This is a genomic window from Aerococcus viridans, from assembly GCF_001543285.1.
GTDB lineage: Bacteria > Bacillota > Bacilli > Lactobacillales > Aerococcaceae > Aerococcus > Aerococcus viridans.
On record NZ_CP014164.1, the window covers coordinates 807401 to 865071 of the forward strand.

Below are 57671 nucleotides of genomic sequence, written 5' to 3' on the forward strand. Positions count from 1 at the left end.
ATTTTACTTCGATAATTGCCGTTTTTTCATCGACTGAGCCGTCAGCGACTACTTCAACATTGTCATATTGATCGGCGTTTGTGATAATAACCATAACATCTGGATCATAACCAGCTTCTGTAATAACTGCTAAGTCAAAGCTTCCTAAAAGGTCACCTTTGTTTACTTGATCACCTTGTTTGACTTCACTTGTAAAGCCGTGACCGTTTAAATTCACAGTGTCGATACCAATATGGATTAAGACTTCTAAACCTGATTCACTGGCTAAACCATAAGCGTGGCCCGTTTTAGAAGCAATCGTTAAACTACCTGAAATGGGTGCATATACATTACCACTTGCGTCAGGAACGATGGCTAATCCTGGTCCCATCATACCTTGAGAGAATACGGGATCGTTAACATTTTCTAGGGCTGTGACCTTACCAGCAAGTGGTGCAACAATCGTCTTATCATCGCTTGCTAGGTCAGTACTTTCACCTGCTACAGTGTTTGTTTCTGAGGCAGGGGCTGTTTCTTCAGTTTCATGAGCAGCAACTACTTTTGCTTCTTTCTCTTTCTCAGCTTGGGTAGCTTTTGCCTCTTTTTTCGCAATAGATTTACCGTAAGTGTATGTGGCTACGAATGCAACAACGATAGATACGGCGATGGCAAGCATAAATGTTGGTATATAGCGAGGGATGATGGCAACGAAACCAATCACACCTGCAGGTCCTAATGACTGACTACGAACGTTAAAAATACCTAAAATGACTGAGGCGATACCTGAAGCGATTAACCCGATGAAGAATGGGTATTTCAATTTCAAGTTGACCCCGAACATGGCTGGTTCAGTAATCCCTAGCATGGCAGATAGAGATGATGATGTCGCTAAACCTTTAGTTTTTTCATTTTTGGTGATGAAGTATACGGCCAAGGTCGCTGCACCTTGAGCAACATTGGCTACTGATGCGATTGGGAAAATGAAGTTACCACCTGTAGTCGCAATATCTGCAATTAGGGCTGTTTCAATCGCTGGGAATGATTGGTGTAAGCCTGTTAGTACAATTGCTGAGTAGAATAGACCGAATACACCATAACCAAATGCCCCTAAGTAAGAAATAGCTTCTACAATACCGTTCAGTAATAAATCAGATAGGGTACGTAGGACTGGTCCTACTACTGTAAAGGTAATCATCCCTGTTAAGATGATGGTTAACATCGGTGTGAAGGTAAAGTCGATGGCATCTTTTAGATATTTATGGAAGAAGTTTTCCAATTTAGCTAGAATCCAAGCAACCCCAATAACAGGTAAAACTTGTCCTTGGTAACCAGCTTGGGCAATCTCTAAGCCAAAAATATTCCATACCGGCATTTCACCGGCTGCAATCACATTGGCCACGTCGTAACCATTGACTAGTTGTGGCATAACCATGATTAACCCCATGGTGGCACCTAGATAAGGGTTACCACCAAATCGTTTAGTAGCCGAGAAGGCAATTAAAACAGGTAGGAAGGCAAAGGCAGCAGAAGCGAACATGTTGATCATGTCAGCAAAATCTGCCCAGGCTGGGTACATAGCAACTAGGGCTTCAGGTCCAAATAAGTTTTCACTTGATAGGACGTTGTTGACTGCCATAATCAAACCACCGGCAGTTAGGGCTGGAATTAATGGAACGAAAATATCTGATAATACCTTAATGACTGCCATTACTGGGTTTTGTTTACCCTGATTTTTAGCCGTTTCTTTTACTTCCTCTTTGGATGCAGGCTTAATATCGGCGATTTTTGTATATTCCTCATATACCTTATTCACATCACCAGGTCCTACAATAATTTGATATTGACCGTTCGCTTGGAAGGTTCCTTTCAAGTCTGGGTCATTATCTAATGCTGATTGGTCAATCTTTGCTTCATCTTTCACCACTAAACGCAACCGTGTCGCACAGTGGGCTGCAGTCACAACATTGTCTTCCCCCAACGCTTGGTGGATACGTTTGGCAACTTCTTTATGATTCATGATATTTACCTCTTTTCTTCATATGTGCTTTTGAATTTAAGCGTTTTCATTTACTTGCTTAAAATTTTAACAGGCGTATGGCAATATGTCAAACGTTTGACAGAAAATATTTCATTTACATATTAATTCATTGAAAAATAGGGACATTTAATATGGAAACGCTTGCTATTTTTCCAAGATACACTTAAAATGATAGCATCATAAACACAAAAATGAGGATGCAAGTAATTCATCATTTATTAGGAGGATACACATGTCTTTTAAATTTCACAGCTTTAACAAAGCAGATCGATACCAAAACTATGCCGACTGGCCAGAGGACTATGTCACAGCACTCAATGAATTAGCGGACCAATCACCATGGCGCAACCACTTCCACCTGGAACCCAAAACCGGACTGATCAACGACCCAAACGGCTTTTCGTATATAAACGGAGAATGGCAACTTTTCTACCAATACTATCCCTTTGGCCCAGTTCACGGCCTAAAATCTTGGTACCGAGTAACCTCTAAAGACTTAATCCACTGGGAGGAAAAGGGGTTGGGACTGCTTCCTGACAGCGCCTTAGATACTCACGGTGCTTATTCAGGTTCAGCAACCGCTGATGGTGACAAGTTACGGTTATTTTATACAGGAAATGTGCGCGATGAAAATTGGGTTCGTCATCCAAAACAAAATACGGTTACCTTGGACCCTGAAACAGGCGCACTGGGTCAAAAAGAACTGATCATTGATGAAATTGACCAGGCGACTGACCACTTCCGTGACCCCATGTACTTTACAGCACACGGTAAATCATGGTTAGTGATAGGCGGTCAAAGAAAAGCTGACGAGCGGGGGACCTTGTATTTATACCAAGCAGCCCCGTCCAATCTGAATCAGTGGACTTACCACAGTGAATTAGCAATACCTCAAGCTGATTCTGCTTACATGTTTGAATGTCCAAATATCAACCAAGTGGACGGAAAAGTCTTTGTCACTTTCTGTCCCCAAGGAATCGACCAAGACCAGTTAACCTATCAAAATATCTATCCTAATGCTTACCTAGTTGCGGACGCTTTTACTGCAGAAGGGAAGTTGGAAAACCCTGGTCAATTACACAATTTAGACTACGGTTTTGATGTGTATGCCAGTCAATTGATTAATGCACCTGACGGGCGAGTGCTAGGCGTTTCCTGGTTAGGTCTACCGGAAATTGACTATCCAACGGACCAATATGGTTACCAAGGTGCCTTAAGCTTAGTCAAAGAATTTCGCATTCAAGATGGTCATTTATACCAATACCCAGTTGAAGAGACCTTGGCCTTAAGACAAGCGCCACAAGTCCTTTTTGACCATATTGAAATGGACCAAAACAACTACGAATATGCCTTTGAAGTAGCAGCGAATAAACAAGCGACCATTCAATTATATGCAGACGCAGACAAAAAACACTTTGTCACCTTATCCATTGATACAATTGATGGTAAAATAAAACTTGATAGAAGTGAGATGGGGACAATTTTTGCTGAAGACTTTGGCACAAGTCGAACGCTTGACCTAGCTGGCCAAGAAAAAGTGACAGTGAATGTCTTTGCGGATACATCTGTATTAGAGATTTTCGTGAACGATGGCGCTTATGTCATGTCTTCAAGAATTTTTACGCCATCTAACCAACACACACATATTTTTGCAGATGGAACTGACAACAACCTGGTATACCCTATGCAAAAATAATGAATAAGGGGGAAGAACCTTGCGGGCAAAGTTACAAGATGTAGCAGCTTTAGCTGGTGTTTCAGCAACAACAGTGAGCCGCGTCATTAATCAAAAGGGTTATTTATCCCAACAAACTATTGATAAAGTCCATGCAGCCATGAAAGAATTGAATTATTATCCAAATTCACTGGCGCGGAGTTTACAAGGCAAGTCGACCAAGTTGGTGGGCTTGATTTTTCCTAATATCGACACCATTTTTTACGCAGAATTGGTCAACCACCTGGAGCAAATCCTTTTTGCCAAGGGGTATAAGACCATCATTTGTAATAGCGAGCGAGATGCTGACAAGGAAGCTGAGTACTTGAATATGCTCCAATCCAACCAAGTGGAAGGGATTATTGCGGGGGCCCATAATTTGAATTATGCGGATTACGAGCGGGTGACTGCGCCTGTAATTTCTTTCGACCGGTATATCGGGGAAAATATTCCTATTGTGTCCTCTGATAACTATCTGGGCGGGAAGTTGGCGACAGAAACCTTACTTAAGGGGCAACCGACCAAGCCTTGGATGATTACTGGGGCCAATGATCCCAATTCGCCGACATATTTGCGTTACCAGGCTTTTATGGATGTGACCAAGGCCCATGGATTAGACGGTCAAATCACGAAGATTCCAAAGGACTTTTCTCAAATTAGAAAGCAATTGATAATCAAAGCTTTATTACTAGAAGAAACACCGGATGCCATTTTTTGCTCGGATGATTTGACGGCCATGTTGGTCATGAATACCGCCAGTGAATTGGGTGTGACAATTCCGGATGATTTAAAGTTGGTGGGCTATGACGGTACAGACTTTATCCAGTCCTATGTCCCGCAATTAACAACCATTGCCCAGCCCATTAAAGATTTGGCGGACTTATTAGTAGATGTCCTCTTGCAACAAATTGACCACTCGCTTGAGGTCAAGAAAGATGCGGATAATCGGTATATCCTGCCTATTAAATTAATTCCCGGGCAGACTGTCTAGTTTCTAGCTTATGACACATAGAAGGTGAAAAAATTGCCAGAAATTGTATTTAGAGCCATGGGAAACTACCATTAGCCTTGCCGTCGACCATGACCAAGCACCTGTATTACTTGCGGAAGCCAAGTGACGTTTATTGGATTATGAAAAACAGTTTTCTGCAAATGATCCTGGCAGCCTTTTGATGAAGGTTAATGCCAAGGCGGGGATTTCTCCTGTTCAAGTGGACCCATATCTTCAAGTTAATCGCCCTTGGAAATACTATTCTTTGCATTCAGACGTTAGTTTGAACATTGCAATCGGGCCAGGCCTTGTTGACGGAAGGGATCAAACCTTTTTATACGCTGTGACCATGGTGGGCACGGCCCATAACGAATAGAATTGCCTTTAAGAAGAAGTCTGACCAATGAGGCTTCTTTTTTTGTGGTCGCTTATTAGCGTGGGGTCTGGTAATTCTTTTTCAAAAGGGAAGGAATTATAGCCCTGGTGGAAGATTTTACCTGGTGAATTGTGCTAAAATAGGCTAGGTATAGGGGGTTGGATCTTTTGGACCAATTAGTGAATGAATTTATTACGTATATACAGCAAAATGAGATTGAAAAGGCCAATGTGGTTTTTGAAAAAATCTTAGGACAGCTTGAAAAAGAAGATGCCCAAGTTATGGCGCAAACGGGATACAGCCTGGCGCAATTAGGCTTTGTGGATTATGCCAATGAGATTTATACAGTGGGAGAAGACAGATTTCCTGAGGAAGATTCATGGATCTTATTGAAGGGTGAGTTAGCCCTAGATAATGGTCAAGTGGAAGAATCGATTGATGAGTTATTGAAAATTACGCCAGAGAGTCCCTTGTATGTGGATGCTTTGTTATTACAGGCGGATGCTTATCAAATGTATAATTTGCCGGAAGTGGCCTTGGTCAAATTGAGTGAAGCGCGGGAATTAGCGCCAAACCAACCGGTGATTTTATATGGGATTGCGGAATTACGGTTCCAACAGGGTGAATTCCAACAAGCCTTGCCGTTATATGAGCGGTTATTGCAGTCTGAGGAGACGCCAGAATCTTTATTTGAAACTATTGAAGCCCATTTTGCTTATGCTAAGGCGGCAACGGGGGACTTTGAAGAAGCCATTGAATTAATTGAAGCGACACCTGAAAATGATCGGACAGATGAGCAACAAGAACAATTAGCCTTCTATTATGTGGAAACAGAAAACTTTGAAAAAGCCAATACCATTTTAGAGGCCTTGTATGAAGACGATAAATTATCGGACGGGTTACTAGCGGTTTTTGCTCAAGTGAAGAATGCCTTTCATGACCATGATGGGGCTTTGGAGATGATCGACAAGGCTATTTTGGTGAACCCATATGAAGCTCGTTTGTATTTCCAAAAGGCTGAATTTGCTCAACAAATTGGAAACCGGGAAACGGCTCGAGAGGCTTTGGAATTGGCTTTAGATATCGATCCTGACTACGGCCAGGCTTTAGTATTGCTACTGCAATTATTGATTGATGACGAGGACTACGGAACAGCCCGAGCCTTGATTCAAGATATGGATGAAAAAGGGATCGAGTTTGACCGTTATGTTTGGATGAAGGCTAAAGTCTTCCAAGAGTTAGAAGAATTTGACTTTGCTAACCAAGCCTACACCGATGCTTACCCACAGTTGAAAGAAGATATGTCCTTCTTACATGACTATTTCGACTTTTTACGAGAAGCAGGGGACTGGCACCGAATTGAAGCAATCTTTAAAGAACAAAGTGACTTAGCCCAAAGACCAGACTTCCAAGATGTTTATGAAAGTTTACAAGATTGGTTGGCTGAAAACGAAGGTTTTTAAACAAAATACGAGGATACATACGAGTGAGATTACATGAACCATAGTGAATGAGAATTTGAGGAGGCGGGAATATGCGCGTATTAGTAACAGGATTTTTAGGTAGAATGGGTTCCACAGCCGCCAACATGGTCATTAACCATGAAGGATTTGAATTGGTGGCTTTAGCCAATAATGATTTAAACAAGCAAGCAGACCGAGTAGCTGAATGGTCAGATAAGGCGCCAATTTTTGAAAGCATTCAAGATGCGATTAGCCAAGTTGATATTGATGTAGCCATCGACTTTACGATTCCAGCTGCAGCTTATCAAAATACCAAATACTATATTGAACATGATATCCACCCAGTAGTTGGTACAACTGGTTTTACCGATGCAGAAATTGAAGAATTAACGGCTTTATCTGAAGCAAAAAAATTGGGTGGTTTAATTGCACCGAATTTCGCCATTGGGTCAGTATTGATGCAAGTCTTCTCAGCTAAGGCGGCTAAATATTTACCAGACGTTGAAATTACTGAAATTCATCATAATCAAAAATTGGATGCCCCAAGTGGTACGGCCGAAAAAACAGCTAAATTAATTTATGAAGCACGCGGCGAGCATGTTTCTGGACATCCAGATGAAACAGAATCAATGCTAGGCGCACGTGGCGCTGATTTCCACGGCATCCGCATCCATTCATTACGTTTGCCAGGCTACAACTCACACCAAATCGTACAATTCGGCGGTGTTGGGGAAGCCTTAACTATCCGTCAAGATTCATTCGACCGTAACTCATACATGCCCGGCGTAGCGTTGGCAGTTGAAAAAGTGGGCGAATTAGACGGTTTAATCTATGGTTTGGAGCACTTATTAGATGACTAATAGCCAAGAATTTACCAAAGCAGCACCTATTATTCATACCCTCAATGAGGCTGGCTACGAGGCTTACTTTGTGGGTGGGGCTGTGCGGGACTTGCTATTAGACTTGCCCATCCATGATGTAGATATTGCCACCTCTGCCTATCCAGCTGAAGTTCAAGCCTTGTTCCCGCGTCATTTTGATGTGGGCTTAGATCATGGGACGATTATGGTCTGGTTTGAAGGTGAAACCTATGAAATCACTACCTTTAGAACCGAATCGACCTATCAAGATTACCGTCGCCCGGACAAGGTAACCTTTGTTCAAAACTTAGAAGAAGACCTATTACGCCGTGACTTTACCATTAATGCCTTGGCCATGAATCCTGACCACAAGATAGTGGATTATTTCCATGGGCAAAAGGATTTAGCTGATAAAGTTATCCGGGCTGTGGGTAATCCACATGACCGGTTTAATGAAGATGGTCTCCGCATGATGCGAGGCGTTCGCTTTGCTAGTCAACTTGACTTTCAAATTGCGCCAGAAACCCTAGTAGCAATCGCTGAAAACGCTGGGATTTTAGTTCATATTGCAGTTGAACGAATTGCGGTTGAAATGAATAAACTGTGGATTGGTGTCAATTGGCACAAAGGATTAGACTATTTTCTTGAAACAGATTTAATTCAGTATGTACCCTATTTAGCGGATTACAAAGCTGTTTTCACAGATTTACTAGATTATACGAGTGACCAAGTCCAAATCCCAAATGAAAACTTTGCCTGGGCCTTATTCTTCTGGCGGGCCTTTGAACGAAATGGTAAGGAAGATTTGGCGGCCATTCAACAGCAAGTCCGCGAATTCACCAAGGCTTGGAAAATGTCTAACAAAGCCCAAAAGGATATCCTTGCTTACTTAGATATCTTGATTTACCGGGCCCAAGCAGCTGAATGGACCCTAGCTGATTTATACGGCCGTGACCCAGATCAACTTGTCTTAGTGGAAGGTTTTATCGAAGCACAGCAAGCAGCTGGTCAAAAAAGTTTTAAAGCTATTTTCAACCAGTCAAAAGTCCAAACTGTTCAGGACTTATTTGACCAACTACCGATTCACTCATTACGTGATTTAGCTATCAATGGTCAAGATATTGTTCAAGAAATCAATCCAAGAAATAAACGGGCTATCGGGCAAATGCTACAGTTTTTAGAGCAAGCTGTTGTGGCCCAAGATGTGGTGAATGACCGAGCGGCCTTATTGGCTTATCTAGATACCCATCATGATCAAATAAACGAAATTTAATTGTAGGAAGGTGTTAGAAGTGACAACCACTTATGCGGTTCTGGACTTAGAAACAACAGGATCTACATATGATAACGGTGACCGCATTATTCAAATTGGGGTAGCCTTTGTTCAGAACGGGCAGGTTGTGGATCAATTTGCTACGGATATCTTTCCTAACCAAGAAATTCCACGTGAAATTACTAAGTTGACCGGGATTACCAATGAACAAGTCAAGCGGGCGCCAAAGTTTGAAGCAGTTGCAGAAATCCTTTGGCAAAAGCTTTCCAACACGGTCATTGTTGCCCATAATATTGGCTTTGATTACAAATTTTTAGACAAGAGCTTCCAAGCTCACGGTTACCCAGCTATGACCCATGACCGGGTAGATACTGTGGAAATGGTGCGGACCCTTTTCCCAACGGCAGATTCCTATAAACTTGGTGAATTCTGTCTAGCCCACGGCATCCAACTTGAAAATGCCCATACGGCCATTGATGATGCAGTGGCAACCGCCCATATTTTGATTATGTGTCAGGAAAAAGTAGCCACCATGCCAGTCGAGTTATTCGCCCAACTTCAGCCATTCTTACATTATTTTATCGGGCAAACCGGCGACTACATGGCCTTATGGTTTAAAGACCACAAGGGGGCCAAACGTCCTTGCGAATACATCGCGCCATTTGTCTTGAATCCAAAATCAGCCAATTTTCATATTTTTCCTGCTGGCTTTGGGACAAAAGAAGCTAGCTATTTACAAGCTGATGATTTAAAGGTGATTGAAGCCAATCACGGGGTAAGCTTAGCGCCCCTTCAAAAGACCATGGTCAAAGATGTAGCACCATTTTTTCATGAGCAAGCGACCACTTCTACAGACACGAATAAAAGACCTAAATACGCCTTTCTAACGGCCAATGCAGGAGTAGGAAAATCCTTGGCCTACGTGGTATCGGCCTTATCAGCTGATGATACGGCTAGTCAACAAAACGGGGCTAAGTCTGGGGTAAATAACTGGCAAACTCAAGTGGTCATTTCAACCTCAACAGTGATCTTACAGCACCAGTTCTTGGATAAAACCGTCCAATTAGCGGCCAATTTATTAGGAAAACCCTTGAAAACAGTTATTTTAAAAGGGCAAAACCACTTTATCCAATTGACGAAATTGCAGAAATACACTCAACAGTTAAAGCAACATCCAGAAGCGGCCTTAAAACGAGATGTCTTAATTTCAGTGGCCCTTTTTGTCTGGTTGCATGAAACCGAAACAGGTGACTTGCATGAACTGAATCCTGGCTTGAACAATGAGGTCTACTGGCAAAATGTCAACCGCCAATCAAAAGGCAGCCGAAATGATGAAATTCAAAAGTGGGCAGAATATGCTTTCTATGAGCGACATGTGACGGAAGCCAAGTCTGCAGACATCGTGATTTTAAACCACGCTTACTTTGTCTACCATTACCAAGATTTAATTGACCAAGCTATTTTGACAGAAAAAGCTAAGGTCATTATTGACGAATGCCATCAATTACCAGTCACCGTCCACCAACAACAGATTAAGACCCTCCAATCGAAAGAGGTGGAGGAAACTTTGACGGCGATGGAACGAATGGTGCACCGGTTGATGGACAAGGTAGTCTCCAACAATGTGAAAATCCAGGCAGTCGACAAACTCTACCATGTAGAGAAAAATTTGCAGGAAGCCTGGGACAATTTAGACCGGTTCATCGATCAAATTTCGGATAAATTCCAAACCAAGTCTTACTACCAACGGCATACGGCGCAAAAGTCCTATTATATTGCCTATGACTATTATCTAGTAGCCAATTGGCGTGAATCGGCGCAAAAGGCAGTTACAGCCATGTCTAAGATGGTATCACCTTTGAAGGTCATTGCGAGACAGCTTTACCAAATGGAAATTTTGACCAAGCGGGCCTACCAGCAAATACTTGGCCAGTTAAACCAGTACGATTACGCAATTCAAATCTGGCTAGAAACAACTAAATCAAGTGAAAATTATTATGCGGACTTACAAGTCAACTTCGGCAAACACAATGTCCAAGTGACCATTGACCGCAAATTGTACACCAGTCAGTCTCATTTAGCGGCTATTTTCCAAGCGATTCCAAGCAAAATGTTATTGGTATCGGCGTCACTTGAGATCGTCCGGTCTAAAAATATGATCCAGTCATTATTTGGTATCGAGGACTTTGCCTGGTATTCTTTCATGGAAGATTCGTACACCCAGCAATTTGTCCAAGGCCGGAACCATCAAATTCGTGGCTATTACCTGGAAGATTTCCTCTCTATCGACAAATACAATGAAGACCAGGCTGCTATGGTGATTGCTGATTTGGTGGAAACCTTATGGACCAATCGCAAAACTATGCGGAAAATCCAAGTCTTCTTCCAGTCTAGGTCTTTGATGCGGGCAACGCAATTTGAAATGAAGCAGCGGATGGCTCGGTCTGACTATGGCAACCTGATTGTTCAAAACAATCAACGCAATCTAGACCGGTTAGCCCGTCAGTATGAAGACAGTTCACGAGCCATTTTATTCGCAGTGGCTAGTTTCCAAGAAGGGGTCCATCTCAATGCCAAAACGGACGCCTTTGTCCTAACCAGACTACCATTCTCAGCGCCAGGTACGCCAGATGAATTGGCCAAGCAAGATTATCTAAAATCACTGGGCGATAACTATTTTGATGATGTGGCCTTACCGGATATGTTAATGAATTTAACGCAAATCTTTGGCCGGATGGCCGCGTCGGGTAGCCAAGATGCTATCTTTATCTCACTCGATAAACGGTTAGAAAAGGCAGCATATGCTGACCAAATTGCTGATGTGATGCCGGATGCTCTAAACATGCAGACGGTAAAACTTCAGGAATTGAAGCGGATAGATTAAAAATATGTTAGAATAGACCTACAAAAGGGGCAAGAGATTATGAAACGCAAATTATTTTCCATTTTGATCGCCGTAATGGTGATTTATTTGGTAGGGTCCACCTATATTTACGCGAATTCGCAACAAATGGTGGCTAGTGCAGAAGCAGAAACGACGAAAGTCGCAAAGGATGCTGGCTTAACCAATATCACTGATTTTTATGTATTTAACAAAGATGAAACGTATTATACCGTTATGGGCGAAAACAGTGAAGGGCGCCAAGTTTATTTTGCCTACCAACCCGATACTGATTACCAGAAAATGGGCTTTGTAGATGAGATGGTTAACGAAGATAATGCCTTTTCACTGACAAGATACGAAATGCCTGATGTCAATGTAAGAACAGCCAACCTCGGTATCGAAAACGATACATTCGTGTGGGAAGTTTCATTCACAGATGCAGACGGCCGTCTCGGCTACCATTACATCAATGCAACAACTGGTGAATGGTACGAAACCATCAACGACTTATAGGAGGAATGAGGCTATGGAATTAGCAAATAGAATTAAAAAAATGCAGGGGTCACAAACATCAGCTGCTGCAGCTAAGGCTCGTGCACTACAAGCACAAGGAATTGACGTCATCTCACTAGCAGTAGGGGAACCAGATTTTAATACCCCAGACTATATCCTAGAACAAGTAAAAGAGGATATGTCTGCAGGGCGCGGTCACCATTACACCGATTCAACAGGGATTACACCTTTAAAGCAAGCCATCATTGACTATCATGCTGAATATGACAAGGTCAACTACACGTTAGATCAAGTCTTTATTGCCGATGGGGCGAAGATGGTCCTTTATTACACTTTCCAATCCCTATTAAACGAGGGGGACGAAGTCTTAATTCCAGCACCTTACTGGGTGAGCTACGTGGACCAAGTGAAGATGGCAGACGGGGTACCCGTGATTTTTGAAACATTATCAAGTGATAACTTTAGAATCACCCCAGAATTGTTAGACCAACATGTGACTGACAAAACAAAATTACTAGTCTTAAATACACCGTCAAACCCAACAGGGGCGATTATGAGTGAAGAAGACGCACGCGCAGTAGCCCAATACTGTTTAGACCACAACATCCTAGTGGTTGCCGATGAAATTTACTACCGTTTAGTCTACAACGGTCATCAAGCACAATCGATTGCAGCTATTTCACCGGAAGTTAAAGAAAATACAATCGTGATTAATGGTTTCTCAAAAGCCTATGCGATGACAGGTTGGCGTTTAGGCTATGCCTTAGCGGACAATAAATATGTTGGCGCTTTTGCTAAATTGGCTAGTCAAATCAACTCAAACCCGGCAGGTATCAGTCAATTTGCAGCCTTAGCTGCCTTAACTGGTCCTCGTGAAGAGGCCGTTGAAGCCATGCGTAAAGAATTTGAAAACCGCCTAAATGCGGCCTACGAAGAAGTATTAACGATTCCGGGCTTTAGGTTAGATTTCAAACCGCAAGGGGCATTTTACCTATTCCCAGATGCAACTGAAACTGCTAGATTATGTGGCTATGAATCAGTAACTGACTTAGCCAATGCCTTCATCGATGAAGCACATGTTGTTGGTGTGCCTGGTGTGGCCTTTGGAAAGGCAGACCATATTCGTTTTTCATACGCAACCAACGAAGAAACATTTGCAGAAGCAATGAAACGTATCCGTGAATTTGTTCAAGGGAAAATGGCTAAATAATAGACGCAATTTTTATCTGATAAAATGTGCATTAAAAAAGTTAGGTTACTTTATAGACCTAACTTTTTTGTATTATAATAGACGCGATAGCATTCGAGCAGACGGGCTATTTTTCAAGAAATGAATAACACGTCGGTAGATGAAATAGACAAGTAAGAAAAACGATGAAAGAAGGGTGACGCATGCAAAGAGAATACTATACAGTCCTACGCAACCGCATTTTAGAATCCTACCACCGGTTGAACATCTCAAATGAAGAAATGATGCTTTTAATCCACTTTCTAACTTTCCAACAAGCAGGGGAAGACTTTCCAGCTATTTCCCTGATTGGTCGGCGGATGAATGTAAAAGACCAACAACTTTATGACATGATTCAGTCTTTAATTGAACGAGGCTTTCTAAGTATTCCATCTTATAAGAATGACCAAGGCAAATCGGTGGAGTATTATTCCTTGGATCCTCTCTACCAGAAAATCACGCAATTGGATGAAATAGACGAAAGTGAACGATTTAAAGAAGCCAAAGCTACCAAAGAGGGCGAAGTGTTCGACATGATTCAAGTCGAATTTGGTCGTCAATTATCGCCAATTGAATATCAAAAGATTAGTGATTGGTTCAAGAAAGACGGTTATGACCCAGATGTTGTCAAGGAAGCCTTGAAGGAATCCGTCTTAAACAATGCCTATTCCTTGAATTATATGGACCGGATCTTATTAAACTGGTCTAAACGTAAACAAACCCAAGCGAATGATTCAGCAGGTTTCAGTAAACAAAAAGCGCAAAACCAAGACCTCCCACCGGTACCAGTCACCAAATGGTTAAATAAATAATTCTTTAGAAAAATCATTTAATATGCAAGAGGGAGGATTAGCCGTGACCAAATTACCTTTAAAAACAAAAGCAGAAACGATTGCTATACTGGATGAGTTAGATAAACTATACCCCAATCCAAAAACCATGTTGGATTATCAAACCCCATTCCAATTAGTGATAGCGGTTCTGATGTCCGCGCAAACGACTGATGTGGCGGTCAATAAAGTGACACCCAACTTATTTGCCAAGTACCCGGATCCAGACCATATGGCTGAAGCAGAATTAGAGGACCTTGAATCCTATATCAAAACAATTGGCCTCTACCATAACAAGGCCAAGAATATGAAGAAGACAGCAATCATGATTCGTGATGAATTCAATGGACAGGTACCCAAAACTCGGGAAGAACTGATTCAATTACCGGGTGTAGGTCGGAAAACAGCCAACGTCGTCTTAAGTGAAGCCTTTGGAATCCCAACAATCGCGGTCGATACCCACGTAGAACGGGTGACCAAACGGATGGGTATTGTCGACCCGGATGCTAGCGTTAGACAAACGGAAGAAACTTTGATGGCGAAAATCCCTCAAGACAGATGGCGGGATGCCCACCACCAGTTCATTTATTTTGGTCGAGAATACTGCACTGCCCGTAATCCTAAATGTGTATCTGACCCGAGGATTACTTTCTGTGAATGTCGAAAGCTCAAATAAATATCACATTTTTGAAGGCCAAATGAGAGAGTTATTTAGAGGCCGTCACTTGATAAATATTTTGAATTTGGGTATATTTATGAACAATGAAATGAAAGAGAAGGTGAAAACATGCCTGCAGAACATGACGGGACGCAAACAGCTGAAAGTTTACATGCCTTACGTGTCCATTTAAAAGGGAGTCAATACATCCTTGAAGTGCTTAAAAAAGATATGCGTAAGAAAGGTTTAAGTGAAAACGAGTTTACCGTCCTAGAGTTACTATATAATCGTGGTCAACAACCCATCCAACAAATTGGTAAACGTATCCTTATTCCATCATCAAGCTTAACTTATGTGATTGATCGCTTAGAGGATAAGGGTTTTGTTGAACGTACGCATAACCCTGAAGACCGTCGAGTGATCTATGCTAAAATTACAAAACTAGGCCGCGAGAAAATGGCAGAAGTTTTCCCCGGACACAGTCAATTAATCGCTGATATGTTCCAAGAATTTAGCGCTGAAGATGTAGAAACGTTTATTCATTTAACCAAAAAACTAGGCTTTACAGCCCAAAAAATGCTAGAAAAATAAGAGGTGTGAAAAAAGCCGTTAAGAATCATTGTGCTGGACCAAAAGGGGAACAATTACTTGTGCGTAATTGGCGTATTATGGGAAGCATCGGAAGCCTTTGCCTTTTTTGAACCTGATATTAGGATGAATAGGATTTAATATGGAGAAGTTTATCGATATGATAGCTTCTCCTTTTTCTCGTCATCGATTATTGGTGAGCTTGGCCAAGATTTTCACATGTTGCAAAGTGTACGAATATGATATGATTATACAGAATGATTGGGGTGTTGAAATGAAGGAAATAATTCATTTTTATCATACAAATGACTGGCATTCTCACTTGGAGAACTGGCCAAAATTTTTACGTTATTATCAAACACAGGCGGATAAACATCAAAGTGAAGGCGAAGCCCATTTTCTTTTTGATATAGGTGATGCAGTTGACCGCCAACATCCTCTAATAGAAGCTAGTCAGGGGCAAAATATGATGATCTTGATGAATGAAATTGGGGTAGATGTTGCGACAATTGGCAACAACGAAGGGATTGGAAGTCAGCATGATATCCTAGACAACCTGTATGAACAGGCTGATTTTCCTGTTGTTTTAGGCAATATTTTCGATAAAGAAAGTGGCCTACCACCCAAATATACCCAAGACTACACCATGATTCAAACCAATCAGGGCAGTCGGTTTGCGGTATTTGGCATGACGGCCCCATTTGAAATTTCTTATAGCGTAGTTGGCTGGGACCCGATTGATCCACTCTTGAGCATCGCACGTGTATTAAAGGACATCAAGGCAAATGAAACTTTTGATGGTATTCTGCTACTGAGTCATCTCGGTTTACCAGCAGACCGCCAAATCGCTGAGCAATTTCCAGAAATCTTGGCTATTTTCGGTGCCCACACCCACCACGTTTTACCTGAAGGTGAGTGGGTCGGCCACACACTATTAACTGGTGGCGGTAAATACGGGCAATTTATGGGCCATCTAACCCTTGAAATTAATAAAGTTGAAGGGCATTTATATACCCCTGGCAAAATGGCCACAGATGCGCAACAAGCTAACCCGATTATCGATTATGCACGCTATTTCAAATTGGACGAAGAATTGATCGCTTCTGACCGCATTTCTGCCTACGATGAAGACTATAACAAGGTAAATAGGTGGTTAGAAGAGGGCGAAAGCCAATTGAAAAACCAAATCGTTGGCCAATTACCTATCACTTTAACAGCGGATGAGAATCATTTTTCACCCTTACAATACGACACCTTATTGGCCATGAAAGCAGCCAGTGGTGCAGATATTGCTATGATTAATTCGGGCTTATTTCTACAAGGATTGCCTGCTGGGCCAGTATCCAAATATGATTTGCATAAGGCACTACCACATCCTATTCGCTTAATGATGGTCGAGTGTACAGTTTCAGAATATTTGAATCAAATATACCCGCAAATTGCAAGTCTCAGACCAGATTTGCAAGCTATGCCGATTAAAGGATCAGGATTTAGAGGGCGTATTTTTGGGCAATTAATGATCTTAGATAATGAAAACTTAGACCAACTTGCACCAGATCTACCTTTGAAAATCATTACAATCGACCACCTATTGTATTTGCCGTTTTTCACGGAACTAATCAATAAAAAACATTATTTATGGGGACAACCCTTTATACGAGAACTCATTGCGGATAAGATCCAGCAAACTAGTAGTCGCGATGAACCGCTATAGGTTAATTCATAGGCGCATAAGGCGTAAGGAGGTATGACATGTTAAGTCGTAAGAAACAAGAAGAATTAAGAGAACAACGGGCGAGTTTAAATTACCCCGTTGCGCAAATTAAACGTACGAGTCAAGAGACCTTAGAAATTAACGGGCAATCATTTGTGCTTGTAGATAATTACCGGGATGCTTTAGATATTGAAGCGTTGGCTGACCGGTATATGGATATTTTAGATATTTATGACTTTGTCGTGGGAGACTGGTCTTATGAACAATTACGGTTGAAAGGCTTCTTTGCTGATGATGCAAAAATTGGCTCATTAGAGCAAAAAATCAAGCATTTACCTGATTACCTACTAGAATACGGGAGTTTTGGGGCCGCTTATTTTGTGCTATTGCATGAACGGACTGGAGATGAAATCCAAAAACGAAATGAGGCCTTTTGGACACAACAAAAAGACCAAAACCAAGAATCGTCAAGAAGTAGACAAAACAAAAACCAATCACAAAGGTCAGCGAGTCGGAAATCTTACCAAGGGAAGAAAGCAGACAACCACCACCAATCATCTGGGCTAAAACAAAATAATGGGAAACAAAAACAGCGACGGTCAAACAAAAAGCATGAAAGTGCTAAAGGGCCATCTTTCTCAATCTCACAAAATAAAGAGTCAAATAAAAATACCGAAAATCAAAAGCCAGTGAAGCGAAAAGTCGTCACTAAACGCCAACATTCTTTTAGTATCAAGGAAAAGGGGGATAAAGCTTAGATGGATCTACAAGATAAAGTTTTCTTAATCGATTTAGATGGTACGATGTACCGTGGCGGACAACCGATAGCGGGTGCGAAGGACTTTATTGAACGCTTGATTGAAGATGGTATCCCATTTATGTTTGTGACCAACAACGCCATGCGTAAACACCAGGCAGCAGCTGATAATTTAAATAAAATTACGGGCTTAAATGTTGAGGCCAAACATTTCTACACCTCAGTGGATACCTTGCGCTTTATCCTTGCTGAAGATTTAACATCTGGCAAGCTGATAAAAGAAACAGGCAAAGCCTATGTCATCGGAATGGATTACTTAAAAGATGAAGTAGTGGACGCAGGCTTTGAATTGACTCAAAACGTCGACCAGGACCCATGCGATGTGGTGGTCGTTGGCCTTGACCAAGAAGTGACCTATCCACAATTCATTGAAGCCTCGATTGCAGTTCAAAGAGGTGCTGCTTTCTATCTCACTAACCCAGATCTACAATTCCCTTCAAACCGAGGATTTGTGCCAGGTGCTGGTGCCATCGGTCAAGTGATCGCTGCAGCCACACGGATTCACCCAACGGTTTGCGGAAAACCCAATGCCTTGATTATTGAAGGTGCCTTAGCCAAGATGGGCTATAGCAAAGACCAAGCCGTATTTTTAGGTGACAACTTAATGACAGATATATCAGCAGCAGAAAATGCTGGTATTGATTCGATATTTATTGAAACAGGGGTACATACAAGAAATGATCTAGAAGAATTTGGCGTGATGCCAACATTGGTGGTGGAAAATTATGAAGCACTCTTATCGACCTGGTAGTCGACTGCTAAATGAAACACGTTTATGTATAGGGATTCTTGCCCTATTGATATTCTTTATTACACTAGCGATTACAGTCACAATCGCAAACGTCCCCTTATTCATGGGGTCTCTATGGTTTTCAAAATCTTTTGAAACCGTCGATTTATCCTTTTGGACAGTTGTTGACAACTACTTACAACTGCTAGCCTATCTGAATTTTCCTTGGATAGATACCTTATCTATGTCAGACTTTCCGACCTCTGCCTCAGCAGCCTTTCATTTTATGGAAGTCAAGCACTTATTTTATTTAAATTATGGTGTGATGACGATTTCTGCCCTAATTGGCTTCTGTTCCTTACATAAATTGAAAGTTAGCCACAATTTGTGGCGCCTATACTGGCCCTTCAAGCAACTGAGATGGCTTCCAATCATTGTAATCATCTTACTCGTTTTTAATTTCAATACTATTTTTATCGCGTTTCATGAAATAGCCTTTAATAATGATGCTTGGTTATTTAACCCAGCCACAGATCCTATTATTCTCGTGCTCCATGAATCCTTCTTCTTATTATGCTTTGTATCTGTCTTTTTAATCTTGCAACTCGCTATTGAATGGGTTTATCGTATTGGGAAAAAGGACTTCAACCGTCAAATTTTAGGTATATAAAAACCAACCAAAAAGTGTCTGTAATAAGCACTTTTTGGTTGGTTTTTTGGTTTACTTTATTGATTTATTTTAAAACTGCAAGTCATACCAACATCAGTCTGTAAACATAGATGTCGAATGTAGTGGGGCAACCTGACGGTCGGGGAATAAGTAATGGGCCGCTTGATTAATAACATGTGGTGCTTCGCCAAAACCAGTTGCAATCAATTTTGCTTTATGCGGGTAATTGGCTATATCACCAACTGCATAGATACCGGGAATATTGGTTTGCAGATTATGGTCTACTTGTATAGATTCATTCTCAATTTCAAGACCCCAATTTCTGATTTCATCGATTGAGGATACAAATCCATAAGTCATAAAGATATGCTCAACATTTAGTATACGCTTTTCTTGACTACGAGCCTTGTTAACTTCTAATCCAGTCAAGAAACCGTCTTCACCAAGAAGGGTTTGTGGCACATAAGGGGTAACGAATTCAATGTTGGCTGTTTGTTTCGCTAAGGTGACTGAATATTCATGAGCACGAAAACGGTCGCGACGATGAACCAAGTAGACTTTTTTAGCATAGTTAGCTAAAGCCAAACTGGCATCAAATGCTGAGTCACCACCACCAAGGACCGCAACTTCTTTACCTGTGTATTTAATAAAGTCTGATACATGGTATGAAATATGCCGGCCTTCATAGTCAGGAAGACCATCAATGGCTATTTTTCGAGGTTTAAAGGAACCATTACCGGCGGCAATAATGACTGCGCCCGCTATATAGGTCGACTTGCTGGTTTGAATCGTAAAGTCTTGGTCAATTTTTTGAATATTTAGGACTTTTTCGTTTAGATGAATATCTGTGGTAGCAGAAAATCGGTCTAATTGTGCTTGTAGAACTTGGCTTAACTCGAGACCGGTTATTTTAGGGTATGCCGGAATATCGAATATGTTTTTTCCAGGATATAAGGCTTTTGGTTGGCCACCGATTTCAGGTAATGAGTCTACTAAGCGGACACTTAGGTTCCGCATACCTGCGTAAAAGGCGGCAAACAGACCTACTGGACCAGCCCCGACAATGAGGAGGTCCGTTCTATTATTTGTCATTGTGATCACTTTCTAATTAGATTTTATGATGTTGGCGGATTATAATGGGAGGTTTAATAGGTTGTAGATAAAGCGGACACCTAACGTAACAAGTACACCAGTGGTCATACCACCAATAACCTCTGAAGGTTTGTGGCCTAGATAATCATTAATGACCATACGGTCCTCATCAAGTGTATTTAATTTAGCTAATAGATCTGAATCGTCAGTTTCTCTAGCCTTTTCTTTTAAAATCTTCATAAGGTTATAGATTAAAACCCCTTGCTCCCCATCCTGGCGACGAACCCCCATGGCATCAAACATGACAATCATACCAAAACAAACGGCGATGGCTACATTAGGAGAAAAGAATCCATATTGAAGAATCAAAGAAGTGATTAGCGAAGTAACGGCAGCCGAGTGGGAACTAGGCATACCACCTGTAGCATGAATGATGGAAAAATTAGCATTTGGTTTCTTAAAGAAAACAGCTATAGGATATTTAACCAACTGTGCAATCATGATTGCTGCAAAGGTAACGACTAAAGGAAAATTAGTTGTTGTATTCATGTTTTCCTCCTTGAATTTATTTAATTCAATAATAGCATGAAAAAGATTCAATCGGAAAATGTTTCGATGTAAAAAGAGAAAATAAGAAAACTTTATCAACTAGGAGGGATAAAAATTATTCAATCATTAAATGGAGAATTTTCGCTCAGTATTTGTTACAATAAGTATAGAAATAAATAGGAGGCAGAAAATGACTTATCCACAATTAGATATTAAAGATACGCAATTGAAAGCGACGATTGAAACAAATAAAGGCACTTTCCAAGTTGCACTATTTCCAGAATTAGCGCCAAAAACAGTAGAAAACTTTGTAACCCTAGGTAAACAAGGTTACTACGACGGTGTTATTTTCCACCGTGTAATTCCTAACTTTATGATTCAAGGGGGCGACCCATCTGGAACTGGTATGGGTGGGACTTCAATTTATGGGGACAAATTCGAAGATGAATTCAATCTTGAATTGTTCAACATTAACGGAGCCTTATCAATGGCGAATGCAGGACCTAATACGAATGGTTCACAATTCTTCGTTGTAACAGCTAAAGAAGTACCTGCACAAATGTTAGGACAACTTAAAGCTGGTGGTTGGCCAGAAGAGATTATAGAAGCCTACAGCGAAAACGGTGGAACACCATGGTTAGATCAAAAACATACGGTATTTGGTCAAGTTGTTTCTGGTATGGATGTTGTTTACAATATTGAAGACCAACCTCGTAATGCATCAGACAAACCTTTAGAAGAAGTTGTTATTACTAGTGTCACTTTTGAAAACGAATAAGCTACACACTAGAAAGGATGCAACTTCATGACAACTAAAGAATTTCCATACCACATTGGTGATGTAGTTGAAGGTGAAGTAACAGGTTTACAACCATATGGTGTCTTTGTTCAATTAGACGAAGACCATCAAGGTTTAATCCACATATCCGAAATCAATCATGGCTATGTGAGCAACGTGGAGGATAAATTTACTATCGGTCAAAAACTGAAGGTAAAGATTATCGATATCGATGAGTTTACAGGCAAAATGAGTTTGTCAATTCGAGCATTAAAAAAACTTGCAACCTCTAATAAACCTGCTAAGAATGCTTGGCCTAAAAAACGTCATGCACCAAAAATTGGCTTTGTCTCCATAGAAGAACAATTGCCGGGATGGGTTGAGGAAGCGCTACAAAAGATGGCTACAAAATAATATTTTATAAATGAGGAGTATTAAAATGGGACATATCAAATTTGATTATAGTAATACTGACCAATTTATTGCAGAACACGAATTAACACAAATGCAACCGTTAGTTACGGCAGCAGATACAATCTTACGTGAAGGTACTGGTGCAGGTAGCGATTATATCGGTTGGGTTGATTTACCAAAAGCATATGATAAAGAAGAGTATGCACGCATTAAAAAAGCAGCAGCTAAGATTCAATCTGATTCAGATGTATTAGTTGTATTAGGTATCGGTGGTTCTTACTTAGGTGCTAAATCAGCAATCGACTTTTTATCTCATTCATTTTCAAACTTACAATCTAAAGAAGAACGTAAAACACCACAAGTCTTCTTTGCAGGTAACAGCTTAAGCTCAACTTACATTGCAGAATTAATCGAAACAATTGGGGATAGAGACTTCTCTGTAAATGTTATTTCTAAATCAGGTACGACTACTGAAACGGCTGTAGCATTCCGTATCTTCAAAAAATTATTAGAAGAAAAATATGGTGAAGCAGCTAAAGAACGTATTTACGCGACTACAGATAAAGCAAATGGCGCATTAAAATCTGAAGCTGATGCTGAAGGATACGAGTCATTCGTTATTCCGGATGCAGTTGGTGGACGTTTCACTGTATTAACACCAGTTGGTTTATTACCAATTGCTGTTTCAGGTGCAGATATCGATGCCTTAATGCAAGGTGCGGCTGACGCGATGGAAGCATACAGTGATGCTGATTTAAGTAAAAATGAAGCTTACCAATATGCTGCATTACGTAATGTCCTATACCGTAAAGGTAAAGTAACTGAGTTATTAATCAACTATGAACCAAAATTACAATACTTCTCAGAATGGTGGAAACAATTATTCGGAGAATCAGAAGGTAAAGACGGAAAAGGGATTTATCCATCAAGTGCAAACTTTACTACGGACTTACACTCTCTAGGGCAATATATTCAAGAAGGGCAACGTAACTTATTCGAAACTGTTGTGAAAGTAGACAAACCAAGCAAATCAATTTCAATTCCTGCCTTTGATGAAGACTTAGATGGTTTAGGTTACTTAGAAGGTAAAGATGTTGACTTTGTAAACACTAAAGCCTTCCAAGGTACTGTTTTAGCGCATACAGACGGTGACGTACCTAACTTCGTGTTAACGATTCCAGAAATGGACGCTTACTCATTAGGATATATGATCTATTTCTTTGAAATTGCTGTTGCGATTTCTGGATACTTAAATGGTGTAAATCCATTCAACCAACCAGGGGTAGAAGCATACAAGAAAAATATGTTTGCCTTATTAGGTAAACCAGGCTTCGAAGATTTAGCAACTGAATTGAACGAACGATTGAAATAAGTGTTTTAAATTCACGTTTAAAAAGATGTCGAACAACTCTGTTCGACATCTTTTTGTATTTTTGCTTAATTGCAATATCAAATGCATAAAAAATTTTAAAAACCTTTATAGACAGCGAATTACTCAATAATCCAGTATTACCAATGCTTTGAAGCCATTGACGGCAGGGAGTGTTTCATCCCTTACCATTTTTCAGGTGAGTTGTTGGTGGTTCTGACCCAAGAGGATAGGTTAGCTGAGTCAAGAGAAGGAGCAAAGCGGCTCTTGACTCAGCTAACCTATCCTCTTATCCTATAGAACCAACAAAACACCTTAAGCTGCTTGTAAATCGGCCAGTTCTTCCTGAAGGCGTTCTGCAGGTGTTGTATAGCCCATTATTTTTCTTGGTCTGTGGTTGATCGTATCGGTTACTTCCAGTAAATACGAATAGGACAATGGACGCAGAGTGACTCCCTTTGGGATAAATTCTCGGAGCATGCGGTTATGCCTTTCGTTCGTTCCTTTCTCCCAAGAAGCATACGCATGAGTAAAGAAAACCTGAACGTCTTCAGCGATGCTTTCGATAAGAGACAGACTTGAAAACTCAGAGCCGTTATCAGTTGTGAGTGACTTGAACTGTTCTAGCCCCTGTTTTTTCATCAAGTCAAGCACGCCTTTTTGAACCAGCGCTGCGCCTTTTCCCCAAACTTTCTTAGTGAGGCAGTAGCGTGTTTTCCGTTCAACCATAGTGATGATGACAGGCTCATTTTTTGTTTTCTTACCTAATACTAAATCGACTTCCCAATGCCCAAATTCTTCCCTCGAGAGTACTTCTGGAGAGCGATCTTCGATACTGCGTCCCAAGTGTTTAGCGTTATGACCTTTAGGTTCAGAAACGGTTGTTTTTCGTGGCCGCATCCTAGTCTTCATAGGCAAATCGATATTACGGATTGGAAGTACGGCAGCATTTATCAAAGCGTAAACGGTCTTCGTGCATGGTACGCGTTCGTCAGGGTGCAACTTTCTATAAGAGTGTACAAAAGTATCCACACTATGAATCCGCAACCCTTTCTTGGGTGCTAGATTTTCAGGTAAGGCAGCAAGGAAAGCCGCAGAATATTTATTATGATCCCGCGCATGCGAGTTCTCACGATTTTCTTTATAAACCCGTGCGCCTGAGGCGGCAATATACTGCTCGTAATAATTGCGCTTATAGTCAAGCTGGCGCGTTCTACCGCGTTTCAACTCACGAGAAACAGTGGGTTGGCTGACCCCTAATTCTCGCGCCATTTCAGCTTGTTTATAGGTGCCGCTTTTCGCCATCTGTTCCAGCATTCCGCGTTGGATGTCAGTAAGTTGTTTGAAGGTGCGCTTTTCTGTGATACAATTATTTTTGGTCATGTAGATACCCCTTATACTTTTGGTTTGGTTGCTAACAAGTATATCGTATCTACATGATTTTTTTGTTTATTTCCTTATGCATTTCATTTTACAATTTACCTTTTTGTATTTTTGATAAAAAAAGACAAAAAAACTATTGACGAAAAACTGCTTTGTTGATAATATAAATCTTGTCGATTCGGACCAAAACCAATCGAAAAAAAGCAATAAAAAAAAGATTGACAAGTTCTGATAGGACATGCTATCATAACAGAGTTGTTTGTTTTGATTCAAAAAAAACAAACCTCAAAAAAACTGTTGACAATCATCTGATTGAAATGGTAAGATAATTGAGCTTTATAGTTTACAAATCTCACGAAAACGATTTAAAAATAAATCAAAAAAAGTGTTGACAAGAAAACATAAAATAAGGTAAGATAATCTAGTCGCTTCAAGTCACTTCGAGTGGTTGAACGGTCAACAAAAACTTTTTAAAACTTTTTGTTGACAAACATCGAATGAAGATGGTATGATATATGAGTTGCTAATAAAGCAACGAGATAGACCTTTGAAAACTGAACAAAGAAGACAAACCAAAAATTGTGTATGGAATCATTTGATTCCAACAATTAAAAGTAGTGAGAACTACTATAAATAAGTCAGCAAACTTTAATGAGCAATCAAGCTCATGAAAATCTTTCATGAGAGTTTGATCCTGGCTCAGGACGAACGCTGGCGGCATGCCTAATACATGCAAGTCGAGCGAACAGATGAAGTGCTTGCACTTCTGACGTTAGCGGCGAACGGGTGAGTAACACGTAAGGAATCTACCTATAAGCGGGGGATAACATTCGGAAACGGGTGCTAATACCGCATAATATCTTCTTCCGCATGGAAGAAGATTGAAAGACGGCTCTGCTGTCACTTATAGATGACCTTGCGGTGCATTAGTTAGTTGGTGGGGTAATGGCCTACCAAGACGATGATGCATAGCCGACCTGAGAGGGTGATCGGCCACATTGGGACTGAGACACGGCCCAAACTCCTACGGGAGGCAGCAGTAGGGAATCTTCCGCAATGGGCGAAAGCCTGACGGAGCAATGCCGCGTGAGTGAAGAAGGCCTTCGGGTCGTAAAACTCTGTTATAAGAGAAGAACAAATTGTAGAGTAACTGCTACAGTCTTGACGGTATCTTATCAGAAAGCCACGGCTAACTACGTGCCAGCAGCCGCGGTAATACGTAGGTGGCAAGCGTTGTCCGGATTTATTGGGCGTAAAGGGAGCGCAGGTGGTTTCTTAAGTCTGATGTGAAAGCCCACGGCTTAACCGTGGAGGGTCATTGGAAACTGGGAAACTTGAGTACAGAAGAGGAATGTGGAACTCCATGTGTAGCGGTGGAATGCGTAGATATATGGAAGAACACCAGTGGCGAAGGCGACATTCTGGTCTGTTACTGACACTGAGGCTCGAAAGCGTGGGGAGCAAACAGGATTAGATACCCTGGTAGTCCACGCCGTAAACGATGAGTGCTAGGTGTTGGAGGGTTTCCGCCCTTCAGTGCCGCAGTTAACGCATTAAGCACTCCGCCTGGGGAGTACGACCGCAAGGTTGAAACTCAAAGGAATTGACGGGGACCCGCACAAGCGGTGGAGCATGTGGTTTAATTCGAAGCAACGCGAAGAACCTTACCAAGTCTTGACATCCTTTGACCACCCTAGAGATAGGGCTTTCCCTTCGGGGACAAAGTGACAGGTGGTGCATGGTTGTCGTCAGCTCGTGTCGTGAGATGTTGGGTTAAGTCCCGCAACGAGCGCAACCCCTATTATTAGTTGCCAGCATTTAGTTGGGCACTCTAATGAGACTGCCGGTGACAAACCGGAGGAAGGTGGGGATGACGTCAAATCAGCATGCCCCTTATGACTTGGGCTACACACGTGCTACAATGGATGGTACAACGAGTCGCAAACCCGCGAGGGCAAGCAAATCTCTTAAAGCCATTCTCAGTTCGGATTGCAGGCTGCAACTCGCCTGCATGAAGCCGGAATCGCTAGTAATCGTGGATCAGCACGCCACGGTGAATACGTTCCCGGGTCTTGTACACACCGCCCGTCACACCACGAGAGTTTGTAACACCCGAAGTCGGTGAGGTAACCTTTATGGAGCCAGCCGCCGAAGGTGGGACAGATGATTGGGGTGAAGTCGTAACAAGGTAGCCGTATCGGAAGGTGCGGCTGGATCACCTCCTTTCTAAGGAATATAACGGAAACACAATGTGTTTGACGCTTCTTTGTTTAGTTTTGAGAGATTTATCTCTCTTGTATATATTTTGTTCTTTGAAAACTGAATACTGTAAGTAATAAACCTCTTATTTAATTATTTTCTACCAGGAGATAATTAATATAAGAAATTCCAATTTTACCAAGAGTAAAAAACCAATGAAAGTAAGCAAATTACTTTTCGCGAATCATACAACTTAACCAATGGTTAAGTGAATAAGGGCGCACGGTGGATGCCTTGGCACTAGGAGCCGATGAAGGACGGGACTAACACCGATATGCTTCGGGGAGCTGTAAGTAAGCTTTGATCCGGAGATTTCCGAATGGGGGAACCCAATTGCTTTGATAGGCAATTACTCAGCTACGAATACATAGTAGTTTGAGAGGAAGACGCAGGGAACTGAAACATCTCATTACCTGTAGGAAGAGAAAGAAAATTCGATTTCCTGAGTAGCGGCGAGCGAAACGGAAAGAGCCCAAACCAAAGAGCTTGCTCTTTGGGGTTGTAGGACAGACGATATGTAGTTAAAGATTTAGTCGAATGGCATGGGAAGGCCAATCACAGAGGGTGACAATCCCGTAGACGAAAGATCAATAACGCTAGTCTGTATCCTGAGTACGGCGGAACACGTGTAATTCCGTCGGAATCCGGGAGGACCATCTCCCAAGGCTAAATACTCCCTAGTGACCGATAGTGAACCAGTACCGTGAGGGAAAGGTGAAAAGCACCCCGGAAGGGGAGTGAAATAGTACCTGAAACCGTGCGCTTACAAGCAGTCAGAGCCCGTTAATGGGTGATGGCGTACTTTTTGTAGAACGGACCGGCGAGTTACGATTGCATGCAAGGTTAAGTTGAAGAAACGGAGCCATAGCGAAAGCGAGTCTGAATAGGGCGTCGAGTATGTAGTCGTATACCCGAAACCAAGTGACCTACCCATGTGCAGGGTGAAGGTGCGGTAAAACGCACTGGAGGCCCGAACCCACGTCTGTTGAAAAAGGCGGGGATGACGTGTGGGTAGCGGAGAAATTCCAATCGAACTTGGAGATAGCTGGTTCTCTCCGAAATAGCTTTAGGGCTAGCCTCGGATGATGAATATTGGAGGTAGAGCACTGTTTGATCTAGGGGTCCATCTAGGATTACCGAAATCTGATAAACTCCGAATGCCAAATATTTTAATCCGGGAGTCAAACTGCGAGTGATAAGATCCGTAGTTGAAAGGGAAACAGCCCAGACCACCAGCTAAGGTCCCAAAGTTTCAGTTAAGTGGAAAAGGATGTGGGGTTGCTTAGACAACTAGGATGTTGGCTTAGAAGCAGCCATCATTTAAAGAGTGCGTAATAGCTCACTAGTCGAGTGACCCTGCGCCGAAAATGTACCGGGGCTAAACTGAACACCGAAGCTGTGGATATCCGCATGGATATGGTAGGAGAGCGTTCTAAGGGCAGAGAAGCAAGATCGAGAGGACTTGTGGAGCGCTTAGAAGTGAGAATGCCGGTATGAGTAGCGAAAGACGGGTGAGAATCCCGTCCACCGTATGACTAAGGTTTCCTGGGGAAGGCTCGTCCTCCCAGGGTTAGTCGGGACCTAAGCCGAGACCGAAAGGTGTAGGCGATGGACAACAGGTTGAGATTCCTGTACTTGTTTGTATTGTTTGACCAAAGGAAGGACGCAGGAGGCTAAGCAGAGCACGTTATTGGATTCGTGTTCAAGCAGTGAGTCTGACACAGAGTGAAATGCTTCGTGTTAAAGACAAGCTGTGATGAGGAGGGAAATATAGTACCGAAGCTGCTGACGTCACACTGCCAAGAAAAGTTTCTAGTTAGATACAAACAACCCGTACCGCAAACCGACACAGGTAGTCGAGGAGAGCATCCTAAGGTGAGCGAGCGAACTCTCGTTAAGGAACTCGGCAAAATAACCCCGTAACTTCGGGAGAAGGGGTGCTGACCATTGGTCAGCCGCAGTGAATAGGCCCAAGCGACTGTTTATCAAAAACACAGGTCTCTGCAAAATCGAAAGATGACGTATAGGGGCTGACGCCTGCCCGGTGCTGGAAGGTTAAGAGGAGTGCTTAGCATTAGCGAAGGTACGAATTGAAGCCCCAGTAAACGGCGGCCGTAACTATAACGGTCCTAAGGTAGCGAAATTCCTTGTCAGGTAAGTTCTGACCCGCACGAAAGGCGTAACGATTTGGGCACTGTCTCAACGAGAGACTCGGTGAAATTGTAGTACCAGTGAAGATGCTGGTTACCCGCGACAGGACGGAAAGACCCCATGGAGCTTTACTGCAGGTTGATATTGAGTGTCTGTGTGACATGTACAGGATAGGTAGGAGCCATTGAAGCCGGAACGCTAGTTTCGGTGGAGGCACTGGTGGGATACTACCCTTGTGACATGGCCACTCTAACCCGCGACCGTAATCCGGTCGGGAGACAGTGTCAGTCGGGCAGTTTGACTGGGGCGGTCGCCTCCTAAAATGTAACGGAGGCGCCCAAAGGTTCCCTCAGAATGGTTGGAAATCATTCGCAGAGTGTAAAGGCAGAAGGGAGCTTGACTGCGAGACCTACAAGTCGAGCAGGGACGAAAGTCGGGCTTAGTGATCCGGTGGTTCCGCATGGAAGGGCCATCGCTCAACGGATAAAAGCTACCCTGGGGATAACAGGCTTATCTCCCCCAAGAGTTCACATCGACGGGGAGGTTTGGCACCTCGATGTCGGCTCATCGCATCCTGGGGCTGAAGTCGGTCCCAAGGGTTGGGCTGTTCGCCCATTAAAGCGGTACGCGAGCTGGGTTCAGAACGTCGTGAGACAGTTCGGTCCCTATCCGTCGCGGGCGTTGGAAATTTGAGAGGAGCTGTCCTTAGTACGAGAGGACCGGGATGGACACACCGCTGGTGTACCAGTTGTTCTGCCAAGAGCATCGCTGGGTAGCTATGTGTGGATGGGATAAACGCTGAAAGCATCTAAGCGTGAAGCCCTCCTCAAGATGAGATTTCCCATATCTTTAAGATAGTAAGACCCCTGAGAGACGATCAGGTAGATAGGCTAGAAGTGGAAGTGCAGCGATGTATGGAGCGGACTAGTACTAATCGGTCGAGGACTTATCCAATGGATATAAGATTGTATGATGGAATGGTAGACGACTTACAGATTCAGTTTTGAGCGAACAAAAGCTCATATAAATATTGTGTGGTAATGATGGCAAGAAGGACACACCTGTTCCCATCTCGAACACAGAAGTTAAGCTTCTTAGCGCCGAATGTAGTTGGGGGTTGCCCCCTGTGAGACTAGGACGTTGCCATGCAAACCCGGAGAATTAGCTCAGCTGGGAGAGCGTCTGCCTTACAAGCAGGATGTCGGGGGTTCGAGCCCCTCATTCTCCACCATGACTCGTTAGCTCAGTCGGTAGAGCAACTGACTTTTAATCAGTGGGTCGTAGGTTCGAATCCTACACGGGTCATTATGCGGGTGTGGCGGAATTGGCAGACGCACCAGATTTAGGATCTGGCGCCGCAAGGCGTGGGGGTTCAAGTCCCTTCACCCGCATTATATATTAGCCGGCTTAGCTCAGTTGGTAGAGCATCTGATTTGTAATCAGAGGGTCGAGGGTTCAAGTCCTTTAGCCGGCATTAATATCTTTGATATTTAAATACGCGGAAATAGCTCAGTGGTAGAGCACCACCTTGCCAAGGTGGGGGTCGCGGGTTCGAACCCCGTTTTCCGCTTTGTTCGAAAGGACATCCATATAAATACATTTTATAATATGCCGGGGTGGCGGAATAGGCAGACGCACAGGACTTAAAATCCTGCGAGGGTTAACCTCGTACCGGTTCGACCCCGGTCCTCGGCATTTTATACAAGCACCCATGGCTCAACTGGATAGAGTACTTGACTACGAATCAAGCGGTTGCAGGTTCGAATCCTGCTGGGTGCATGACCCGGGAAATAGCTCAGCTTGGTAGAGCACTTGGTTTGGGACCAAGGGGTCGCAGGTTCGAATCCTGTTTTCCCGATTCTAATGTGGGGGATTAGCTCAGCTGGGAGAGCGCCTGCTTTGCACGCAGGAGGTCAGCGGTTCGATCCCGCTATTCTCCACTTATTTAGATGTATAATATGGCGGTGTAGCTCAGCTGGCTAGAGCGTCCGGTTCATACCCGGGAGGTCATGGGTTCGATCCCCTTCGCCGCTATTATATAATTTACTTGGACCTTTAGCTCAGTTGGTTAGAGCAGACGGCTCATAACCGTCCGGTCGTAGGTTCGAGTCCTACAAGGTCCATCCTTGTATGGAATTATATGAAATATATTTTTTATTGCCTCGGAGGATTACCCAAGTCCGGCTGAAGGGAACGGTCTTGAAAACCGTCAGACGTGTAAAAGCGTGCAAGGGTTCGAATCCCTTATCCTCCTTTTTATTATTAATATCGCGGGATGGAGCAGTTGGCAGCTCGTCGGGCTCATAACCCGGAGGTCGTAGGTTCGAGTCCTACTCCCGCAATGAGATGGTCCCGTAGTGTAGCGGTTATCACGCCTCCCTGTCACGGAGGAGATCGCGGGTTCGATTCCCGTCGGGACCGTAAATAAAATAATATGCGGGTGTAGTTTAGTGGTAAAACCATAGCCTTCCAAGCTATCGTCGCGAGTTCGATTCTCGTCACCCGCTTTAGTATTATGGGCCTGTAGCTCAGCTGGTTAGAGCGTCCGCCTGATAAGCGGGAGGTCGATGGTTCGAGTCCATTCAGGCCCATTGATATTTGGAGAATTACTCAAGAGGCTGAAGAGGACGGTTTGCTAAATCGTTAGATCGCGTAAGCGATGCAAGGGTTCGAATCCCTTATTCTCCGCTTTTATATATTTTGGCCCGTTGGTCAAGCGGTTAAGACACCGCCCTTTCACGGCGGTAACACGGGTTCGAGTCCCGTACGGGTCATAGCTTGATAAAGCTTTATATTTTTACTTTTGGAGGATTACCCAAGTCCGGCTGAAGGGAACGGTCTTGAAAACCGTCAGACGTGTAAAAGCGTGCAAGGGTTCGAATCCCTTATCCTCCTTTTATTATTAATATCGCGGGATGGAGCAGTTGGCAGCTCGTCGGGCTCATAACCCGGAGGTCGTAGGTTCGAGTCCTACTCCCGCAATGAGATGGTCCCGTAGTGTAGCGGTTATCACGCCTCCCTGTCACGGAGGAGATCGCGGGTTCGATTCCCGTCGGGACCGTTGGTTTAGGTCTGATAGCTCAGTTGGTAGAGCACTTGATTGAAGCTCAAGGTGTCGGCAGTTCAAATCTGTCTCGGACCATTGTAATATTTTAAACTGGCCCGTTGGTCAAGCGGTTAAGACACCGCCCTTTCACGGCGGTAACACGGGTTCGAGTCCCGTACGGGTCATAATATTGTTGAAAAGGGAGGCGAAAGCTTCCCTTTTTCTTTTATTCATTTTATATTCTCTTAAGATTATCCTAAAATAAATATTAAAAAGCTTAATTGCAATATCAAATGCATAAAAAATTTTAAAAACCTTTATAGACAGCGAATTACTCAATAATCCAGTATTACCAATGCTTTGAAGCCATTGACGGCAGGGAGTGTTTCATCCCTTACCATTTTTCAGGTGAGTTGTTGGTGGTTCTGACCCAAGAGGATAGGTTAGCTGAGTCAAGAGAAGGAGCAAAGCGGCTCTTGACTCAGCTAACCTATCCTCTTATCCTATAGAACCAACAAAACACCTTAAGCTGCTTGTAAATCGGCCAGTTCTTCCTGAAGGCGTTCTGCAGGTGTTGTATAGCCCATTATTTTTCTTGGTCTGTGGTTGATCGTATCGGTTACTTCCAGTAAATACGAATAGGACAATGGACGCAGAGTGACTCCCTTTGGGATAAATTCTCGGAGCATGCGGTTATGCCTTTCGTTCGTTCCTTTCTCCCAAGAAGCATACGCATGAGTAAAGAAAACCTGAACGTCTTCAGCGATGCTTTCGATAAGAGACAGACTTGAAAACTCAGAGCCGTTATCAGTTGTGAGTGACTTGAACTGTTCTAGCCCCTGTTTTTTCATCAAGTCAAGCACGCCTTTTTGAACCAGCGCTGCGCCTTTTCCCCAAACTTTCTTAGTGAGGCAGTAGCGTGTTTTCCGTTCAACCATAGTGATGATGACAGGCTCATTTTTTGTTTTCTTACCTAATACTAAATCGACTTCCCAATGCCCAAATTCTTCCCTCGAGAGTACTTCTGGAGAGCGATCTTCGATACTGCGTCCCAAGTGTTTAGCGTTATGACCTTTAGGTTCAGAAACGGTTGTTTTTCGTGGCCGCATCCTAGTCTTCATAGGCAAATCGATATTACGGATTGGAAGTACGGCAGCATTTATCAAAGCGTAAACGGTCTTCGTGCATGGTACGCGTTCGTCAGGGTGCAACTTTCTATAAGAGTGTACAAAAGTATCCACACTATGAATCCGCAACCCTTTCTTGGGTGCTAGATTTTCAGGTAAGGCAGCAAGGAAAGCCGCAGAATATTTATTATGATCCCGCGCATGCGAGTTCTCACGATTTTCTTTATAAACCCGTGCGCCTGAGGCGGCAATATACTGCTCGTAATAATTGCGCTTATAGTCAAGCTGGCGCGTTCTACCGCGTTTCAACTCACGAGAAACAGTGGGTTGGCTGACCCCTAATTCTCGCGCCATTTCAGCTTGTTTATAGGTGCCGCTTTTCGCCATCTGTTCCAGCATTCCGCGTTGGATGTCAGTAAGTTGTTTGAAGGTGCGCTTTTCTGTGATACAATTATTTTTGGTCATGTAGATACCCCTTATACTTTTGGTTTGGTTGCTAACAAGTATATCGTATCTACATGATTTTTTTGTTTATTTCCTTATGCATTTCATTTTACAATTTACCTAAATATTAAAAATGGAAATGCATAGATAAACATTACAAATTAACTTTAGACTTTGTTATAATAAATACCATATGTAAGTGAAGGGATGGATAATATTGCGACGATTTTTTGAAAATAAAAAATTAATTGTCCTGCTTGTTAGTGTCATCACTTCATTCAGTATGATTGCCTACTCTATATTTAGTCAATCACAGATGCCCAAACCAATCTTATGGGTGAATGATGTGACCGCGGTTGTGGGTAGATTTGTTTCTACACCTACGAATGCGATGATGCGCTTTACAGATTCAATTAACGATTTAATGAACACTTATGAAGAAAACCAACGATTGAAAAGCCAAATTTCTTCGCTTGAGGAACTAGAGGCTCAAAATGAGATATTACAAAGTGAGAATGAAGAATTATCTGCCTTACTAGACTTAAAACCGTCTTTGGTGGGTAAAAATGTAATTGCTTCATCAGTTATTTCTAGATCACCAGATACTTGGTTAGACTCAATTACAATTGATGTAGGGGCCAATAGTGGTGTTGAGAAAAACATGTCTGTAATGACTGAGAGTGGTCTTGTTGGGCATGTAACAGAAGTATCTGCTACTAGTTCTAAAGTTCAGTTATTAATTACTGAAAATAATCAAATGACTAATGTTGCTGTCAGTATTCAAACGGATGATGGTATTGTATCTGGTATTTTATCCGACTATGATGAAAAATCACAGGAATTAATTCTTGAACAAGTGCCGAAAGATGCTCAAATTTCTGAAGGTAACACTGTGACAACAAGTGGGCTTGGTGGGGTATCTCCAGAAGGGTTAATTATTGGTGAAGTGACTTCAGCTTCATCTGATAACTTTGGCTTGTCTCAGTCTGTTAGAGTAAAACCAGCTGCTGACTTTAAAGATATCCGAACTGTATTAGTTGTCATGACTTTGAATAACTCTTCAAGCGACTCATCTGTTGATAGTGAGGACCAAGCTGATGAATCATCTTCTGCCTCTTCAGCTAGTGAAGAATAGGGGAGGTCAGTATGTTACATTTTTTTAAGAATAACTTTTTGATCCCAGGTTTTGTATTCTTGATTCTATTGTTAGACGGTAGTGTCATGACCATGCTATCCTACAGTTTAGGTAGTGAGAACTTTCAAATCAGTCCTCAGTTTACGCTAATGGTGATCACATTACTGGCCGTATATTTAATAAATGATGCGAATATATTCTTAGTCAGTATTGTCATAGGTTTTATATATGATGCCTATTATTCTTCAATCTTGGGTGTGAATTTATTCCTATTCCCCATGATAGTAATCCTTACTCGGACGGTTATTAAAAAATTCCCGATGAACTTTTATACGATTTGGTTATGGATCCTTATTGTTTATACCGGGTATACGCATTTTATCTATGCTTTATACTACTTAATCGATATACATAGTAGTAGCTATTATTACTTTTTAAGTCAGAACTATATTCCGTCGTTATTATTCAATGCCTTTTTAGGTTTTATCTTTATTTGGCTAATTCAGAAATTAGTGATTTGGTTTGAAAAATAATGCTTGATTAAAAATTAAAACATGATTATAATGAATTTACAAATATGAAAAGTGTTGATTGGAAGAGGTTACGAACCTTTTATTAAAGAGAGCCTAGCGAAGTTGAGAATAGGTATAAAAATCGTATCTACACACCCAAGAGCAAATTATTAAAGATAATTCGTGCGTGAGCGTTAATCACAGTGTCAAGTCTGACACGCAGAGATAGTAATCGTGAGGTTACTATGAAAAAAGGTGGAACCACGTTTATTTCACGTCCTTTTATACCAACGGAGTTTGGTGTAGAAGGGCGTTTTTTTATTCAACTGGAGGGTGGAAGTAATGAAGAATTTTACATTTAGCAGTATATTATTATCAATTATTTTATCGTTAGGATTAGTTTTTGCTGTAGGACAAACATCGGTCAAAGCAACAGAATCTGAGGATACGAGCGGCGAAACTTATGTTATCGGTTTAGACGATACATTTGCGCCAATGGGGTTCCGTGATGGGTCAGGTGAATTAGTCGGCTTTGACATCGACCTGGCCAATGCTGTAGCCGACCTTTATGGGTGGAATTTAGAATTTCAACCAATAGATTGGGTGATGAAAGAAACTGAGTTAAATTCAGGTAATATCGATATGATCTGGAATGGTTATGGCATCACACCAGAACGTGAAGAGATGGTCTTATTCTCAGAACCTTATATCGAATCTGGACAAATGGTTATTAGTAAGAAGGGTTCAGATATTGACGAGCTTTCTGATTTAGCAGGTAAAACCATTGCCACTCAATCAGGATCAACATCCTTAACATTCATGCAAGAGTGGCCAGATGACCTATACAACCAATTAGCTGATGAACCAGTCTTATATCCTTCATACAATGAAGTATTTGCTGATTTGGATGCTGACCGTGTGGATGCTATCTATGCTGGGGATATCTATTCTCGCTATACATTAAACCAAAAAGGGACTTTAGATGAATATGAGTACTTTGTAGATGAAACATCTATTGAACCGATGGGGGTTGGTTTTAGAAAATCAGATACTGCATTAAAAGAACAAGTGGATGCGGGGATTGAAGAATTAAGACAAAACGGGTCATATGCTGAAATTGAAGCGAAATGGTTTGGTGAAGATTCAGAATCAACGGGCTCATCAAATATTGTGATGACAGTATTACCATCATTATTAAACGGATTAAAACTCACGTTGCTTTTATTCGCAATCGTATTAATCATTTCAGTACCAATCGGTTTCTTAATCGGCATCTTACGCGTGTTTGGACCAAAATGGTTACAAGCAATTATTGAAGCTTATGTTTTCATCATGCGTGGTAGTCCACTAATGCTTCAATTGATGGTGATCTTCTTCGGTTTACCATATATTGGTATCGCCATGGATCGATTCCCAGCAGCTGTTCTAGCATATGTGATTAACTATGCAGCTTATTTTGCAGAAATCTTTAGAGGTGGTATTTCAGCAGTGCCGGACGGTCAATATGAAAGTATTTCTGTATTAGGTATTGGTAAAATGCGTGGTTTTAGAAGAATTATCTTACCACAAGTAGTGAATATTGTATTGCCTTCAATTGGTAACGAAGTGATTTCCCTAGTAAAAGATACGTCATTAGTTTATGTGATCGGACTTGGCGAGTTACTAAGAGCCGGAAATATCGCTGCTAATACCTATGCATCGCTAGCACCTTACTTAGTTGCTGGGGCGATTTACTTAATCGTGACAGCAGTACTTACATTTGTCTTACGTAAATTTGAAAATCAATTGAAATGGTAAAAGGGAGGTCATCGTATGTCATTAAAAGTAGCAGGACTAAATAAGGCTTATAAGGATAACCAAGTGATTAAAGATTATAATTTTGAAATCAATCCTGGTGAAGTTGTGATTTTATTAGGGCGTTCAGGGACGGGTAAAACGACATTCATGCGTATTATAAACAATCTTGAAGAAGCAGACCGTGGTACGATTGAAATTAACGGTAAGGTCTTATCAAAGGATAACGGTACTAAAGCTGTCTATAGTTCAAATAGTGAGCGTCGAGCTTATCAAAATGAACTTGGCATGGTTTTCCAAGATTATCAATTGTTCCCAAATTTAACCGTGATTCAAAATCTGATTGAAGCACCCTTAGCACAAGGGCTTAAAAACAAAGAAGAATTGATTGAAGATGGTAAAAAACTATTAGCGGATGTTGGTTTATCTGATAAAGCAGATGTTTTCCCATCAACATTGTCTGGTGGTCAAAAGCAACGGGTGGCGATTGCTAGAGCTTTAATGCTAAATCCAAGTGTCTTGTGTTTTGATGAACCTACTTCAGCTTTGGATAGAGAATCTGCTAATCAAATCGGTGGCCTTATCACGGCCTTAGCTAAAAACCAAGGTAAAGCCATTCTGATTGTTACCCATGATACTGAGTTCGGTAAACAAATTGGAACTAGAATTGAGTCATCGACTGAATTCGCAAAATAATCTAAGCTAAATTCTAGATTTTATCAACTATTTAACTTAATCATGATGATTTTCTTGACGTGGTTAGGTTAATTTGGTAATATATATGATGTTGTAAAAAGTGTGAGCACCACACTGCAACCGCGCATGATATCGTATTTTAAGTGTCGAAAGACCACGTGTCGTGGCGAGTCTAAGTCTATATAAGGAGGTGCGTTAGATGTACGCAATTATTAAAACTGGTGGAAAACAAATTAAAGTTGAAGCTGGACAAGCTATCTACATTGAAAAATTAAATGCAGAAGCAGGAGACAAAGTTACTTTTGATCAAGTAGTTTTTGTTGGTGGTGACGATGTTAAAGTAGGAGCACCATTAGTTGAAGGTGCGACTGTTGAAGCAACTGTTGAAAAACAAGGTCGTCAAAAGAAAGTAACTACTTTCAAATACAAAGCTAAAAAAGATTCTCACCGTAAACAAGGTCATCGTCAACCATACACTAAAGTTGTTATCGACTCAATCAATGCTTAATTAAAAGTGTGATGTTATGATTCAAGCAATCTTTAAAACTGACGAGAAAGATCAATTTGTTAGCTTTGAAGTTTCTGGCCACGCCTTTGCTGGTGAATATGGGCAAGATGTTGTTTGTGCAGGAGTATCCGCAGTCGTTTTATCGACAGTGAATAACCTGACACGTATGGCAAGTATCGAGCCACTTATTGAAGCCGATGAAGAAAATGGCGGTTACTTGTATGTTGAGTTAACCAAGGATCTCTCTACAGAGCAGGGTGAACTTGCTCAAATGTTATTAACAAGTTGCTATTTGGCCTTGTCTGAAGACGTTGAAGCCAATTACGGTGACTTTATACATGTATCCAAAACAACGAAATATTAGAGGAGGTTATCCCATGTTGAAATTTAATTTACAATTCTTCGCCCATAAAAAAGGGGGCGGGTCTACTGCCAATGGTCGTGACTCTCAATCAAAACGTTTAGGTGCTAAACGTGCTGACGGTCAAGAAGTTTCAGGTGGTTCAATTTTATACCGTCAACGCGGTACTAAAATTTACCCAGGTGTAAACGTAGGACGCGGTGGAGACGATACTTTATTTGCTAAAGTTGACGGAATCGTTCGCTTCGAACGTAAAGGCCGTGACCAAAAACAAGTATCAGTTTACCCAGTAGCTGCTGAATAATCTGATATGAATAGAGCGCTTGAACTTAAGGTTCAGGCGCTTTTCTTTTGCCTGAAAAAAATCCTATAATCTATCTAGAACAGCTTAGGTTATTGATGCTATTTTGGCATAAAGACAAGATGGATGTATCTGTGATGGCTTATTGTGTGTTTTAAGACAGACTATAACCGCAATGATTGACAGGAAGCTATCCTTCGTTGAAAATAGGTATGTAGTAGGATAATGAGAGAGAGGAAGTACTATGTCAGTAGAAAATATCAACCAATTATTTGGTGTATTGCATGACTCAACGATTTTGATTCAAGAAGCGCTGGAGTTTTCTTACCTAGAAGCTTTATTTGAAACTTTGCAAAATCTTGCTGATGGTGAAGTGCAACAAATCGACCAACGACCAAGTGATGAAGAAGCTGAACAATTGAGAGAGATTTATAGTAATATCAATCTCCAAGAATATGAAGCTGAAGACATTCGTAAGGCGGTTCAATTTGCCTTTATTGAAGGGGAAAAAGCTGATCAATTACAAGCTAATTATCATATGACACCTGAAGCTATCGCGGTTTTAATGGGGTACTTTGCTACTAAACTGGTAGACCATGGGCATTTAGCTGATAAAGCAGACCATACGGAGATCACCTTCTTTGATTCGACAATGGGGACTGGAAACTTGTACGCCATTATTTATAACGCTTTGAAGGCATCTGGTTATAAAATTCAAGGATTTGGTTATGATAACGATGACTTAATGTTGTCAATCGCGGACGTTTCCACCCGTCTACAAGATATCCCAGCTAATTTATATTTAGGAGATTCATTACAAAATCTGATTGTCCCACCAAGTGATCTAATTGTAGGTGACCTACCCTTAGGCTATTATCCTGTAGATGAAGTAGCTGACACCTATTCTTCAGCTAAAAACCGTGAGGAAGGTCAACATGCTTTTGTTCATTATTTGATGGTAGAACAAGGGTTACGTTACTTGAAACCGAATGGTTGGGGTATTTATATTGTGCCTGCTGGCCTTATCCAAGATGAAAATATTAAGACCTTAATTGAAGCTATAGGTGAGCATGGTTATTTCCAAGCTTTATTGTCACTACCAAGCAATCTTTTCAATAATGAGAAATCTAGAAAAGCTATTTTATTAGTGCAAAAAGCGGGCGACAAGGCTAAACAAAGTGAGAATGTACTTGTTGGTGAAATTCCGGACTTGAAGAGTCAGGAAGAATTGCCAAAGTTTTTGGGAGCTTTTGAAAACTTTCTTGAGAAAATGAAGTAGGCTTTGAAATAGCTACTTTGCAAAAAATGCATTTTCAAGAGAATAGAACACTAATGTCTTTACCATAACGAAACATGTCATGTTATAATGGAGTATATTAAATAATATTGATTTAAGATTAAAGGAGAGAAACCATGTCTAAAGTAATTGCTGTAAACGCAGGTTCTTCTAGTTTAAAATTTAAAATTTACGAAGTACCTAATGAAGAGGTTGTAGCTTCAGGTCAAATCGACCGTATTGGAATCGGTAACTCTAACATTTCTATTAAGTATGGTGAAGGCCAAAAATTTGAGGATGTTAAAGATATTGATAACCATGAAGTAGCTATTGAATTCTTATTAAACCAATTAGGCACTTTAAACATTATTACTAGTTATGATGAAATATCTGGTACTGGCCACCGTGTGGTAGCTGGTGGAGAAATATTTAAAGAGTCTACGTTATTAGATGATGAGGCAATTCAAAAAATTGAGGAGTTAGCAGAATTTGCACCTCTACATAATGGACCAGAAGCTCGAGCTATTCGCGCTTTCCAAAAAGTATTGCCTGGAAAACCTGCTGTCGGCATTTTTGATACATCATTCCACTCAACAATGCCTGAAGTAGCATATTTATATTCTATTCCATTAGAGTACTATGAAGAATTTGGTGCTCGTCGTTATGGTGCACATGGCACTTCACACAGATATGTAGCCAATCGGGCAGCTGAACTAATGGGTAAACCTATTGAAGATTTAAAAATTATTACTTGTCATTTAGGTAACGGGGGTTCTATTACTGCTGTAGAGGGTGGTAAATCTGTTGATACTTCTATGGGCTTCACACCATTAGCAGGTATTACAATGGGTACACGTTCAGGTGATATTGATACATCTTTAGTTCAATTTTTAATGAAGAAATTGAATATTACTGATATCGATGACATGGTCTCTATTTTGAATAATAAATCTGGTTTATTAGGTTTATCAGGTGTGTCATCTGATATGCGAGATGTTGAAGATGCAGCTGATAATGGTGACCAACGTTCACAAACTACCTTAGAAATCTTCTACGACCGCGTACGTAAATACATTGGTCAATACATCGCTGTAATGGGTGGCGTTGATGCCGTTGTATTTACAGCAGGTATTGGTGAAAACTCTGGCCGTACACGTGCAGAAATCATTGATGACCATATGGCATTCTTCGGTATGAAGATCGATGCTGCAGCAAACGATACACGTGATGAAGCAAAAATTTCTAGCGAAGATTCGAAAGTTGCTATCTACACGATTCCAACGGACGAGGAGTTAGTAATCGTTCGCGATACTGTACGTTTAGGTAACATTAACGAATAATCAAACATTTTCCAAAAGACTCAAGTTGTCTCTAATGAGATAGCTTGGGTATTTTTTTATCAAATGCTGTAATTTAATTTCATTTATATCCATTTTCCAGGATAAATCGTAATTTATTGAAAAAATATTTCAACATGCTATAATAAATTTTAAGTTAAACGTTGTCGAAATATAGCGCATGATAATGACTAAATGAGGTGACTATATGTATGGTTTTTCCGTATATTTAAATGAGGCAATTGACCGTGATTACATCGATCGCATGTTTGCTGCTGGTTTTACTGGTATTTTTACATCAATCCACATTCCAGAAGATGATCCCACTGCCTTTCTAGATCGAATGCGGGACCTTGGAGCCATCGCGAAGGCTTATGACTTGTCGCTAGTCGTGGATATTTCAGGGACCAGCCTCCATAAAATTGGTGGGTCATTTGAAGATATCAGGCCGGTCATTGATCTAGGGATTACGGGTTTGCGGATTGATTATGGCATTGGATTTGAAACGGTAGCTCGTTTAAGTCGTGAAATTAATATCGCTTTAAATGCGAGCACACTGACTGCACAAGATCTAGATCAACTCCGCTATTATCAAGTGGATTTAAGCCATATCACCGCTTGGCATAACTACTATCCGCGCCCAGAAACTGGCTTAGGTATGGACACCTTTAAACACCACAACCGTTGGCTGAAGTCGACGGGTCTTCGGACCATGGCTTTTGTCCCTGGTGATGACAAAATGAGGGGGCCAATCCACGCTGGCTTGCCGACGGTTGAAGCCCACCGAAGCCTGCATCCTATGGCGGGAACCCTAGATTTAATCACTAATGGCCATATTGACGATGTGTATATCGGTGATCCAGCAATTTCAAGGGATGTCCTTTTTCAATTTAAAGAATATATTGAAAAAAACAAGATTTGTTTAAGGGTGGAAAGTGCAAGGGACGCGGTTGCTGAACAGGTGGAATGGATTTTAGGTGACCATACTAATCGGCAAGATGCGGCAGCTTTAGTGGTTAGGAGCCAAGAATCAAGACGACAATTAAGGCCAAATGACTCAATCAAAGCAGTGAATACTAGTGCGCGACAATTTGGCGCTATCACTGTCGATAATGAAGGCTACGGACGCTACCAGGGAGAAGTACAAATTTGTAAGGTCGATTTACTAGAAGATGAGAAAGTGAATGTGGTTGGACGGGTGACTCAGGCAGATAGAGACTTGATTGCCTTCATTGGACCAGGACAAACATTTAAATTGTTGCATAAGTAATGGAGGAAAAGAGATGAGTGTAGAAATTAATCAGTTAACGACTGAGAAGCGGAATCCAAATACGATGCATTTGGACCAGATGTCAGTTGGTCAAGTACTTGAGCTGATGAATAAGGAAGACCAACAGGTGCCTGAAGCGATTGCGGAAGCGCTTGGACAAATTGAAGCGGCGATTGAAATGATTATTCAGTCTTTAAAAGCTGGCGGCCGGTTAATTTATTTTGGGGCCGGAACGTCTGGTCGCTTAGGCGTCTTGGATGCAGCTGAGTGTGTACCGACTTTTGGGGTCTCACCAGACTTGGTGGTCGGCTTGATTGCGGGTGGCGACAAGGCCATGGTTGAAGCGGTTGAGGGCGCTGAGGATTCCCTGACCTTGGCAGAAGAAGATTTCAAAAAGTTGAACTTAAATGCCAATGATACAGTTGTTGGGATTGCTGCTTCGGGCCGAACGCCTTATGTAATTGGGGGCTTGCAATACGCCCAAAGTATTGGTGCGAAAACGGTGTCTATTGCCTGCAATCAGCAAGCGAAGATTAGCCGTTTTGCTCAAATTCCTGTTGAAGTAGATTGTGGGCCAGAAGTTTTAACTGGATCTACACGGTTAAAAGCTGGCACAGCCCAAAAGTTGATTTTGAATATGTTATCGACAGTTTCGATGATCGGCATCGGGAAAGTCTATCAAAACTTGATGGTGGATGTGCAAGCGACCAATGAAAAGTTAGCAGAACGGTCCAAAAGGATTATTATGGCAGCAACTGAATGTACTTATGAAGATGCAGTACGCTATTTTGAAGCAGCCAATCAAAATGTCAAAGTCGCCATCGTGATGATTTTAACCAATTTAGATGCGACAGAAGCTAGTCAAAAAATAAATGCAGCCAATGGTTTTGTTAACCAAGTAATCAAATGATAAGGGGATGGGTATCATGGCTAAAATCAGTAATGAAGCACGTTTAGCACAAGCAATTTACCAACATATTGGCGGACCAACTAACACGAGCAAAGTGTACAACTGTATGACTCGAGTCCGGATCGACATCAAAGACGACCAAAAAGTTGACATGGAATCCTTGAAACAGGTAGATGGCGTCATGGGCGTTGTTGAAGACGGAGACACCTTGCAAGTGGTTGTAGGTCCAGGGACGGCAGCCAAGGTAGCCACTATTATGGCTGACCAAGGGCATGTCCAACAAGGACGCCAAGTTCAAGAAAACCTTGACCAAGATTTAACTTCAGGGCGTTCTGAAGCTGAACGAATCACTGCAGAAAATAAAAATAAACAAAAACAAAAGAATAATACACCTTTTAAACAAGCCCTAAAAGTCATTGCGTCGATTTTTGTGCCTTTAATTCCTGCCTTCGTTGGGGCCGGTATTATTGGTGGGATTGCCTCAATTATTCAAAATATGTTGACCGCGGGTGCATTAGAGCCTGGCATGTGGGACAACATTTTCCTTGTCCTTAAAATCCTTCAAAATGGGCTATTTGCCTACTTAAATATTTACATTGGTATTAATGCTGCCCGGGTATTCGGTGCAACAGAAGGCCTTGGTGGGGTTGTTGCAGGGGTTACTTACTTAACTGGTATGTTACCTGAGGCGCCACTTCCAAATATCTTTACAGGTGGCGACTTAGCGGCAGGTCAAGGTGGGGTCATCGGGGTTATTATCGCCGTTTACCTCTTGTCATTAATTGAGAAAAGCTTACGTAAATTTATTCCAGATGCCATCGATATCATCGTAACGCCAACCATTTCTCTACTAGTTGTTGGGATGATGACCATTTTCTTGATTATGCCAATCGCAGGATTTATCTCCACTTCACTTGTTGGTGCCATCAACTGGATATTACAAGTAGGTGGTGCATTTGCCGGCTTTATCTTGGGTGCAACATTCCTACCTTTAGTCATGTTTGGATTACATCAAATCCTGACCCCAATTCATATTGAAATGATTGCGGCTACAGGTAAAACCGTACTACTACCCATCCTTGCTATGGCAGGTGCCGGTCAAGTCGGTGCCGCCTTCGCGCTCTGGTTAAAATGCCGCCAGAACAAGCAATTAACCAACATTATTAAAGGGTCTCTACCAGTAGGTATTTTAGGCATCGGTGAACCCTTGATTTATGCCGTAACCCTGCCTTTAGGTCGTCCCTTTGTCACAGCCTGCCTAGGGGGCGGTATCGGTGGTGCAGTCTTAGGTGCAATCGGTGGCGTTGGTGCTACTGCCATTGGACCATCGGGTGTTGCCTTAATTCCATTGATTGCTGACGGACAATGGCCAGCATATGTCATGGGTCTTGTTGCAGCTTATATAGGTGGCTTCATCCTGACTTACTTCTTCGGTGTGCCCCAAACTGCCCAAGCCCCAAGTGAGATTACAGGATCACCATCAAATACCATGGAAGCATTAGACAATTTATAGTAAGATATGAATAACTGGAAAAGGGCTGTCAACTCCTTGCTGACAGTCCTTTAAATTTGTGAAATGATAAACGTTAGAGAGGTGCCAAGATGGCAAGAAATATCCTTCAAACAATCAATGAAATGCTGAAAGACTTACCTAAGTCTGAACAAAAAATTGGTCAACTTGTTTTAGAGCGGCCAAAAGATGTTATCCAGATGAACGCGACCGAGCTCGCAAAAGAGGCCAAGTCAAGTCCAGCGGGGGTTATCCGTTTTTGTCATTCGATTGGGATCAGTGGCTTTACCGCCTTAAAACTCGCTTTATCTGCTCAAACGAGTCAAAGAGGCGATTTAAACTACACGGATATTGATGCAGACGAAGGTCTTGATACCATCAAAGAAAAGTTGGCAACCAATGCCAGTGTAGTCTTTGCTGATACCAACGTCAGTCTCTTAAACCAAGATATCGATCAAGTGACGGACTGGATTATGGCTAGTCCAGTGGTCTTTTTATACGGACTTGGTGCATCAAATATTGTAGCCCAAGACTTCCGGCAAAAATTTACCCGGATTGGTAAGCAAGTCATGGTAACGCAAGACCAACACGAACTAGTCGCAGCCATGGCTATTGCCCCAAAAGACTCACTATATATTGGAATTTCCAATTCAGGTGAAAGAGCTGAAGGGACTATTGTCATGAAAATGGCTAAAGAACTGGGTTTGAAAACGATTTCCTTAACTAAAGCGGGTACCAATACGCTTGCCAATTTAGCCGATATTCCCTTACATACAGCGGACACCAAGGAGGCTTTGTTACGGAGTGGGGCAACCATTTCCTTGTTAGCCCAGCTTTATGCCATTGACCTGCTGTTCTTTTCTTATATGACGAAAAATTATGACACCCATGTTCAAAATTTGGCCTTAACTAAAGAAGCAACCACCGCAATCGAAAGCTTTTACCAAGACTAAAAAGGATTTTAAATAAGGACAGCCCCTATTTAAAACTGAAAGCAAATTTCTGCTAAGTAGACTAGTTCTTTTCCAAAGGGCTAGTTTTTTTCTTACATCACTCAGGTTTGCTAAGAGTGATGATTTTTCAAGGGATTTAATCGTCTTTTAATGAAGGGCAAAATTTGCTAAGATGGTAGGTAGAAACTTGAAAGAGAGAGGATGAAGTCAGGTGCTAAAAATATATGGCTTAAAACAATGTTCCACAACACAAAAGGTGAAAAAACACTTGGAAGAACAAGGGTTAACCTTTGGGGAAATTATCGACATCCGTGATCAACCACCCGTGGCTGAAGAAATTGCCTGGGCACTGGACCAAGTAGACGGTAAATATACAAAAATATTAAATACATCAGGCGGTTTGTACCGTGAATTAGGCTTAAAAGACAAGCTAACCGATATGTCAGAAGAGGCATTTTTAGCCTTACTGTCTGAACAGGGCATGTTAATTAAACGACCATTAATTGTAGGCGACCAAGTCGCTACAGCAGGATCAAAAGTCGATTTTTTGGACCGGATCTGGTTAAGCAAATAAGGATAGGAAAATAAGGACAAGACAAGGGGCAACATAGGATAAAGATTCTTGGAGGGGTTTTATTGGAAATTGAAGCGTTAAAGGATTTAATTGCAGGGCAAGAAAGTGACATGTTCGCCTTTTTAGAAAAATTAGTGAATACAGAATCAGGGATTGATCAAATTTCTGGTGTCAATCAAGTGGGGACAATTATCAGTCAATGGTGTGAAAGTATTGGCATGACCACCCGGACCATTCCCCATGATCAAGCAGGGGACTTGTTGATTGCTGAATATAAAACTTCCGAAAACAAGGACCAAAAACCCATCGTCTTATCAGGTCATATGGATACCGTCTTTAATGCCGATGTGACCAAAAACCACCATTTCCGTTTGCTGGCTGATAAACCGGGTTTTGCTAAGGGTGCTGGCCTTATGGACATGAAGGGTGGCCTCGTCATCGCCATGTATGTGGTGAAAAACCTGATTGAAATGGGCTATCAAAAACACCCACTAAGTCTAATTTTTATTCCGGATGAAGAAACACTCCACCGGTACTCAGATACCCGTCAGGAAATGATTGGGGAATTACAGGATGCAGCATTGATGCTGAACTTTGAGCCCACACCAACCTTTGATAAAATTGTGGTCGGCCGTCAAGGTGGCATGATGCTGAACGTAACCGTCGAAGGGGTCCAAGGTCATTCCGGTATGGAAGTTGAAATTGGCCGGTCAGCCGTTGTGGAATTAGCTCAGAAAGTCATTGCCCTAGAATCCTTAACCGATATCCCGCGTAAGAAATTGATCAATTGCGGCATTATCAAGGGGGGCGTTTCAGCCAATACCATTCCAGGTTCTGCCAAAGGAAACTTCTCACTGAGATTCCCAAACCAGACCATTAAAGAGGAAATTATCGCGGACATCGAACGCGTTATTCCTGAACCCTATATAGCAGATACAACGACCAAATTTGAAATTGAATCGGGCGTAGATGCCATGGTTTACACGGATAAAGTCGATCAATTAGCAGACCATTACTTAGCCACGGCTGACAAAATGGGTTACGGTCCGCTAACTAAGGTCGAAAGCCAAGGCGCGTCCGACGCCTCTCTAGCATCCCTTGTAGACATTCCCGTTGTTGACGGATTAGGCATTGTGGGGACAGGTGCCCACACCCTTGAGGAAGAAGCTGATTTGACCTCACTTAGACCAAGAGTCGCACTATCCATTCAAGCCATTTTAGATTTATAATAAACTAAACAATTCAAATAACCGCCAACCAGAAACCTGACATCAGCTAGTTGGCGGTTTATTTGTGTGTGAATAAATCTTTTGCTGAAAATTTAGTCTGCAATCTGTTCATTGTCTAAATTCGTACGAACCACTAACACATCACATGGGGCATTACGAATCACATATTCAGAAACAGAACCGATAAATAAACGTTCGATAGCATTTAAACCAGTCGCACCAATCATAATTAAATCGGCCTTATTTTCAGGCGCTAAAGTATGGCAAATTTGGTACTTGGCAGAACCATAATCAATCACAGTTTCCACTTGCTCAATACCTGCTTTACGCGCTTCTTCTTCGTAATCAGTTAACATGGCTTTTGCACGTGTCGTTACGGCTTCAGGAATGACCTCATTATACATATTTGTTGTTTGGAAGGCAGAGGTGTCAATAATATGGGCAACAATTAGGGTAGCATTGTTACGCTTAGCAACAGCTACAGCCTTTTTAAACGCTAATCTAGACTCGTCTGAACCATCAATTGGGGCTAATATACGTGAATATTCTTGATACATTTTCCTCACGCTCCTTTGTCTTTATTATACCACTTAAAAAGCATAAAGTAAGCGCTTAAAGATCATTTTGCAGTTATATGGGTAGAAAACGATAGAAATATACCTGTATTGCAGGCAAGGAAAAGCAGAAAGTAAAAGAAAAGTACAACAAAAAAGGATGCGATAAACGCATCCTCTAAAAAGTTAATTTTATAAAAGAGCTCCGTTATGTGCCGTGATGAGATCTATCTGTATTGAACCCGCATTGATATACAGGTGGGAACCACATATCTACTTCAACAGTCCTCGTGATGAGGCGTTATATCCATAAACCTTGGCAGTTCCCTAGATAGCTAATTGTTCGGTCAACACATGTAAAGAAATCGCGAACACTACAGAGGAATTCTTCTTATAAATATCATACAATCTTTTGAGGGTAATTTCAAGTTTAAGGACCTGAAAAAGCTGACAATTACTTTAAGCTTAATATTTATAAGTGATTATTTACCTTCACGTTTACGGCGGTTTTCAGCTAGGGCCCGTTCATAATTCCCGGTGTCTCCAGCTTGATAATAACGTCTGCCAACTAGAGTATCTGGCAGGTATTGTTGGGCTACCCAGTGGTTAGGGTAGGCGTGTGGAAACTTATATTCATTGCCGTGACCTAATTTTTCTGCCCCTTTATAATGGGCATCTTTCAAGTGTTTTGGAATGATACCAGACTTACCAGCCCGTACGTCAGCCAGAGCGGCGTCAATTCCTTCAATGGCCGAATTGGATTTAGGCGATAGGGCTAAATCGATAATGGCATTGGCTAAAGGAATACGAGCTTCTGGTAGGCCTAATTGGTTGGCCGCTTGAACTGCAGCTACCGTTCGTTCAGTTGCTTGTGGGTTGGCTAAACCAATATCTTCGTAGGCTATGACTAATAATCGCCGACATAAAATGGTTAATTCACCGGCTTCAATTAAGCGTGCTGCGTATAAGAGGGCAGCGTCCACATCGCTCCCACGGATAGATTTTTGAAAGGCTGAAATCACATCGTAATGCATGTCTCCGTCTGCGTCGTGGGAGAATGATTTCATCTGCATGCTTTCTTCCGCAATATCTAAAGTAATATGGATACGGCCATCTGCATTTTCATCTGTAGATTTAACGCTTAGTTCTAGGGCATTTAAGGCCGACCGCAAGTCCCCAAAGGCTGCATGGGCAAAGTGATCGATAGCATTTGCATCAATATCTACCGGGAAACTGCCTAATCCGCGGTCACTATCGGTTAAGGCCCGTTCTAAACCAATTTTAATATCTGCTTCATCCAGTGGTTCTAATTGAAAGATTTGGGCCCGAGACCGGATGGCTGGACTGGTGTTAATAAAAGGATTTTCAGTTGTGGCCCCAATTAAAGTAATCAAGCCTGATTCCAAATGGGGTAGTAGAAAGTCTTGTTTTGTTTTATCTAACCGGTGGATCTCGTCTAATAATAAGACGATACCCCCAGAAAATTTAGCTTCCTCAACGACCGCCTGTAAGTCCTTCTTGCTGTCTGTAGCGGCATTTAATTTTCTAAAGGCATATTTAGTAGACCCAGCGATGGCTGAGGCAATCGACGTCTTCCCAATACCGGGTGGTCCATATAAAATCATGGATGATAATTGCATGGCTTTTACCATTCGGAAAATGATTTTGCCTTCTCCAACCAGATGTTGTTGGCCGACAACTTCTTCGATTGACCGAGGTCGCATGCGAAAGGCTAAGGGATTGTTTTGTGGCATTTACCTGGCTCCTCTCTTGGCTATACTCCCCCTAATTATATCATAGGTGATTCAGGTTAGCGAATATACGTTCGTTTTCCAAAAAAAAGTAAGACAGAAAAATAGTCTGACAAGCACATTAATGATAAAATAAGTCGAACAACCATTGCTATACGGATGGTAGAAGAGTAGATGAGGAGTTAGATTACATATGAATTGGTTACAGTCATTCATTCAACAAGCAGAGGTTCGCCACGCTTTCAAAGAGGCGTCGGTAGGGATTGAACGAGAGGGTCACCGGATTACACCTGAGGGGCAGTTGGCTTTAACCCCGCATCCTAAAAAAGTGGATGGGTCAACGTCGTCATTTTATATTCAACGGGACTTTGCGGAGTCGCAATTAGAATTGGTGACACCACCAGTTTATTCTGCGGACCATGTCATGGAATGGTTGCAAGCGATACATGAAGTGGCGATTGAGTCATTAACAGAAAATGAACGGATCTGGCCATATTCAATGCCACCTGCCTTGCCGGCGGATGATTTGATTGAAGTGGCCGATTTAGAAGACCCAGCTGCTGTTGACTACCGGGATTATTTAGTAGAAGTATACGGCAAAAAATTGCAGATGATTTCTGGTATTCACTTCAATATGCAGATTTCACCTGCTTTCATTCAACTAGTCCATGAAGAAGCGAAAAAAGTAGACGGCAATAGCCAATCGCTAAAAGATTTCCAATCTGATTTTTATCTACGTTTATCCCGTAATTTCTTGCGTTACCAGTGGATTTTAGTTTATTTATTTGGGGCGGCACCAATTGCGGATGACAGCTTTTTCCGTGTGCCATCAGATAAGTTTGACCACCCAGTTCGGTCGCTTCGAAACTCACGTCTAGGATATATCAATAAGGATGATGTGACCTTTACTTATGACAATTTAGAGGACTATGTGACGCAATTAGAGGCCAACGTAACTGAGGGGCGTTTAATCGCTGAGAAAGAATTTTACTCAAATGTCCGATTACGTGGTGCCAACAAAGCCCAGTCTTTACTGAATAAAGGGATTAAGTACCTAGAATTTAGACTGATAGATATTCAACCGGATGCCGCTTACGGGATTAAAGCGTCAGATATTGAATTCATGAAATACTTCATCTTGTACTTAGTCTGGTCCTGTAAAGATGCCAATATGGCGGATGTCCACTACGGGATTGACTTGAAGACTAAGGTTGCTGAAGAGGAAACTTTCCAAAAAACGCAAGCTATGGACGAAGGGTTAGCTATTTTGGAAGACATGCAAGACATGTTAGTAGCGATTGAAGCTGATCAATCGGTTATTGAAACGACACAATTGATGGTAGACAGGATGAAAGACCCAGCATTAACGCCAGCTAGCCAAATGATGACGACTATGAAAGATGTTGATGGCTACTTAGAAGCAGGCCGCCAATTCGCGGAAGAGGTCTACGAGTCAGCCTGGGCTAAACCTTATGCTTTAGGTGGCTTTGAAGATATGGAATTATCCACACAAATCTTGATGTTCGACGCTATCCAAGAAGGCTACCAAATGGATATTTTGGACCGGAATGACCAGATGCTTCGTCTAAAATATAAGACCCACAAGGAAATCGTGAAGAATGCTAACATCACAAGTAAAGACCCTTATATTGGCCACTATGTAATGGAAAATAAGGTAGTCACTAAGGCCTTATTAGCTGAGCACGGCATTCATGTGCCAAAAAGTCTAGAATTTAATCAATTTGGTGAAGCAATGAAAGTAGCCGCCTTATATCAAGACAAAGCTTTTGTGATTAAACCAAAATCAACCAATATGGGAATTGGGATTTCAATCTTTAAGAAAGGCGCGACGGCTGACGAATTTAAGGCAGCTTTAGATATCGCCTTTAAAGAAGACCATACTGTTTTAATTGAAGACTTTGCCTTTGGAACTGAATACCGTTTTTATGTGCAAGAAGGGGAAGTCCTGTCTATTGTCAACCGTGTCGGGGCTAATGTGATTGGAGACGGCCAGTCAACAGTTGAAGATTTAGTCGCTGACAAGAATAAAGACCCTAAACGAGGACGGGACCATCGTTCGCCACTAGAAATCATTCAATTAGGTGACATTGAAGTGAACACCTTGAAACAACAAGGGCTTACACCGTCTGATGTCGTTCCTGAAGGGCAACAAGTCATTTTACGAGAGAATTCAAACATTTCAACAGGTGGAGATTCTATTGAAGTATTAGCTGAAATGCACGATTCTTATAAGGAAATTGCTGTGAAGATGGCGGCTGTTTTAGGGGTAAATATTACGGGATTAGACTTGATGATTGAAGACATTCACCAACCAGCAAGTGCAGATAACTATGCATTAATTGAAGCCAATTTTAACCCAATGATGATGATGCACATATACCCAGCAGTGGGAGAGGGCAAACGGATCACTAAAGACCTGTTAAGCTTCCTATTCCCAGAGAAAACAAAATTTACGGGAGGAAAATAATGAAAGGCATTTATTTAGATTACGCCGCAACAACGCCAGTTGATCCAGAAGTCATTGAAGTCATTACAAAAGCCATGCATGATGATTACGGAAATGCTTCAAGTTTGTACAAGATTGGGCGTGAATCTAAGCAGAAGGTAGAAGGCGTCCGCAGACAAATTGCCCGTACCCTTAACGCTGATGCGGATGATATTATCATCACGTCTGGTGGGACCGAGTCCAATGATTCAGCTATCAACCAAACTGTTGCTCGTTTAGCGGATAAGGGTAAACATTTAATTACGACCGCTGCAGAACACTCTTCTGTCTACCAAACGATGCGTCACCTTGAAAGACAAGGTTTTGAAGTGACTTATCTAGAATTCGACGAAGAAGGTCATATTGACTTTGAAGAATTGAAAACAAGCATCCGAAAAGACACGATTTTGGTATCCATTATGGCCGGCAATAACGAAGTTGGGTCCTTGCAAGATATTCAAGCTATTGGGGATTTATTATATGAAAAGGATATTTTCTTCCATACAGATACTGTCCAAACATATTTGAATATTCCTTTAGACGTGGAAAAAATGCACATCGATGCCTTGTCTATGTCTGCCCATAAAATATACGGGCCAAAAGGAATAGGCTTTATGTATTATCGTAATGCTAAGGCGGATTTTGCCCCTTATGTACGCGGGGGTAACCAAGAAAACAAACATCGGGCAGGAACAGAAGCCTTACCTTTAATTTTGGGTATGTCTAAAGCAATCGAAAAGCAATATGACAATATGGAAAAGCACCAAGACCACTTAAAGGCCTTGCGTCAACATTTCTTGGAGGGCGCCCGGGAACGTGGCTTAGACTTCCAAATCAATGGTCCGGCTGAAGCAGAATTGGCCCATGTCTTAAATATCTATTGGCCAGGTCACCCATCTGATCAAGTTTTAATCAAGCTAGATTTAAGAGATGCTTACTTATCAGCAGGTTCAGCATGTACAGCAGGATCACTTGAACCATCACGCGTGCTTGTGTCTATGTACGGGGCGGATTCGCCGCGAATCGCAGAAAGTTTACGACTTTCTTTTGGGGAACCAACTGAATTTTCAGATATTGATCAAATTTTAGATATTTTTGTTTCAATTAAATAGTTATTTTTAGTGGAGGGGAACAGATTATGGCAATGACAGCAAGTGTCCAGTTGAAAGGGGCTAGTAAGAAATTTAAACTAGCCGATACAGTGAAGAAATATACCCTTAGAGACTACGGATTCCAAGAGAGCAAACAAGGAAACTTTGAATTTGAACGCTTAGTAACCGCATCATTTAATGATAGCCGTGAAGTTTTATTCAAAATGAAAGTGAATAGCAGCCTTGATGGTTTTTCTATGACTGTGACTAATTTGAACGGTATGCAAGTGGTGAATGTTTATAAAAACGATTCGATGGCACCACTGCAGGAAGCGGTTGAACGGTTACAAGCAGACATGGTCACTATGGGTATCCTTGAAGAAATTGTATAGACTATAGTAGATAAATATACTCGAAAAAAGTAAGCGTATTGCTTGCTTTTTTTGCTACAGACTGTATAATTTGTACTTGTGATTTTATAATCTCTACTAACAACCTAATATACGACCTTCAATCGTAAAATTATGGCAGAAAGATGGTGATGTTGTGGTAGAAAATAATCCAAATAAAAATACCCGCGTGGTAGTCGGTATGAGTGGTGGCGTTGATTCCAGCGTAACAGCCTTATTACTGAAACAACAAGGGTATGATGTCATCGGTATCTTCATGAAGAACTGGGATGACACAGACGAAAATGGTTTCTGTACAGCAACGGAAGATTACAAAGACGTTGCCGCAGTAGCCGCGCAAATCGGTATTCCTTACTACTCAATTAACTTTGAGAAGGAGTATTGGGACAAGGTATTCACTTATTTCTTAGATGAATACAAACGTGACCGGACACCCAACCCGGATGTAATGTGTAATAAGGAAATTAAATTTAAAGCTTTCCTAGACTATGCATTAGAACTTGGGGCTGACTATGTTGCAACTGGCCACTACGCGCAAGTTGAACGCGACGCTAAAGGCAAAGTACACATGTTACGAGGTTTAGATAATAATAAGGATCAAACATACTTCCTTAACCAATTATCACAAGATCAACTACAACGTGTCATGTTCCCATTAGGCCATTTAGAAAAACCAGAAGTACGTCGTATTGCTGAAGAAGCAGGATTAGCAACTGCTAAGAAAAAAGACTCAACTGGTATTTGCTTTATCGGTGAAAAGAACTTTAAGGAATTCCTAGGTAACTTCTTACCAGCACAACCTGGTAAAATGATTGCTGAAGATGGGACTGTAATGGGTGACCACATGGGCTTAATGTACTATACAATCGGCCAACGAAAAGGATTAGGCATCGGTGGCGGTGGCGAATCTGATCAACCATGGTTCGTTGTAGGGAAAGACCAAGCTAAAAACGTTTTATACGTTGGTCAAGGCTTCCACAACGATAAATTATATGCAGACTACTTAATGGCGAGTGACCTCTCATTTGTCGATGACGAATTTACTGCAACATCATTTGATTGCACAGCGAAATTCCGTTACCGTCAAAAAGATACACAAGTCCATGTTGATATCAATGAAGATGGGACTGCGAAAATCACTTTTGCAGAACCAGTACGTGCAATCACCCCTGGACAAGCAGTTGTATTCTACGATGGTCCAGAATGTCTAGGTGGCGGTACAATTGATGCTGCTTTCAAAAATTCAGAAGTAGCAGAATTGCAATACGTTTAAATACTCCAATCAACTATTCAAACAATTCAAACTAACATAGAAGAGGCGTGATGTCATGGTCACGTCTTTTTTCTATCATATTTCTATAGGCAAAATGACCTAGAGACCTATAAATCTATCCATTCTGAACTTCTTGAATATGCTATAATATGTAGGATAACTAAGATGAGGAAGGAGCAGCCAACATGCGACAAAATCAGAACCAACCAACAAGTGAAGATTATGTCATAGGTGAGGTAAAGGCGACCTTCTTTTTTAATGAAAGCAACTTTTATCGGGTAATGTCAGTTGAAATAGACGAAACCAATACCATGTATTCAGAAAAAGAAATCGTGATGACGGGAAACTTCCCAACTATTCAGGATGGGACGACCTATCATTTTAACGGGAAACTGGTGGACCACGCTAAATATGGTGTCCAATTCCAAGTAACTTCTTATGAAGCGCAGAAAATCACTTCTAAAGAAGGGTTAATTCGCTTTCTGTCGTCCGAACAATTTCCAGGAATTGGGGATACGATTGCCAGTCGTATTGTCGATGCTTTTGGCGACCAAACCATTGATACTATTTTAAATGATGTAGAATCCTTAAAAGTGGTTAAAGGTTTGTCTAAAAAGACAAGAACTATGCTACATGAGCGGATGGTTGAACAAAGGGGGAATGAACAAGTTTTCGTTAAGCTAGCTGAGATGGGCTTTTCATCGCGGTTGGCTGGGCAAATTTATGGCCTCTACCATAACGAAGCAGTCGAAATTATTGAAGAAAATCCTTATATTTTGATCGACGATATCCGCGGTTTTGGTTTTCAAAAAGCAGACCAAATCGCTTTAAATATCGGTTTCCCCTTGGATTCACCAGTTCGGATTGCTGGGGGTGTCATGTTTGTCCTAAACTTAGCAACCTTTGAATCGGGTAACACCTTTGTCATGGAAGCGCCACTGATTGAGAAAACCCAAGAAGTATTGATGCATGGACAGTCTCAATTTATTGATGCTAAATTAATCGAAGATGCTATTTCTGACATGAATGAGACAGGTAAGTTGATTTTATCTGAAGAAGGGCGTGTTGCCCTGCCTACTTTATATTTTGCTGAAGTAGGTATTGCCAAAATGATGGGGCAAATGCAGCAACCTCAGTATCAACCCCAATATCCGGGTGTTGATTTAGACGAAGAAATCCAAAAATTAGAACAAGACTTAGGTATTTCCTACGGACAGGCTCAAAAGAAAGCCATTAAAGAGGCGTTAACTTCCAAAATGTTTATCTTAACTGGGGGACCAGGGACAGGTAAGACAACGGTATTAAACGGCATCGTCCAATTGTATGCTCGTTTAAATGATATTTCCTTAAATGTAGAAGAATACGACCCAGGTGCCTTTCCAATTTCTTTAGCCGCCCCAACAGGACGAGCCGCTAAACGAATGACTGAAATGATTCGCCTGCCAGCATCAACTATCCACCGTTTACTTGGTTTAACAGGTGAAGAGGATGACAGCGAAGACGGCGAAGTGGCAGGCATGCAGCTAGAAACTGACTTGTTGATTATTGACGAAATGTCCATGGTGGATACATGGCTTGCCTATAAATTACTTTCAAGTGTCCCTTCATTTATGCAGGTCATTTTTGTGGGGGATAAAGACCAGTTAGCTTCTGTAGGACCCGGACAAGTATTAGCTGATTTATTGTCATCACAAACGGTTAAAACACGTGAATTAGATGAAATTTACCGTCAGAAAAACCAGTCGACCATTGTCCAATTGGCTCATCAGATTAAACAAGGTA

46 protein-coding genes, 23 tRNA genes, 3 rRNA genes, 1 other RNA gene and 2 other annotated features (2 of these 75 running past the window's edge) are annotated in these 57671 nt (G+C 41.7%); of the genes, 65 read left to right on the forward strand and 8 right to left on the reverse strand.

All coding sequences use genetic code 11. From position 1 onward, the window contains the following. A protein-coding gene (locus tag AWM76_RS03895; RefSeq protein ID WP_003143419.1) for a sucrose-specific PTS transporter subunit IIBC crosses the window boundary here: on the reverse strand, positions 1–1996 show its 5' portion. 2 nt of this gene lie to the left of the window's left edge; the window shows 1996 of its 1998 coding nt (coding positions 1–1996); its start codon is at positions 1994–1996; only part of the stop codon is in view: it crosses the left edge, with 1 base visible at position 1. A gap of 253 nt (positions 1997–2249) precedes the next feature. Between AWM76_RS03895 and AWM76_RS03900 the strand changes: the two genes are divergently transcribed. The 16 genes from AWM76_RS03900 to AWM76_RS03975 all read left to right on the forward strand — a co-directional run bounded on the left by AWM76_RS03900 (position 2250) and on the right by AWM76_RS03975 (position 19326). Continuing rightward, positions 2250–3713, forward strand: a complete 1464-nt coding sequence (locus tag AWM76_RS03900; RefSeq protein WP_003143418.1) for a sucrose-6-phosphate hydrolase — start codon at positions 2250–2252, stop codon at positions 3711–3713. A 19-nt stretch (positions 3714–3732) separates the two neighbouring features. Further along, positions 3733–4722, forward strand: a complete 990-nt coding sequence (locus AWM76_RS03905; protein ID WP_003143416.1) for a LacI family DNA-binding transcriptional regulator — start codon at positions 3733–3735, stop codon at positions 4720–4722. Between the two features lie 133 nt (positions 4723–4855). Beyond that, the gene (locus tag AWM76_RS03910) at positions 4856–5098 is read left to right on the forward strand and encodes a hypothetical protein (RefSeq protein ID WP_003143415.1); all 243 of its coding nucleotides are present in this window, start codon (positions 4856–4858) and stop codon (positions 5096–5098) included. A gap of 167 nt (positions 5099–5265) precedes the next feature. Further along, positions 5266–6561, forward strand: a complete 1296-nt coding sequence (locus AWM76_RS03915) for a tetratricopeptide repeat protein (protein ID WP_106427332.1) — start codon at positions 5266–5268, stop codon at positions 6559–6561. Between the two features lie 71 nt (positions 6562–6632). Continuing rightward, entirely contained in the window at positions 6633–7421 is a 789-nt protein-coding gene (gene dapB / locus AWM76_RS03920; protein WP_003143413.1) for a 4-hydroxy-tetrahydrodipicolinate reductase, read from the forward strand. After that, a complete protein-coding gene (locus tag AWM76_RS03925; RefSeq protein WP_003143412.1) occupies positions 7414–8694 on the forward strand; it encodes a CCA tRNA nucleotidyltransferase in 1281 nt (426 codons plus the stop codon). Before dapB ends, AWM76_RS03925 begins: the two co-directional genes overlap by 8 nt. A gap of 19 nt (positions 8695–8713) precedes the next feature. After that, positions 8714–11578 carry an exonuclease domain-containing protein gene (locus tag AWM76_RS03930; protein ID WP_106427331.1) on the forward strand — a complete coding sequence of 955 codons (2865 nt, stop codon included), beginning with the start codon at positions 8714–8716 and terminating at the stop codon, positions 11576–11578. Positions 11579–11617: 39 nt separating this feature from the next. Beyond that, a complete protein-coding gene (locus tag AWM76_RS03935; RefSeq protein ID WP_003143410.1) occupies positions 11618–12091 on the forward strand; it encodes a cell wall elongation regulator TseB-like domain-containing protein in 474 nt (157 codons plus the stop codon). Between the two features lie 13 nt (positions 12092–12104). Then, positions 12105–13301 carry a pyridoxal phosphate-dependent aminotransferase gene (locus AWM76_RS03940; RefSeq protein WP_003143408.1) on the forward strand — a complete coding sequence of 399 codons (1197 nt, stop codon included), beginning with the start codon at positions 12105–12107 and terminating at the stop codon, positions 13299–13301. A 182-nt stretch (positions 13302–13483) separates the two neighbouring features. Further along, complete coding sequence (locus AWM76_RS03945) at positions 13484–14131, forward strand: DnaD domain protein (RefSeq protein ID WP_003143407.1); 648 nt, start codon at positions 13484–13486, stop codon at positions 14129–14131. A 22-nt stretch (positions 14132–14153) separates the two neighbouring features. Beyond that, positions 14154–14825, forward strand: coding sequence for an endonuclease III (nth, locus tag AWM76_RS03950; protein ID WP_003143406.1), 672 nt, complete (start codon positions 14154–14156; stop codon positions 14823–14825). Between the two features lie 111 nt (positions 14826–14936). Then, entirely contained in the window at positions 14937–15398 is a 462-nt protein-coding gene (locus tag AWM76_RS03955; protein WP_003143404.1) for a MarR family winged helix-turn-helix transcriptional regulator, read from the forward strand. Between the two features lie 271 nt (positions 15399–15669). Next, a complete protein-coding gene (locus AWM76_RS03960; protein WP_106427330.1) occupies positions 15670–17109 on the forward strand; it encodes a bifunctional metallophosphatase/5'-nucleotidase in 1440 nt (479 codons plus the stop codon). 38 nt (positions 17110–17147) lie between these two features. Continuing rightward, positions 17148–17867 carry a YutD family protein gene (locus AWM76_RS03965; protein WP_003143401.1) on the forward strand — a complete coding sequence of 240 codons (720 nt, stop codon included), beginning with the start codon at positions 17148–17150 and terminating at the stop codon, positions 17865–17867. Continuing rightward, complete coding sequence (locus tag AWM76_RS03970; RefSeq protein ID WP_003143400.1) at positions 17868–18677, forward strand: HAD-IIA family hydrolase; 810 nt, start codon at positions 17868–17870, stop codon at positions 18675–18677. After that, complete coding sequence (locus AWM76_RS03975) at positions 18652–19326, forward strand: TIGR01906 family membrane protein (protein ID WP_003143399.1); 675 nt, start codon at positions 18652–18654, stop codon at positions 19324–19326. The genes AWM76_RS03970 and AWM76_RS03975 overlap by 26 nt, the downstream gene beginning before the upstream one ends. 93 nt (positions 19327–19419) lie before the next feature. Here AWM76_RS03975 and AWM76_RS03980 read toward each other — a convergent pair whose 3' ends face one another. Together AWM76_RS03980 and AWM76_RS03985 are read right to left on the reverse strand one after the other, a co-directional pair. Beyond that, on the reverse strand, positions 19420–20418 hold the full coding sequence (locus tag AWM76_RS03980) for an NAD(P)/FAD-dependent oxidoreductase (protein ID WP_003143398.1): 999 nt from the start codon (positions 20416–20418) through the stop codon (positions 19420–19422). Positions 20419–20457: 39 nt separating this feature from the next. Next, on the reverse strand, positions 20458–20967 hold the full coding sequence (locus tag AWM76_RS03985; RefSeq protein ID WP_039935949.1) for a divergent PAP2 family protein: 510 nt from the start codon (positions 20965–20967) through the stop codon (positions 20458–20460). Between the two features lie 190 nt (positions 20968–21157). Between AWM76_RS03985 and AWM76_RS03990 the strand changes: the two genes are divergently transcribed. From AWM76_RS03990 to AWM76_RS04000, 3 genes are read left to right on the forward strand one after another with little or no spacing between them, the layout of a single operon-like run. Then, entirely contained in the window at positions 21158–21745 is a 588-nt protein-coding gene (locus AWM76_RS03990) for a peptidylprolyl isomerase (RefSeq protein ID WP_003143396.1), read from the forward strand. A 27-nt stretch (positions 21746–21772) separates the two neighbouring features. Beyond that, entirely contained in the window at positions 21773–22159 is a 387-nt protein-coding gene (locus AWM76_RS03995; RefSeq protein ID WP_003143395.1) for a CvfD/Ygs/GSP13 family RNA-binding post-transcriptional regulator, read from the forward strand. Between the two features lie 25 nt (positions 22160–22184). Further along, on the forward strand, positions 22185–23531 hold the full coding sequence (locus AWM76_RS04000; protein ID WP_039935948.1) for a glucose-6-phosphate isomerase: 1347 nt from the start codon (positions 22185–22187) through the stop codon (positions 23529–23531). Between the two features lie 312 nt (positions 23532–23843). Here AWM76_RS04000 and AWM76_RS04005 read toward each other — a convergent pair whose 3' ends face one another. Beyond that, entirely contained in the window at positions 23844–24911 is a 1068-nt protein-coding gene (locus AWM76_RS04005; protein WP_003143110.1) for an IS30 family transposase, read from the reverse strand. Positions 24912–25587: 676 nt separating this feature from the next. Here AWM76_RS04005 and AWM76_RS04010 point away from each other — a divergent pair. The 26 genes from AWM76_RS04010 (at position 25588) to AWM76_RS04135 (ending at position 32552) form a co-directional block, all read left to right on the forward strand. Continuing rightward, positions 25588–27137 (forward strand): 16S ribosomal RNA (locus AWM76_RS04010). 235 nt (positions 27138–27372) lie between these two features. Then, positions 27373–30275: ribosomal RNA gene (locus AWM76_RS04015) — 23S ribosomal RNA — on the forward strand. A 79-nt stretch (positions 30276–30354) separates the two neighbouring features. After that, positions 30355–30470 (forward strand): 5S ribosomal RNA (gene rrf / locus AWM76_RS04020). The 16S, 23S and 5S rRNA genes sit together here with 23 tRNA genes alongside, the layout of an rRNA operon. A 6-nt stretch (positions 30471–30476) precedes the next feature. Then, positions 30477–30552: transfer RNA gene (locus AWM76_RS04025), tRNA-Val, on the forward strand. A 1-nt stretch (position 30553) separates the two neighbouring features. After that, positions 30554–30626: transfer RNA gene (locus tag AWM76_RS04030), tRNA-Lys, on the forward strand. Positions 30627–30630: 4 nt separating this feature from the next. Then, positions 30631–30712: transfer RNA gene (locus tag AWM76_RS04035), tRNA-Leu, on the forward strand. Positions 30713–30722: 10 nt separating this feature from the next. After that, positions 30723–30795, forward strand: a tRNA-Thr gene (locus tag AWM76_RS04040). Between the two features lie 24 nt (positions 30796–30819). Then, positions 30820–30891 (forward strand) — tRNA-Gly (locus AWM76_RS04045). A gap of 40 nt (positions 30892–30931) precedes the next feature. After that, positions 30932–31016: transfer RNA gene (locus AWM76_RS04050), tRNA-Leu, on the forward strand. 10 nt (positions 31017–31026) lie between these two features. Next, positions 31027–31100 (forward strand) — tRNA-Arg (locus tag AWM76_RS04055). Positions 31101–31105: 5 nt separating this feature from the next. Further along, positions 31106–31179, forward strand: a tRNA-Pro gene (locus AWM76_RS04060). Between the two features lie 9 nt (positions 31180–31188). Then, positions 31189–31261: transfer RNA gene (locus tag AWM76_RS04065), tRNA-Ala, on the forward strand. Positions 31262–31281: 20 nt separating this feature from the next. Further along, positions 31282–31355, forward strand: a tRNA-Met gene (locus AWM76_RS04070). Positions 31356–31370: 15 nt separating this feature from the next. Next, a tRNA-Ile gene (locus tag AWM76_RS04075) sits at positions 31371–31444 on the forward strand. 41 nt (positions 31445–31485) lie between these two features. Next, positions 31486–31575, forward strand: a tRNA-Ser gene (locus AWM76_RS04080). 15 nt (positions 31576–31590) lie between these two features. Continuing rightward, positions 31591–31663 (forward strand) — tRNA-Met (locus AWM76_RS04085). Positions 31664–31669: 6 nt separating this feature from the next. After that, positions 31670–31742: transfer RNA gene (locus AWM76_RS04090), tRNA-Asp, on the forward strand. Between the two features lie 15 nt (positions 31743–31757). After that, a tRNA-Gly gene (locus AWM76_RS04095) sits at positions 31758–31828 on the forward strand. A gap of 10 nt (positions 31829–31838) precedes the next feature. Continuing rightward, positions 31839–31912: transfer RNA gene (locus AWM76_RS04100), tRNA-Ile, on the forward strand. A 9-nt stretch (positions 31913–31921) separates the two neighbouring features. Further along, a tRNA-Ser gene (locus AWM76_RS04105) sits at positions 31922–32009 on the forward strand. A 14-nt stretch (positions 32010–32023) separates the two neighbouring features. Beyond that, positions 32024–32095, forward strand: a tRNA-Glu gene (locus AWM76_RS04110). Positions 32096–32126: 31 nt separating this feature from the next. Beyond that, positions 32127–32216 (forward strand) — tRNA-Ser (locus AWM76_RS04115). A 14-nt stretch (positions 32217–32230) separates the two neighbouring features. Beyond that, a tRNA-Met gene (locus AWM76_RS04120) sits at positions 32231–32303 on the forward strand. Between the two features lie 6 nt (positions 32304–32309). Then, positions 32310–32382 (forward strand) — tRNA-Asp (locus AWM76_RS04125). An 8-nt stretch (positions 32383–32390) separates the two neighbouring features. Continuing rightward, positions 32391–32463: transfer RNA gene (locus AWM76_RS04130), tRNA-Phe, on the forward strand. A 17-nt stretch (positions 32464–32480) separates the two neighbouring features. Beyond that, positions 32481–32552 (forward strand) — tRNA-Glu (locus tag AWM76_RS04135). Positions 32553–32891: 339 nt separating this feature from the next. Here AWM76_RS04135 and AWM76_RS04140 read toward each other — a convergent pair. Then, entirely contained in the window at positions 32892–33959 is a 1068-nt protein-coding gene (locus AWM76_RS04140; RefSeq protein WP_003143110.1) for an IS30 family transposase, read from the reverse strand. A gap of 196 nt (positions 33960–34155) precedes the next feature. On the opposite strand from AWM76_RS04140, the gene mreC reads away from it, so the two are divergent. The 15 genes from mreC (at position 34156) to AWM76_RS04215 (ending at position 48304) form a co-directional block, all read left to right on the forward strand. Continuing rightward, positions 34156–35073, forward strand: a complete 918-nt coding sequence (gene mreC, locus AWM76_RS04145; RefSeq protein WP_039934600.1) for a rod shape-determining protein MreC — start codon at positions 34156–34158, stop codon at positions 35071–35073. Positions 35074–35084: 11 nt separating this feature from the next. Next, a complete protein-coding gene (mreD, locus tag AWM76_RS04150) occupies positions 35085–35606 on the forward strand; it encodes a rod shape-determining protein MreD (protein WP_003140927.1) in 522 nt (173 codons plus the stop codon). Positions 35607–35651: 45 nt separating this feature from the next. After that, positions 35652–35870 (forward strand) — a binding site (T-box leader). Positions 35871–35927: 57 nt separating this feature from the next. Next, positions 35928–37382 (forward strand): ABC transporter permease subunit, encoded by a 1455-nt coding sequence (locus AWM76_RS10370; protein ID WP_003140928.1) that lies wholly within the window; start codon positions 35928–35930, stop codon positions 37380–37382. Positions 37383–37397: 15 nt separating this feature from the next. Continuing rightward, positions 37398–38075 carry an amino acid ABC transporter ATP-binding protein gene (locus AWM76_RS04160; protein ID WP_003140930.1) on the forward strand — a complete coding sequence of 226 codons (678 nt, stop codon included), beginning with the start codon at positions 37398–37400 and terminating at the stop codon, positions 38073–38075. A gap of 108 nt (positions 38076–38183) precedes the next feature. Continuing rightward, positions 38184–38259, forward strand: a sequence feature (ribosomal protein L21 leader region). 15 nt (positions 38260–38274) lie between these two features. Beyond that, positions 38275–38583: a 50S ribosomal protein L21 gene (gene rplU, locus AWM76_RS04165; protein WP_003140931.1), complete on the forward strand. Its 309-nt coding sequence runs from the start codon at positions 38275–38277 to the stop codon at positions 38581–38583. Positions 38584–38599: 16 nt separating this feature from the next. Then, a complete protein-coding gene (locus AWM76_RS04170; protein WP_003140932.1) occupies positions 38600–38947 on the forward strand; it encodes a ribosomal-processing cysteine protease Prp in 348 nt (115 codons plus the stop codon). Between the two features lie 13 nt (positions 38948–38960). Next, complete coding sequence (gene rpmA / locus AWM76_RS04175; RefSeq protein ID WP_016897563.1) at positions 38961–39248, forward strand: 50S ribosomal protein L27; 288 nt, start codon at positions 38961–38963, stop codon at positions 39246–39248. Positions 39249–39489: 241 nt separating this feature from the next. Beyond that, positions 39490–40524, forward strand: coding sequence for a class I SAM-dependent methyltransferase (locus AWM76_RS04180; protein WP_003140936.1), 1035 nt, complete (start codon positions 39490–39492; stop codon positions 40522–40524). Between the two features lie 134 nt (positions 40525–40658). After that, entirely contained in the window at positions 40659–41861 is a 1203-nt protein-coding gene (locus AWM76_RS04185; RefSeq protein ID WP_003140938.1) for an acetate/propionate family kinase, read from the forward strand. Positions 41862–42066: 205 nt separating this feature from the next. Continuing rightward, a complete protein-coding gene (locus AWM76_RS04190) occupies positions 42067–43128 on the forward strand; it encodes a DUF871 domain-containing protein (RefSeq protein WP_003140940.1) in 1062 nt (353 codons plus the stop codon). Between the two features lie 13 nt (positions 43129–43141). Then, a complete protein-coding gene (gene murQ / locus AWM76_RS04195) occupies positions 43142–44038 on the forward strand; it encodes an N-acetylmuramic acid 6-phosphate etherase (RefSeq protein ID WP_003140941.1) in 897 nt (298 codons plus the stop codon). A gap of 16 nt (positions 44039–44054) precedes the next feature. Continuing rightward, a complete protein-coding gene (locus AWM76_RS04200) occupies positions 44055–45551 on the forward strand; it encodes a PTS transporter subunit EIIC (protein WP_039934605.1) in 1497 nt (498 codons plus the stop codon). An 89-nt stretch (positions 45552–45640) separates the two neighbouring features. Further along, a complete protein-coding gene (locus AWM76_RS04205; protein WP_003140944.1) occupies positions 45641–46501 on the forward strand; it encodes a MurR/RpiR family transcriptional regulator in 861 nt (286 codons plus the stop codon). Positions 46502–46712: 211 nt separating this feature from the next. Further along, the gene (locus tag AWM76_RS04210; protein WP_003140946.1) at positions 46713–47075 is read left to right on the forward strand and encodes a Spx/MgsR family RNA polymerase-binding regulatory protein; all 363 of its coding nucleotides are present in this window, start codon (positions 46713–46715) and stop codon (positions 47073–47075) included. A gap of 62 nt (positions 47076–47137) precedes the next feature. Then, positions 47138–48304, forward strand: a complete 1167-nt coding sequence (locus AWM76_RS04215; RefSeq protein ID WP_003140947.1) for a M20/M25/M40 family metallo-hydrolase — start codon at positions 47138–47140, stop codon at positions 48302–48304. A gap of 92 nt (positions 48305–48396) precedes the next feature. On the opposite strand, the gene AWM76_RS04220 is transcribed toward AWM76_RS04215, so the two are convergent. From AWM76_RS04220 to AWM76_RS04230, 3 genes are all read right to left on the reverse strand, one after another. Continuing rightward, positions 48397–48861, reverse strand: coding sequence for a universal stress protein (locus AWM76_RS04220; protein ID WP_003140949.1), 465 nt, complete (start codon positions 48859–48861; stop codon positions 48397–48399). Positions 48862–49056: 195 nt separating this feature from the next. Continuing rightward, positions 49057–49244: non-coding RNA, 6S RNA (ssrS, locus tag AWM76_RS04225), on the reverse strand. Between the two features lie 96 nt (positions 49245–49340). Further along, on the reverse strand, positions 49341–50612 hold the full coding sequence (locus AWM76_RS04230; RefSeq protein ID WP_003140950.1) for a replication-associated recombination protein A: 1272 nt from the start codon (positions 50610–50612) through the stop codon (positions 49341–49343). Positions 50613–50802: 190 nt separating this feature from the next. Between AWM76_RS04230 and gshAB the strand changes: the two genes are divergently transcribed. The 5 genes from gshAB to recD2 all read left to right on the forward strand — a co-directional run. Next, complete coding sequence (gshAB, locus tag AWM76_RS04235; protein ID WP_003140953.1) at positions 50803–53097, forward strand: bifunctional glutamate--cysteine ligase GshA/glutathione synthetase GshB; 2295 nt, start codon at positions 50803–50805, stop codon at positions 53095–53097. After that, positions 53097–54227, forward strand: coding sequence for a cysteine desulfurase family protein (locus AWM76_RS04240; RefSeq protein ID WP_003140955.1), 1131 nt, complete (start codon positions 53097–53099; stop codon positions 54225–54227). The genes gshAB and AWM76_RS04240 overlap by 1 nt, the downstream gene beginning before the upstream one ends. Before the next feature lie 26 nt (positions 54228–54253). After that, entirely contained in the window at positions 54254–54598 is a 345-nt protein-coding gene (locus AWM76_RS04245) for a hypothetical protein (protein WP_003140957.1), read from the forward strand. 199 nt (positions 54599–54797) lie between these two features. After that, positions 54798–55889, forward strand: a complete 1092-nt coding sequence (mnmA, locus tag AWM76_RS04250) for a tRNA 2-thiouridine(34) synthase MnmA (protein WP_050774095.1) — start codon at positions 54798–54800, stop codon at positions 55887–55889. 185 nt (positions 55890–56074) lie between these two features. Continuing rightward, a protein-coding gene (recD2, locus tag AWM76_RS04255) for an SF1B family DNA helicase RecD2 (RefSeq protein ID WP_003140960.1) crosses the window boundary here: on the forward strand, positions 56075–57671 show its 5' portion. Its footprint extends 977 nt past the window's final position; only the first 1597 of its 2574 coding nucleotides appear in the window; it begins with the start codon at positions 56075–56077; its stop codon lies off the right edge, out of view.

Excerpts from the sequence above, each read along its gene's own strand:
- AWM76_RS03900 (WP_003143418.1), top strand. The coding sequence starts at position 2,250 with ATGTCTTTTAAATTTCACAGCTTTAACAAAGCAGATCGATACCAAAAC.
- dapB (WP_003143413.1), top strand. The coding sequence starts at position 6,633 with ATGCGCGTATTAGTAACAGGATTTTTAGGTAGAATGGGTTCCACAGCC.
- AWM76_RS03925 (WP_003143412.1), top strand. The coding sequence starts at position 7,414 with ATGACTAATAGCCAAGAATTTACCAAAGCAGCACCTATTATTCATACC.
- AWM76_RS03935 (WP_003143410.1), top strand. The coding sequence starts at position 11,618 with ATGAAACGCAAATTATTTTCCATTTTGATCGCCGTAATGGTGATTTAT.
- AWM76_RS03940 (WP_003143408.1), top strand. The coding sequence starts at position 12,105 with ATGGAATTAGCAAATAGAATTAAAAAAATGCAGGGGTCACAAACATCA.
- AWM76_RS03945 (WP_003143407.1), top strand. The coding sequence starts at position 13,484 with ATGCAAAGAGAATACTATACAGTCCTACGCAACCGCATTTTAGAATCC.
- nth (WP_003143406.1), top strand. The coding sequence starts at position 14,154 with ATGCAAGAGGGAGGATTAGCCGTGACCAAATTACCTTTAAAAACAAAA.
- AWM76_RS03955 (WP_003143404.1), top strand. The coding sequence starts at position 14,937 with ATGCCTGCAGAACATGACGGGACGCAAACAGCTGAAAGTTTACATGCC.
- AWM76_RS03960 (WP_106427330.1), top strand. The coding sequence starts at position 15,670 with ATGAAGGAAATAATTCATTTTTATCATACAAATGACTGGCATTCTCAC.
- AWM76_RS03965 (WP_003143401.1), top strand. The coding sequence starts at position 17,148 with ATGTTAAGTCGTAAGAAACAAGAAGAATTAAGAGAACAACGGGCGAGT.
- AWM76_RS03970 (WP_003143400.1), top strand. The coding sequence starts at position 17,868 with ATGGATCTACAAGATAAAGTTTTCTTAATCGATTTAGATGGTACGATG.
- AWM76_RS03975 (WP_003143399.1), top strand. The coding sequence starts at position 18,652 with ATGAAGCACTCTTATCGACCTGGTAGTCGACTGCTAAATGAAACACGT.
- AWM76_RS03980 (WP_003143398.1), bottom strand. The coding sequence starts at position 20,418 with ATGACAAATAATAGAACGGACCTCCTCATTGTCGGGGCTGGTCCAGTA.
- AWM76_RS03985 (WP_039935949.1), bottom strand. The coding sequence starts at position 20,967 with ATGAATACAACAACTAATTTTCCTTTAGTCGTTACCTTTGCAGCAATC.
- AWM76_RS03990 (WP_003143396.1), top strand. The coding sequence starts at position 21,158 with ATGACTTATCCACAATTAGATATTAAAGATACGCAATTGAAAGCGACG.
- AWM76_RS03995 (WP_003143395.1), top strand. The coding sequence starts at position 21,773 with ATGACAACTAAAGAATTTCCATACCACATTGGTGATGTAGTTGAAGGT.
- AWM76_RS04000 (WP_039935948.1), top strand. The coding sequence starts at position 22,185 with ATGGGACATATCAAATTTGATTATAGTAATACTGACCAATTTATTGCA.
- AWM76_RS04005 (WP_003143110.1), bottom strand. The coding sequence starts at position 24,911 with ATGACCAAAAATAATTGTATCACAGAAAAGCGCACCTTCAAACAACTT.
- AWM76_RS04140 (WP_003143110.1), bottom strand. The coding sequence starts at position 33,959 with ATGACCAAAAATAATTGTATCACAGAAAAGCGCACCTTCAAACAACTT.
- mreD (WP_003140927.1), top strand. The coding sequence starts at position 35,085 with ATGTTACATTTTTTTAAGAATAACTTTTTGATCCCAGGTTTTGTATTC.
- AWM76_RS10370 (WP_003140928.1), top strand. The coding sequence starts at position 35,928 with ATGAAGAATTTTACATTTAGCAGTATATTATTATCAATTATTTTATCG.
- AWM76_RS04160 (WP_003140930.1), top strand. The coding sequence starts at position 37,398 with ATGTCATTAAAAGTAGCAGGACTAAATAAGGCTTATAAGGATAACCAA.
- rplU (WP_003140931.1), top strand. The coding sequence starts at position 38,275 with ATGTACGCAATTATTAAAACTGGTGGAAAACAAATTAAAGTTGAAGCT.
- AWM76_RS04170 (WP_003140932.1), top strand. The coding sequence starts at position 38,600 with ATGATTCAAGCAATCTTTAAAACTGACGAGAAAGATCAATTTGTTAGC.
- rpmA (WP_016897563.1), top strand. The coding sequence starts at position 38,961 with ATGTTGAAATTTAATTTACAATTCTTCGCCCATAAAAAAGGGGGCGGG.
- AWM76_RS04180 (WP_003140936.1), top strand. The coding sequence starts at position 39,490 with ATGTCAGTAGAAAATATCAACCAATTATTTGGTGTATTGCATGACTCA.
- AWM76_RS04185 (WP_003140938.1), top strand. The coding sequence starts at position 40,659 with ATGTCTAAAGTAATTGCTGTAAACGCAGGTTCTTCTAGTTTAAAATTT.
- AWM76_RS04190 (WP_003140940.1), top strand. The coding sequence starts at position 42,067 with ATGTATGGTTTTTCCGTATATTTAAATGAGGCAATTGACCGTGATTAC.
- murQ (WP_003140941.1), top strand. The coding sequence starts at position 43,142 with ATGAGTGTAGAAATTAATCAGTTAACGACTGAGAAGCGGAATCCAAAT.
- AWM76_RS04200 (WP_039934605.1), top strand. The coding sequence starts at position 44,055 with ATGGCTAAAATCAGTAATGAAGCACGTTTAGCACAAGCAATTTACCAA.
- AWM76_RS04205 (WP_003140944.1), top strand. The coding sequence starts at position 45,641 with ATGGCAAGAAATATCCTTCAAACAATCAATGAAATGCTGAAAGACTTA.
- AWM76_RS04220 (WP_003140949.1), bottom strand. The coding sequence starts at position 48,861 with ATGTATCAAGAATATTCACGTATATTAGCCCCAATTGATGGTTCAGAC.
- AWM76_RS04230 (WP_003140950.1), bottom strand. The coding sequence starts at position 50,612 with ATGCCACAAAACAATCCCTTAGCCTTTCGCATGCGACCTCGGTCAATC.
- gshAB (WP_003140953.1), top strand. The coding sequence starts at position 50,803 with ATGAATTGGTTACAGTCATTCATTCAACAAGCAGAGGTTCGCCACGCT.
- AWM76_RS04240 (WP_003140955.1), top strand. The coding sequence starts at position 53,097 with ATGAAAGGCATTTATTTAGATTACGCCGCAACAACGCCAGTTGATCCA.
- AWM76_RS04245 (WP_003140957.1), top strand. The coding sequence starts at position 54,254 with ATGGCAATGACAGCAAGTGTCCAGTTGAAAGGGGCTAGTAAGAAATTT.
- mnmA (WP_050774095.1), top strand. The coding sequence starts at position 54,798 with ATGAGTGGTGGCGTTGATTCCAGCGTAACAGCCTTATTACTGAAACAA.